Origin of the sequence: Bradyrhizobium sp. Arg237L (assembly GCF_029990105.1) — a bacterium.
In the GTDB taxonomy this organism is placed as follows: domain Bacteria; phylum Pseudomonadota; class Alphaproteobacteria; order Rhizobiales; family Xanthobacteraceae; genus Bradyrhizobium.
The window spans coordinates 1-57671 of the sequence record NZ_JAQMIL010000001.1; the positions used below are offsets into that span (position 1 = coordinate 1).

Genomic DNA, 57671 nt, shown 5'->3' on the forward strand with positions numbered 1-57671 from the left:
TCGACCACGCCGCAGCGGTCGCCGTCGCCATCGAAGCCGAGACCGACATCGGCCTTGTGCTGCAAGACCGCATCGCGGATCGCGTGCAGCATCTCCATGTCTTCCGGGTTCGGATTGTATTTCGGAAAGGTATGGTCGAGCTCGGTGTCGAGCGGGATCACCTCGCAGCCGATCGCCTCCAGCACCTGCGGTGCAAAGGCGCCGGCGGTGCCGTTGCCGCAGGCGGCCACCACCTTGAGCTTGCGCGTCAGCTTCGCCCGGTCGGTGAGGTCGGCGATGTAGCGCGCCGGAAAATTCTCGTGGAATTGATACGCGCCGCCGGCCGTGTTGTTGAAGCTGGCGCCGAGCACGATCTCCTTCAATCGCGTCATCTCGTCGGGGCCGAAGGTCAGCGGGCGATTGGCGCCCATCTTGACCCCGGTCCAGCCATTGTCGTTGTGGGAGGCGGTCACCATCGCGACGCAGGGCACGTCGAGGTCGAACTGGGCGAAATAGGCCATCGGCGTCACCGCGAGCCCGATGTCGTGCACCTTGCAGCCCGCAGCCATCAACCCGGAGATCAACGCATATTTGATCGAGGCGGAATAGCCGCGGAAATCGTGGCCGGTCACGATCTCCTGCTTGACCCCGAGTTCCGCGATCAGCGCGCCGAGCCCCATGCCCAGCGCCTGCACGCCCATCAAATTGATTTCCTTGCCGAACAGCCAGCGCGCGTCATATTCGCGAAACCCGGTCGGCTTCACCATCGGCTCGGATTCGAAGGCATAAGTGTTCGGGAGGAGCACCGGTTTTGGTCTTGGAAACATGCAGTCGTCTTTCTGAGAGACAGTCAGTTGTTCGGGAGATCAAATCGAGACAGCATCATCGCGATTGCACGACGCGCCCAGCGCGACCCACGCGGTCCTTCATCGCGAAATAGAAACGCCTCAGCTAGACCGCCGCACCCGTCGTGCCGAGGCCCAAGCCGACGTCGAACAAATCGCGCCGGTCTGATAGCGCCAGGCTGCGCAATTCGCCGAGCGTGCCGCGCGCGGCCGAACAATGGCTGCATTTAACGATCGCGGAGGGCGGGGCGAGCTCACCATCGTCGATCACCACGCCGATGCTGTCGCATTCAATGCATACGAGCTGAAAACTCATTTTCGAAATTCAATCCACCGGACGCTGCAAATTGTCGACGAAGCAAGCCTCATGCCAGCAATGCATCGCCATGCGGCCGAGGTTATCCGGACGATCGTGGCATTTCAATGTGACGTCTGTTTTAACCCTAAGCGCTCAGCGCAAACGCTCCGCGTTTGTCGCGAGGGAAAACCGGTCTCCACTTTTCCGGATCATGCTCAAGGCCGCAGCGCCGACGGCGGCTCCTGCGCACCGTCGGGGCGTATTCCCTTGAACCGGTTGAGCGGGCCGCGCAGCAGCAATTCCGCGAAATGGGCGATGGCAATCCCGGAGAGCCCGCCGCCGGCCTTGACCAGCGCGTCGACGAGGCGGCCGTGCCGATCCGGCGTCAGCAGTTGCAGGGCTTCCAGCGCGAACGCGCTGCCGATGACGACTGCGATGATCAAGACCAGCCGGTTGGGATAGGCCCGCACGAATGCAAATCCCATCAGCGCGAACGCTGTGAAATGCTCGAACTGGGGACCTGCGACGACAGGGCGGTCTTGAAGCGGGGAAAGCGTCGCGAAGGCGATGAAGGCGAGCACCAGCCAGGCGGCGCCCAGGGACAGTCGTTGATTCATAGGTTGTTGCTAAGCAAAAACGGGGCCGAGCTCAACCCACGCACGATCGCTGCCGCACGTATGGCAGCGCTATCAGCCGATATCGTTAACCCGGCGGCTGTTCAGCCGGTCCAAATCTGCTATCAAGCCGCGGAAATGAACAAAAAGTAACATGACACCGTTCATCTTGTTCATAGCCCGTTCACGCCGGTGGGTCTCATCTTAGCTAAGCTGCGACTCGCCATCGGAGGCCAAATTGCGCCTACTCGTCGTTGAGGATGATCCGGATCTCAATCGCCAGCTTACGACCGCGCTGACGGATGCCGGCTATGTGGTCGATCGTGCTTTCGACGGCGAGGAGGGGCACTATCTCGGCGACAGCGAGCCCTACGATGCCGTCGTCCTCGACATCGGTCTGCCGAAGATGGACGGCATCTCGGTGCTGGAAGCCTGGCGACGCAACGGCCGCGCCATGCCGGTCTTGATCCTGACCGCGCGCGACCGCTGGAGCGACAAGGTGCAAGGTTTCGACGCCGGCGCCGACGATTACGTCGCAAAGCCCTTCCACATGGAAGAGATTTTGGCGCGCATTCGTGCCCTGCTGCGTCGCTCGACCGGCCACGCCCAGTCCGAATTGACCTGCGGCCCGGTGACACTGGATACCCGCACCGGCCGTGTCAGCGTCTCCGGCAACCCGGTGAAGATGACCTCGCACGAATACCGGCTGCTGGCCTATCTGATGCACCACACCGGGCGCGTGGTGTCGCGCACCGAGCTGGTCGAGCATCTCTATGACCAGGACTTCGACCGCGACTCCAACACCATCGAAGTGTTCGTCGGACGCATCCGCAAGAAACTCGACGTCGACATCATCCAGACCGTCCGCGGCCTCGGCTATCTCCTGACGCCGCCGCCGAGCGGCGCGTAACCGCCCCGGCGCCGCTGGTCGCCGGGCTTACTTTTTGATCGCAGCATGATCTTATCCGAAAACCGGTGCCCACCCCGCATCAAATGCGGGGCCAGCCTTTTCGGGATCATGTTCTGATGCGTGGAAGCTCGCTCGCCACCCGCCTGTTCCTGTCGGCGACCGCATGGCTGGTGGTGATCCTGGCGATCACCGGCTTCATCCTGTCCTCGGTGTATCGTGATGCGACGGAGCGTGCCTTCGACCGTCGCCTCAACCTCTATCTCCGCACCCTGATCGCCGAGGTCGCCACGCCTGACGAGCCGGCGGACCACCAGTTCCAGCTCGGCGAACCGCTGTTCGAACTGCCGCTGTCCGGCTGGTACTGGCAGATCCTGCGCACCGACGTGGAAAAGGGCGAGACGCGCGCTTCGCGCTCGCTGTGGGACAAGAAACTGCCGAAACTGGAGGATCAGGGTTTTGAGCTGACCCCCGCCGGCATTCGCATCGGCTATGTCGATGGCCCCGAGGGACAGACGCTGCGCATGGTCGAGCGTCCGGTCGATCTTGGCAGCGACGGCAGGTTCCTGGTCGGCGTCGCCGGCGACGCCAGCGAGATATTCGACGAGACGCGCAGCTTCGACTACTACCTCGGCGGCACCTTCACCTCGCTTGGCATCGTGCTGTTGCTGACTACGATCTTCCAGGTCCGTTTCGGCCTGGCGCCGCTCAAGCGCATTTCGGAGGCGATCGCCGATATCCGCTCCGGCCGCGCCGAACGGCTCGAAGGCAAGTTTCCGGTGGAGATCGCGCCGCTCGCGCGCGAGACCAACGCGCTGATCGACGCCAACCGCGAGATCGTCGAGCGCGCGCGCACCCATGTCGGCAATCTCGCCCACGCGGTCAAGACGCCCTTGTCGGTGATCGTCAACGAGGCCGCGACGCATGCCGCCGATCCCTTTGCCGCCAAGGTGCTGGAGCAGGCCGTGGTGATGCGCGACCAGGTCACCCATCACCTGGAGCGCGCCCGCATCGCCGCGCGCGTCACCATCGTCGCCACCGTCACCGAAGTGGCACCAGCGTTCGAGGCGCTGCAGCGAACCATGGAAAAGATCCACCGCGACCGCGACATCACCATCGAGCTGAAGGCCGACCCATCGGCGAAATTCCGCGGCGAGCGCCAGGATCTCGAGGAGATGGCCGGCAACCTCGTCGACAATGCCTGCAAATGGGCGGCCTCTCAGGTCTTCATCGAGGTCCTGGTCGAGCCGCCGGCGGAGCCGGGTGCGGGCCCGCGGTTGCATATTATCGTCGACGACGACGGGCGCGGCTTGTCGGCCGCCGAGCGCGCCCAGGTGTCGCGGCGCGGCCAGCGGCTCGACGAATCCAAGCCGGGCTCGGGGCTCGGGCTTTCAATCGTCACCGATCTCGCAGGCCTCTACGGCGGCAGCCTATCGCTCCGCAATGCGCCGATCGGCGGCTTGCGGGCGGAGCTGGAATTGCCGGGCGTTTGAAAGCCGGGGAGCCGCCGCGAGGGGCGCCCGTGCATCATTTCCTAAACGCCTTCTTAACGCGCGCCCTCCTATCATGCCGAGCCGATGCGCTTCTGCGTCGCCATCACAAGCACTCAATCACCCCAGGCCCATGAGCCAGACACCAATCGAGCGGCTGAGGGATTATCTCGCGCAGCTTCCGCCGCAATCGCAGGCGCTGCTGATGCGCGAGTTCGAGCGCGCGGTGGAGCGCGGCGAGGACGTCAACGTCGCCACCCTCGTGCTCGAGCAGTTACGCAAGATCGTGCGCCGGGCCGAGGAGGAGGCGACGCGCCCCCGCGGCGATGATCCGGCGCGCCTGCTGTTCCGTCCGCTCGAGCCGTTCCTGGCCGAAGGCAATTTCCCGATCCGGCCGGGACAGGTCCGCCGCACCTCGCTGCTGCCGATATGGCAGTGGCTCGGCCGTGAAGGCGCGCCTGATGCGACCCGCGAATTCGAGGCCGCGCTTGTGAAGGCGCATGACAGTGGCGCAACTTCGGCCGCCGAAGCCGCAGCCCGCAAATACCAGCTCGCCGCAGCGGAGGCGGTCGTCAAGGTCGCGACGCCAGTCCCGGGCGATGACAAGCAGCGGGCGCTGTCGCGCGTCGGCCCGCCCAATGTGGTCGAAGACCTGGTGTCGATCGGGCTGGTGTTGCGCACGCGCGAGGCGCTGGAGACGCTCGGCAGCCGGCTTCCCAGCCAGCTCCGGATGTTCGGCGAAACCCAGATCGCCTCCGTCACCGCGGCGCTCAACGTCCCTTCGCTGCAGACGCCGCAATTGCTTCCGTTCGCGCTGTCGCTGGTGATGCAGCGCCTGGTCGCGCCCTGGCAGATCATCCGCCTCGCGATCAAGATGGCGGCTTCCGACGACGAGATCCGCGTCGCCGCTACGCCCTATGGCGTCGCCGTCACGATCGCCTTGCACGATCTCTCCTATCTCGCGGCCTGCTTGCGCAGCGACATCCGGCGCGGTCATCTCGACAATGTCGGGGATCAACTGAAGACGCTGCATGACGGTGTGCGCGGCCTGCGTACGGAGCTCGATTTGCGCAACGAATCCACCTGGGGCAAGCAACTGACCTCGATCCGGGCCGACATCTCCAACTCGCTGCAATCGGAGATCGACAGCGTTTCCGGCCGGGTCCGCCGCATCCTGCGCCAGCGCCCGGACAAGGATATCTCCGCCGCCGCCCGGATCGACCCGACCGAAGTCGAGGAGGTCGCCGCCCTCATCGATTTCGTTGCGGTGTGCCGCACCTATGCGAGCGAGCTTGCCATCAACGAGGTGACGCTGCGCACCTATTCCGACCTGCAGCAATATGTCGAGCAGTCCACGGAGGCGCTGGTGCAGTCCTTGCGCGCCGGTGACCATCGGGTGCGCGGCTATCGGCAGCAACAGGCCAGCGCAGCGATCCGGTTCTGCGAGGTCCTGTTCGGCCATGACTACGCTTCGCTGATGAACCGCGCCGCGGAAAACGCCATGACCGGCGAGCGCAAGTCGTCCCGCGCCGGCTGATCCTCATTTTGACGGTTTTCCTTCTGCGAACCGATATCGGGTTCACGCGAAAATACGGTTGCTCCCGCAATTTCGCCCTCCGGTCGGTTACGGAGGGCGGTTCCGATCCAGCAATTGTCAATTGCTCCTCTTCCCGCCGGTAGTGTAAAGCGGCACATCGGTACCAGCTTTCGGTGCCGTTCGCCCGGGAACTCGTTGATGACACTGTGGTTTGTGTTCGCGCTGATGACGGTCGCGGCGATCTTCGCCGTGCTTTGGCCGCTTGGTCGCGCGACGCCTGCGACATCCGGCGGCAGCGAGGCCAATGTCTACAAGGACCAACTCGCCGAGATCGAGCGCGATCTCGCCTCAGGCTTGATCGGAGCGTCGGAAGCCGAAGCGGCGCGGGTCGAGATCGGTCGACGCTTGCTTGCCGCCGCGGACAGTGAGGCTGCGGTGGCGCCGAAAGCCAACCTGCCGCTGCGGCGTTCGGCCGCCGTGGCCGCGCTGGTCGGACTGCCGGTGATGGCCGCGGCGTTCTATCTCGCGCTGGGCTCGCCGCAGCTCGGCGATTTTCCGCTCGCCGCGCGCAGCCGCATGGCAGACGTCAATCAGCCGCTCGCCAATCTGGTGGCGCAGGTGGAAGCGCATCTTGAGAAGAATCCGACCGATGGACGCGGCTGGAACGTGCTGGCGCCGGTGCTCTCCAGGCTCGGCCGTTACGACGACGCGGTGCGCGCCTATCGCAATTCGATCACCTATAACGGCGACAGTTCGGAACGGCGCGCCGATCTTGGCGAAGCGCTGACTGGTGTGGCCGGCGGTGTCGTCACCGCGGAGGCCAAGGCCGAATTCGAGCGCGCCTTGGCGCAAAACGCCGACGATCCCAAGGCGAACTACTTCCTCGGACTCGCCGCCGAGCAGGACGGCCGCAAGGCGGACGCAGCTTCGATCTGGCGCGGGATGCTCGCCAAGGCGCCGGCGGATGCGCCGTGGCGATCGCTGGTGCAGGCCTCGCTGACGCGGGTCGGCGGCGGTGTCGTCGCGCCAGCGCTGTCAGACGAGACCATGGCCGCGGCCAAGGACATGGGCGCGGACGACCGTTCCGCGATGATCCGCGGCATGGTCGACCGGCTCGCCACGCGCCTGAAGCAGGACGGCAACGATGTCGAGGGATGGCTGCGGCTGGTGCGCGCCTATATGGTGATGGGTGAGCGAGACAAGGCGGTTGCGGCGCTCACCGATGCCCGCCAGGCGGTTGCCAACGATGCCGAACGCTTGCGCCAGCTCAATGAAGGCCTGAAGAATCTCGGGCTGGATGGCTAACATGTGCACAGACAGGACCATAGGGAACCATGACGCGTAAGCAGCGGCGTTTGGTGATGATCGGCGGCTCGCTGGCGGTGCTCGCAGTGGCGGCTGCGCTGGTGCTCAGCGCCTTGCGCGATTCCATCGTGTTCTTCTCCACGCCCTCGATGGTTGCCGAAAAGCACATCTCCGCCGGGAAGCGGTTCCGCCTCGGCGGCCTTGTGCAGCCCGGCTCGCTCAAGCGCGGCGACAACCTCGCGGTGACGTTTGAGGTCGCCGACGGCAGCGCCACGCTGCCGGTTGCCTACAAGGGAATTCTGCCGGACCTGTTCCGCGAAGGGCAGGGCGTCGTCGCCGAGGGCGCGCTCGATCAATCCGGCGTGTTCCGCGCCGACACCGTGCTCGCAAAGCATGACGAGACCTACATGCCCAAGGAGGTCGCCGACGCCCTGAAGAAGCAGGGCCACTGGAAGGACGATTACGGCAAGCCCAGCGCCTCGGCCGAGCCGCAGCCGGTGCAGGGGGCGATGCGTTGATCGCGGAAGCCGGACATTACGCGCTGGTGCTGGCGCTCGGGCTGGCGCTGATCCAGTCGGTCGTGCCGATGCTTGGGGCCCGCTGGGGCGATGTCGCGCTGATGAACGTCGCGCGCTCCACAGCGCTCGCGCAGCTCCTGTTCGTGGGCGCCTCGTTCATCGCGCTGGTGACGCTGCACGTGACCTCGGATTTCTCCGTCGCCAACGTGTTCGAGAACTCGCACTCGATGAAGCCGCTGATCTACAAGATCACCGGCGTCTGGGGTAACCACGAGGGATCGATGCTGCTCTGGGTGTCGATCCTGGCGCTGTTCGGCGGCCTCGTCGCCGCCTTCGGCAACAACCTGCCGCTGACGCTGCGCGCGCATGTGCTCGCCGTGCAGGCCTGGATCGCGAGCGCCTTCTATCTCTTCATCCTGCTCACCTCGAATCCGTTCCTGCGCATCGCCAATCCGCCGATCGAGGGTAGGGATCTGAACCCGGTGCTGCAGGATATCGGCCTCGCCGTGCATCCGCCGATGCTCTATCTCGGCTATGTCGGCTTCTCGATTTCGTTCTCCTTCGCGGTCGCCGCCCTGATCGAGGGCCGCATCGATGCCGCCTGGGCGCGCTGGGTGCGGCCGTGGACGCTGCTGGCCTGGATCTTCCTCACGCTCGGTATCGCGATGGGCTCGTACTGGGCCTATTACGAGCTCGGCTGGGGCGGCTGGTGGTTCTGGGATCCCGTCGAGAACGCCTCGCTGATGCCCTGGCTCGCCGGCACCGCGCTGTTGCATTCGGCGGTCGTGATGGAGAAGCGGAACGCGCTAAAGGTCTGGACCATCCTGCTGTCGATCCTGACCTTCTCGCTGTCCTTGCTCGGCACTTTCCTGGTGCGCTCCGGCGTCCTGACCTCGGTGCACGCATTTGCGACCGATCCGGCGCGCGGCGTGTTCATCCTCTTGATCCTCTGCCTTTTCATCGGCGGCAGCCTGTCGCTTTATGCGGCCCGGGCGGCGTCCTTGAAGCAGGGCGGCCTGTTCGCGCCGATCTCGCGCGAGGGTGCGCTGGTGCTCAATAACCTGTTCCTGACCACGGCCTGCGCGACCGTGTTCATCGGCACGCTCTATCCGCTGGCGCTCGAGGTCCTGACCGGCGACAAGATCTCGGTCGGCGCGCCGTTCTTCAACCTGACCTTCGGGCCGCTGTTCGTGCCGTTGATGATCGCCGTGCCGTTCGGCCCCTTGCTGGCGTGGAAGCGCGGCGACCTGCTTGGCGCCGCGCAGCGCCTGACCGCGGCCGGCATCGCCGCGCTGATTGCGATCGCGGTGCTGTGGGCCTGGACGCATGGCGGCAGCACCTTTGCGCCGCTCGCGATCGGGCTTGCGGTATTCGTCGTCGCCGGCGCGCTCACCGACCTCGCCGAGCGCATCGGACTGTTCCGGCTTCCGTTCGGCACCTCCGTGCAGCGGGCGCGCGGCCTGCCGCGCGCGGCCTGGGGCACGGCGTTCGCCCATGCCGGCGTCGGGATCGCCCTGATCGGGATCGTCTGCGAGACCACCTGGAACAGCGAATATATCGGCACCATGAAGCCGGGCGATTCCGCGAAAGTCGCCGGCTACGAATTGAAGCTCGACGATCTCGGCCAGCGCCAGGGGCCGAATTTCCGCGAAATGGTGGCGAGGTTCACGGTCGGCCTCGACGGCAAGACCCTCAGCGTCATGACCCCGTCGAAGCGCAATTTCACCACGCGTGGCGCGTCCACCACCGAGGCCGCGCTGCTGACGCGTGGGGTGAGCCAGCTCTATATCTCGCTCGGCGATATCGCCGCCGATGGCGGCATAGCCGTGCGCATCTATCACAAGCCCATGGTGCTCTTGATCTGGTTCGGCCCGGTACTGATGGCCTTTGGCGGCTTCTTGTCGCTGTCCGACCGGCGCCTGCGCGTCGGCGCGCCAAAGCCGGCCAGGGCCGCGCGCGCATTGCAGGCGGCGGAGTGATGCGAAAGGCGCTTGCCGTTTGTGCGCTGGTGGTCGCCGTGTTGCTCGGCGCACCGGCGGCGTTCGCCGTGCAGCCCGACGAGATCATGGCCGATTCCGCCAAGGAAGCCCGGGCGCGGGAGCTGTCGCGCGAGCTGCGCTGCATGGTGTGCCAGAACCAGTCGATCGACGATTCCGAGGCGCCGCTGGCGCGCGACCTGCGCATCCTGGTCCGCGAGCGGATCGCGGCCGGCGACAGCGACCGGCAGGTGATCGATTTCCTGGTGGCGCGCTACGGCGAATTCGTGCTGCTGAAGCCGCGCTTCAATCCGCATACGCTGCTGCTCTGGCTGGTGCCGCCGCTGGTACTGGTCGGAGGCGGCGTGGCGCTTTGGCGGCTTGGCCGCCGCCGGCCAGCCGCCCCGGCGGCCGCCACAACCGGCGCCCATCTCACCCCCGAAGAGGAGAGCCGGTTGGCTGCGCTGATGTCGGAGGAAGCGCCGGAGGAAAGGCGGACCTGACCTACGTACTGCTACGTAGGTCCATACCTTTCGGCTTCTGCCGCAGCATTCATCTAATCTTGACCTTTTGTGCGGAACTTGGCCTCGCCCCTTCGTCCAGAGCATGACCTGCGAAGATCGTGTTCACAAAGAGATAGAGCGTGATGATGCTTCGTCATAACGCTCTTGAGCAAGCCGATGTTTTCCAACAGCAATTTGACTATCCGCTTCCTCGTCGCATCCGTCGTCATTGCGCTTCTGGTGCTGCTTGGGATCGGCGGCGGCACGGGCTTCATCGCCGTGCTCTACCTCAACAACGAGATCACGGCGCTTGCCGCTGAGTTCAAATCGCTGAGCGGTCCAGGCCGCGAGCACGCCATGCAGATCTATCAGGAAGCGCAGACCGCGTTCTCCTACTTCCTGATCGCCTGCGGTGCGATCGCTGTGATCGCGCTTACGGTTTGCCTGACGACCTATTTCGCCGTTCGGGACGGCGTCATGCGGCCGCTGGCTGGCATGGTGCATGCGATGCGCGAGGTGGCCGAGCAGAAGTACGAGACGCCGATTCCGGGCCTCGGCAGGAGCAATGAAATCGGACTGCTCGCGGGCGCGCTCGAAGTGTTCAAGACCAACGGGATCGAACGCCAGCGGCTAACCGACCAGGAACTGCGCGACGCCCACAACCAGCGCGAGCGTACCCGCTACCTCGACGAGAAGATCCGCGACTTCAACGGCCTCGTCGCCAATGTCGTCGGCAGCGTCGCGGCATCGGCCGTTCGCCTCAGGGGTAACGCCGAAACGCTGTCGCGTGCCGCCAACGAGACCAGCCAGAAGGCGAGCGCGGTTGCCAGCGCCGCCGGCCAGGCCAGCACCAGCGTCCAGACGGTGGCGACTTCCACTGAGCAGATGACGACCTCGATCGCGGCGATCAGCCAGCGCGTCACCGACGCCACCCAGCGCGCCGAGGGCGCGGTGGCGCAGGCGCGCCAGAGCGCCGACACCATCCACGCGCTCTCGGACGCGGCCGAGAAGATCGGGGCCGTCGTGCAGTTGATCCAGACGGTTGCCTCGCAGACCAACCTGTTGGCGCTCAACGCCACCATCGAAGCCGCGCGTGCCGGCGAGGCCGGCAAGGGATTTGCGGTGGTCGCCTCCGAGGTGAAGAACCTCGCGAGCCAGACCAGCAAGGCGACCGAAGAGATCTCGCAGCAGGTCGCGAGCATCCAGGCAATCACGGCGGAAACGCGCGGCGCCATCGACGGGATCTCGAACACGATCGCCGAAATCAGCTCGATCATGTCGGGCATCGACGTCGACACTGCACGCCAGCGCAACGCCACCCAGGACATCTCCAGGAACGTCCAGGACGCGGCGAGGGGAACCATGGACGTGACCAACCACATCGTCCAGATCACCACCACCTCGTCCGACACCGGCCGCATGGCCGGCGAGGCCAAGGATTCCGCGGTCGACCTGTCGCAGCAGGCGGATATCCTCAAGCGCGAAGTCGAGGGTTTCATTGCCAGCGTCAGGGCGGTCTGACCGCTCGCGATTTTGCGACCCCGGAACCCTCCGGGCGGAGTTAGCCGCAAGCGCTGCAGCTCGCGGCTAACTCATTGGCGGAGCTGCGATATTCTGCCGCACCCGGTCTCGTCTCTATTACAAAAGTTTAATTCCGCAGCCAGCGCGCCGTAAGGCTGACGCCCCCATGTTTAAACACGTCCGGTGCTTGCCCCCGCACCTTTCGAATTCTGGCTCTTGGAGATTTTTAGAATGACCGAACGACCCACCGATCTTTCGTCTCTGCCGTCTTACGGCGCGCCGCGGCGTTCGCTGTTCTCGGCCCGCAGATTTGCGTTGATGGCTTCGGTCGTCGCCGGCCTCGGCGTCGCCGCCTATGGCTTGAGCCCGCAGCACACGCCGAGCGATCTGTTCGCCAGCCCGGCGCAGGCGCAGGTCAACAACGAGGTCCGCAAGGTTCAGCAGCCGGTCGGCTTTGCCGACATTGTCGAGCGCGTGAAGCCGTCGGTGATTTCGGTCAAGGTCAATATCGGCGAGAAGCTCGCCAAGGACGACAGCAATGAGGACTCGCCGTTCCCGCCGGGTTCGCCGATGGAGCGTTTCTTCCGTCGCTTCGGTGGACAGGATGGGCTCCCCCCGGGCATGCGCGGCGGACCGCGTGGCCGTGGTATCGTGACCGGCCAGGGTTCGGGTTTCTTCATTTCGGCTGACGGCTTTGCGGTGACCAACAACCATGTCGTTGACGGCGCTGATAAGGTCGAGGTCACGACCGATGACGGCAAGACCTATTCGGCCAAGGTGATCGGCACCGATCCGCGTACCGACCTCGCGCTGATCAAGGTCGAGGGTGGTTCCAACTTCCCGTTCGCCAAGCTGTCCGACACCAAGCCGCGGATCGGCGACTGGGTGCTGGCGGTCGGCAACCCCTTCGGGCTCGGCGGCACGGTCACCGCCGGTATCGTCTCGGCCTCCGGCCGCGACATCGGCAACGGCCCGTACGACGATTTCATCCAGATCGACGCGCCCGTGAACAAGGGCAACTCCGGTGGCCCGGCGTTCGACGTGTCCGGTGAGGTAATGGGCGTCAACACCGCGATCTATTCGCCCTCCGGCGGCAGCGTCGGCATCGCCTTCTCGATCCCGGCCGCGACGGTGAAGAACGTGGTCGCTCAGCTCAAGGACAAGGGCACGGTCAGCCGCGGCTGGATCGGCGTCCAGATCCAGCCGGTGACCTCCGACATCGCCGACAGCCTCGGCATGAAGAAGGCCGAAGGCGCGCTGGTGGCGGAGCCCCAGGCCAATGGTCCGGCGGCCAAGGCCGGCATCGAGTCCGGCGACGTCATCACCGCCGTCAACGGCGAAACGGTCAAGGATGCGCGCGAGCTCGCCCGCACCATCGGCGGCCTGGCGCCCGGCAATGCGGTGAAGCTCAACGTCCTACACAAGGGCCAGGAGAAGACCGTCAACCTCACGCTCGGCCAGTTGCCGAACACGGTTGAGGCCAAGGCCGATAACGACAACAGCGATCGCGGCTCTTCCTCCCGCGGCACCGACGTGCCGAAGCTCGGCCTGACGGTGGCCCCCGCCAACAGCGTGGCCGGCGCCGGCAAGGACGGCGTCGTGGTGACCGAGGTCGACCCGAAGAGCGCCGCGGCCGAGCGCGGCTTCAAGGAAGGCGATGTCATTCTTGAAGTCGCCGGCAAGAACGTCACCAGCGCCGGTGATGTGCGCGATGCGATCACCTCCGCACGGAACGACAACAAGAACAGCGTTTTGATGCGTGTAAAGAGCGGCGGTTCGTCGCGCTTTGTGGCAGTGCCGCTGGCGAAGGGTTAAATAAGAGATGGAAGGCGTCGCCGGCAATCGTCGCCCCCGCCGACGGCCCTTCCTGGGGAGCGAGCCGCAATGCTCGCCCCCTCTTGCTACCTTCCGGTGGAATGCGCCCCCCTCCGTCGGAAGGCCTAGGGCGGTGAAGTCCCCCAGCTTCACCGCCCACTCTTTCCCCTCCAGCATGATCCGGAAAAGCGGAAGCCGGTTTTCCGGAAGGATCATGCAAATCAACGCGAACGCGCGCGGCCGTCTTGCATGTGCAGGGCGGCCGCGCCATGCTGAGAGGAAACCAATCCCGTGACCGCCACCGCACCTTTAGCCGCACCCCAGATGCGCCTCCTGATCATCGAAGACGATCGCGAATCCGCCGACTATCTCGTCAAGGCGTTCCGCGAAGTCGGCTATATCGCCGACCTCGCCGACGACGGCGAGGAGGGCCTGTCGATGGCCGAAAGCGGCGACTATGACGTCCTCGTCGTCGACCGCATGCTGCCGAAGCGGGACGGCCTGTCCCTGATCGGAACGCTGCGCGAGAAGGGGAACCGCACGCCGGTGTTGATCCTCTCCGCGCTCGGCCAGGTCGACGACCGCATCAAGGGCCTGCGCGCCGGCGGCGACGACTACCTGCCGAAACCCTATTCATTCGCCGAACTGCTGGCGCGCGTCGAAGTGCTGTCGCGCCGCAATGTCGGCCCGGCGGAAGAGACGGTCTATCGGGTCGGCGATCTCGAGCTCGACCGCCTGTCGCACCGCGTCGCCCGCGGCAAGGACGAGCTGACGCTGCAGCCGCGCGAGTTCCGCCTGCTCGAATATCTGATGAAGCATGCAGGCCAGGTGGTGACGCGCACCATGCTGCTCGAGAATGTCTGGGACTATCACTTCGATCCGCAGACCAACGTCATCGACGTACACATCTCGCGCCTGCGCTCCAAGATCGACAAGGGTTTTGAGCGGCCGTTGCTGCACACGATCCGCGGCGCGGGGTATATGATCCGCGACGGGATACGGTAACAGCGGACGCGTTGAATACGTCTGCTACGCTCTGGCTCAACTTGCAGAACGCATACGACGCTCAGACAGCAACGCGCGGCAGCAACAGCTTGGGTAGCATCATCCGTGACGGCATTCGGTAAACTGATCCGCACCACGGCGTTCCGGCTGACGCTGGTCTATCTGTTCTTGTTCGCACTGTTCGCCGCGTCGCTGCTCGGCTATTTCGCGTGGAATACGCGCCGCCTCATCACCGAGCAGATCACCTCCACCGTCAATGCCGAGGTCGGCGAGGTCACCGAGATCTACAACCGGCGTGGCCTGCGCGGCCTCGCGCTCACCATCGGCAACCGGGCGCTGCGGCCGGGCGCCAACCTCTATCTCGTGACCGCACCGAACGGGCAGGCGATCGCCGGCAATGTCGGCTCGTTGGCGCCGGGCGTGATGGGAATGGAGGGCTGGACCGAGACGGCCTATCGGCGGCTCGACGACAACGACAACACCGATCACCGCGCGCTGGTGCGCGTCACGGAGATGACCAACGGTTTCCGGCTGCTGATCGGACGAGATCTTGAGGAGCGGCGGCGGCTGTTCGGCATCGTCGCCAAAGCCGCGCAATGGTCGATTCTGGTCGTGGTCGTGCTCGGCATCGGCGGCGGCATCTTCGTCGCGCGGCGGGTGCTGCAGCGGATCGATGCCATGACCGGCACCGCGCAGCGCATCATGGCCGGCGATCTCTCCGACCGCCTGCCGGTCGGCCGCAGCGGCGACGAGCTTGATCGTCTTGCCGAAAACCTCAACGCCATGCTGGAGCGGATCGAGGCGCTGATGACGGGGCTGAAGGAGGTCTCCGACAACATCGCCCACGACCTCAAGACGCCGTTGACGCGCCTTCGCAACCGCGCCGAGGAGGCATTGGCGCGCGCCAGGAGCGAGGCGGATTACCGGGCGGCGCTGGAGCGCACCATTGAGGAATCCGATGGCCTGATCCGCACCTTCAATGCACTGTTGATGATCGCACGGGCGGAGTCCGGGCAGGCGCGCGGCAACATGGATGATTTCGACGCGGCCGACGTCGCCGCCGGCATCCATGAGCTCTATGAGCCGCTCGCTGAGGATGACGGCATGAGCCTGCATGTGAAGACCGCACCCAGTGCGATGCATGGCAACCGTGAATTGATCAGCCAGGCGCTCGCCAACCTCGTCGAGAACGCGATCAAGTATGGCAAGCCGGTGGTGCAGCCGATCGACCCGGAGGCGGCCGCCGCAGCCAAGGAAATCCTGATCGAGGCGCGGCGCGAGGCCGACTCCGTGCTGCTCAGTGTCACCGACCACGGTCCCGGCATTCCCGAGGCCGACCGCAAGCACGCAGTCGAACGATTCGTCCGGCTCGAGGCGAGCCGCACGTTGCCGGGTTCCGGGCTCGGGCTGAGCCTAGCCGCGGCGGTCGCGACACTGCACGGCGGCGAGCTCAGGCTCGGCGACGCCCGTCCCGGCCTGGTCGCGACGCTGGTGCTCCCGGCGCGGGCCGGCGCAGCCGACAGGCTTGCGGCCCAAACGCAGGATGTGCCACAGAAGGCGGCATGAATGCTTCCGCGCCGGGCTCCGCGGGACATCGTCTGGCCGCGCGGTTCGCGGACGGACCGTATGTGTCCGCGCCCATCCAAGCCGAACAGCGCCTGACAGACTGGCTCGCCGAACTCGAGCCGGCGCAATCGGCTGCGCTCGCCGAACTGCTCGGCTATCCCTTCGCCAGGCGCATCCTGCTCGGTATTGCGGAATGCTCGCCGTTCCTGTTCGAGCTCGTGCGCGTCGATCCGGCGCGGCTGATCCGGCTGCTCTCCTGCGACCCGGAGCCGCATCTGGTCGGCCTGATCGAAAAGACCTCGCACGACGTGTTCGCCGCCTCGGGCGAAGCCGAGGTGATGCAACTGCTCCGCCGCATGAAGGCGGAGGCGGCGCTCCTGATCGCGCTTTGCGACATCGGCGGCGTCTGGCCGGTCACACGGGTCACCGCCGCGCTGACCGACCTTGCGGTCGCCTCCGTGCAGTCGGCGCTGCGCTACCTGCTGCGTCAGGAGATGGCGCGCGGCCGCCTCCGTGCGCCCGACGCCGACCATCCCGAAGAGGGCAGCGGGCTGATCGTGCTTGCGATGGGCAAGATGGGCGCAGGCGAACTGAACTATTCCAGCGATATCGATCTCATCGTCTTCTACGATCCGGCCGCGACCTCGCTGGCCGACGACATCGAGCCGCAGCCGTTCTTCGTCCGCGTCACGCAATCGATGGCGCGCATGCTGCAGCAGCGCTCCGGCGATGGCTATGTGTTCCGCGTCGACCTGCGGCTGCGGCCTGATCCGGCGTCGACGCAGGTCGCGATCTCGACCGATTCGGCGCTGAACTATTACGAGCGGGAAGGGCGGACCTGGGAACGCGCCGCGATGATCAAGGCGCGCCCCTGCGCTGGCGACAGCAAGGCGGGCGAGGTGCTGGTTGCGGAAATCGCCCCCTTCGTCTGGCGCAAGCATCTCGACTTCGCCGCGCTTGCCGATGTCCACGACATGAAGCGGCAGATGCAGACCTACCGCGGCCAGAGCGAGATCGCGGTCGAGGGCCACAACGTCAAGGTCGGCCGCGGCGGCATCCGCGAGATCGAGTTCTTTGCCCAGACCCAGCAGTTGATCGCGGGCGGACGGCATCCGGAATTGCGGGTGCGGCCGACGCTCGAGGCGCTTACCATGCTCGCCTCCAGCAACTGGATCACCTTTGAGGCGCGCGACGAACTCGCTGCGGCCTATCAGTTCCTGCGCCGTGTCGAGCATCGCTTGCAGATGATCGCCGACGAGCAGACGCACACGTTGCCGGAGGATCCCGCGGCGATCGAGCGCTTCGCTCATTTCCTCGGTTATACGAGCAGGGCCACGTTTGCGATGGAATTGCTCGCGCATCTCAACATCGTGCAGGGCCACTACGCCAAGCTGTTCGAGGGCGACGAGCCGACCGGCACGGCAAAGCTGCCGAAGGCGAACTACGGCGCCGGCCCTGAAGACCAGCGGCTGCTCGAGCATCTCGTCAGTCTCGGCTTCGAGAAGCCGGTTGCGGTCGCAAAGACCGTGCAGCAATGGATCGAAGGCGACTATCGCGCGCTGCGCGTGGAGGCGACGCGCAACGCTTTCCTCGAATTCATTCCGGGCCTGATCGACGGCCTCGCGCATGCCGAGGAGCCGGACGCTGCGGTTGTGGCGTTCGACCGTTTCCTCGGGGCACTGCAGCGGGGCGGGCGGCTGATCACCCTGCTCAGCCAGAACCGCGACCTGGTCGCGCTGGTGGCGCTGATCCTCGGCGCCGCGCCGCGGCTCGGCGACATGCTGGCGCGGCAGCCGCAGATCATGGACGGGCTGATCGATCCGCGCTTCTTCGGCGCGATGCCGGACCAGCGCGAATTGTCGGAGCGGCTCGCGATCACGCTCAAGGACGCCGGTTCCTACGAGGACTTCCTCGATCGCCTGCGGCTGTTCGGCCAGGAAAGCTTGTTCCTGATCGGCACGCGGATCCTCTCCGGCACGGTGTCGGCGCAGCAGGCGAGCGTCGCCTTTGCCGACGTCGCGGAAGGCATCGTGCACACCGTGCATGGCCTTGTCACCGACCAGTTCGCCACGCAATACGGCCACATCAACGATCAGGAGACCGCGATTCTCGCCATGGGCAGGCTCGGCAGCCGCGAGATGACGGCGTCCTCCGACCTCGACCTGATCCTGCTCTACGACTACGACCACGAGCAGCCGGACTCCGACGGCGCCCGCGCGCTGCACGGCGCGCAGTATTTTGCCCGCTTCACCCAGCGCCTGATCTCCGCCTTCACGACACGGACTAATTACGGCGTGCTCTACGAGGTCGACATGCGGTTGCGCCCGTCAGGCCGCGCCGGCCCGCTGGCGTCACGGCTCGATTCATTCGCCGAGTATCAGGAGCGCGAGGCCTGGACCTGGGAGCACATGGCGCTGACGCGCGCGCGCGTGATCTCGTCATCGCCGGCGTTCCGCGAGAAGATCGAAGACATCATCCGTCGCGTGCTGACGCGCAAGCGCGATGCGGCCGCCACCGCCAACGACGTCGTCGAGATGCGTCGCGCGATCGCGCTCGAGAAGGGCGAGGACGACATCTGGGACCTGAAGCTCGCCGCAGGCGGCCTCGTCGACATCGATTTCATCGCGCAATATCTGCAGCTCGTGCACGCTGCCGAGAAGCCCGACATCCTCAGCGTTTCCACATTGCAGGTGCTCGACAACGCCGCAAAGCTCGGCGTGCTCGGCCAGTCGGAGGCCGAAGTGCTGCGCTCGGCCGCGCGACTCTATCATGACCTGACGCAGATCCTGCGGCTTTGCGTGACCGGCAAATTCAATCCCGAAACCGCCGGTGACGATCTGCTACGCGTGATGGCGCGGGCAGGCGACACGCCGGATTTCTCCGCCCTCGAAGCCGGCGTGCGCGAGACGCAAGGTGAGGTGAGGCGGGTGTTCAACGCGATCGTGGGTGGACGTTAGGCGGGCAGCCTGACACAAACTCGACGTCGTAGGGTGGGCAAAGCGAAGCGTGCCCACCATTCCGAGTAGAGTGCTTGATGGTGGGCACGCTTCGCTTTGCCCACCCTACAATTCCGTGGCTCAGGCCTTCTTCAATGTCTTGAGCGCCTCGTGGACGTACGGATCAAGCCCCGCGCCGCCGGCGTCGAGATGGGCGAAGATCGCCTTGCGCATCCTTGGGTCCCAGAACTTCTTGATATGCTCGGCGATCCCCGGCACCGCGCGCTCATGCCCCTGGTTCTGGAAGAACTTGCCGATCTGGTTGGCCATGTAGATCAGTCGGTCAGGCGACATGGACGGCCTCCCTGGCATCGGCGCGGGTCGCGATCCGCTCCGCATGCGTGAATACCTCGAACCCGTCGGTGCGCGCGATCGCCGCAAGCGTGATGCCGGCGGCGTCGGCCATGCGCACGGCAAGCGCTGTCGGCGCCGATACCGCGACCATCAGCGGCGCGCCGATGGTTGCCGTCTTCTGCACCATCTCGACCGAGACGCGGCTCGTCAACAGCACCATGCCCTCGCTGGTCGGCACTCTCGTCTGCGCCAGTGCGCCGGCGAGCTTGTCGAGCGCATTGTGGCGCCCGACATCCTCGCGCAGCGCGACGATGCCGCGCGCCGGCGTCCAGAACGCAGCGGCATGCACCGCGCGGGTCCTGAGATTGATCGCCTGCAGCGGCGCGATTGCCGCCATCGCGGCCATGATCTCGCGCGGCGAGAAGCTGCGGCCCATTGGCACGATCGCCGCCGGACGAACCGCTTCCGCGATCGAATCGATGCCGCAGATGCCGCAGCCCGTCGGGCCTGCGATGTGCCGCCGCCGCTCGTTGATCAGCGCGGCCTTTTCGGGCGCCAGCCACATCCGCAGCTCGATGCCGTCATCGAGTTCGATGACATCGAACGTCTCGATCTCCTCGGCGGACTGAACAATGCCCTCGCAGAGGCTGAAGCCGACGGCAAAGTCGCGCAGGTCTTGCGGCGTGCCCATCATCACGGCGTAGGTGCCGCCATTATAGGTCAGCGCCAGCGCCGTCTCCTCGGGGATCTGGCGCGTGCCTTCGCTCAGGCTGCCGTCGCGCCAGACCTGCCGTTCCGCGCTGGTGACGGGATCGTGCATCCTCACTCCGCGGCTTCCACGACCGGCGCGATCCGGCGCGAATGCTTCGCCTGCGCGTCATAGGCCTTCTGCCAGTCGGACGGACCGTTGGACGGCGAGACCTGGACTGCGGTGACCTTGTATTCCGGACAGTTGGTCGCCCAGTCCGAATAATCGGTCGTGATCACATTGGCCTGCGTGTCCGGATGATGGAACGTGGTGTAGACTACGCCCGGCGCGACGCGGTCGGTGATGAGCGCGCGCAGCGTGGTCTCGCCGGCGCGGCTCTTCAGGCGCACCCAGTCGCCGTCGCGCACGCCGCGCTGCTCGGCATCGTGCGGATGGATCTCCAGCAGGTCCTCGCTGTGCCAGACCACATTTTCAGTGCGGCGGGTCTGCGCGCCGACATTGTACTGGCTGAGGATGCGTCCCGTCGTGAGCAGCAGCGGGAAGCGCGGGCCGGTGCGCTCGTCGGTCGCGACATATTCGGTGACGATGAACTTGCCTTTGCCGCGCACGAAGCCGCCGATATGCATCACTGGCGTTCCCTCGGGCGCCTTCTCGTTACAGGGCCATTGCACCGAACCGAGCTCGTCGAGCTTGGCATAGGAGACGCCGGCGAAGGTCGGCGTCAACGCCGCGATCTCGTCCATGATCTCGGAGGGATGGTTGTAGTGCATCTCGAAGCCCATCGCCTTGGCGAGGCGGATGGTGACCTCCCAGTCGGCCAGCCCGTTCTTCGGCGTCATCACCTTGCGCACGCGCTGGATACGACGCTCGGCATTGGTGAAGGTTCCGTCCTTCTCCAGGAAGCTCGAGCCCGGCAGGAACACGTGCGCGTAATTCGCGGTCTCGTTCAGGAAGAGATCGTGCACGATCACGCATTCCATCGCCGACAGCGCCGCCACCACGTGGGAGGTGTTGGGGTCGGACTGCAGGATGTCCTCGCCCTGCACATAGAGGCCCATGAAGGTGCCTTCGATCGCGGCGTCGAACATGTTGGGAATGCGCAGGCCCGGCTCCGGGTTGAGCTTCACGTTCCACATCGCCTCGAACTGGTCACGCACCGCATCCGTCGCGATGTGGCGGTAACCCGGCAGCTCATGCGGGAACGAGCCCATGTCGCAAGAGCCCTGCACGTTGTTCTGGCCGCGCAGCGGGTTCACGCCGACGCCGGGACGGCCGATATTGCCTGTCACCATCGCGAGGTTGGCGATTGCGATCACCGTGGTTGAGCCCTGGCTGTGCTCAGTGACGCCGAGACCGTAATAGATCGCGCCGTTGCCGCCAGTGGCGTAGATGCGCGCCGCCTCGCGCAGTGCCTTCGGGTCGACGCCGGTGAGGATCGCGGTCGCCTCCGGGCTGTTGTTCGGCTGCGCGACGAACGCCGCCCATTCCTCGAATTCGCTCCAGTCGCAACGCTCGCGCACGAAGGCTTCGTTGACGAGGCCCTCGGTGACGATGACATGCGCGAGCGCGGTCATGACCATCACGTTGGTGCCCGGCATCAACGGCAGATGCAGCGCCTTGAGGTGTGGGGCTTCCACCATTTCGGTGCGCCGCGGATCGATCACGATCAGTTTTGCCCCCTGCCGCAGCCGCTTCTTCAGCCGTGAGGCGAACACCGGATGGGCCGAAGCCGGATTGGCGCCGATCACGATCACGACGTCGGTCTCTTCGACCGAATCGAAATCCTGCGTCCCGGCCGAGGTGCCGAAGGTCTGCGACAGGCCATAGCCGGTCGGCGAGTGGCAGACGCGGGCGCAGGTATCGACATTGTTGTTGCCGAAGCCGCCGCGGATCAATTTCTGCACCAGGTAGGTCTCTTCATTGGTGCAGCGGGACGACGTGATGCCGCCGACCGCGTCGCGGCCGTATTTCTGCTGGATCGCCTTGAACTTCGCGGCGGCGAAGGAGAACGCCTCGTCCCACGACACCTCGCGCCAGGGATCGGCGATCCGCTCGCGGATCATCGGTTTCAGGATGCGTTCCTTGTGGTTGGTATAGCCCCAGGCGAAGCGGCCCTTGACGCAGGAGTGGCCACGATTGGCCTCGCCGTCCTTGTACGGCACCATGCGCACCACTTCCTCGCCGCGCATCTCGGCCTTGAAGGCGCAGCCGACGCCGCAATAGGCACAGGTGGTCACCACGGAATGCTCGGGCTGGCCGATTTCGATCACCGATTTTTCCGTCAGCGTCGCGGTCGGGCAGGCCTGCACGCAGGCGCCGCAGGAGACGCATTCGGAGCCGAGGAAGCTTTCGCTCATGCCGGGCGAGACGCGGCTGTCGAAGCCGCGGCCGGCGATCGTCAGCGCGAAGGTGCCTTGCACCTCCTCGCAGGCGCGGACGCAGCGCGAGCAGACGATGCATTTGGCAGGGTCGTAGGTGAAGTAAGGGTTGGACTCGTCCTTCGGCATCCAGGCCGGATTGACCGCGCCATCGGACTTGGCGAACACATGGTTGTCGCCCTCATAGCCGTAGCGCACGTCGCGCAGGCCGACGGCGCCGGCCATGTCCTGCAATTCGCAATCGCCATTGGCGGCGCAGGTCAGGCAGTCCAGCGGATGGTCGGAGATGTAGAGCTCCATCACCCCCTTGCGCAGCTTCTTCAATCGGTCCGTCTGGGTGTGAACCACGAGGCCCGGCGCCACCGGCGTGGTGCAGGAGGCCGGCGTGCCGGCGCGTCCCTCGATCTCGACGAGACACAAACGGCAGGAGCCGAAGGCGTCGACCATGTCGGTCGCGCAGAGCTTCGGGATCTGGTGACCTGCGTCCATCGCCGCGCGCATGATGGAGGTGCCCTCGGGCACCGTGATGGGCTTGCCGTCGATGGTCAGCGTGACCATGGTCTCCGATTTGGAGCGCGGCGTGCCGAAGTCGATTTCCTCGATCAATGACATGGCGATTTTCCTATTCCGCGGCCTCTAAGCGGGCCGGTGCCGGGCCGAAATCATCCCGGAAATGCCTGAGGGCACTCAGCACGGGGTAGGGCGTGAAGCCGCCGAGCGCGCAGAGCGAGCCGAACTTCATGGTGTTGCAGAGGTCCTCGACGAGGGCGAGGTTTTCGGCCACGCGCTCGCCGCGGATGATCTTCTCGATGGTCTCCACGCCGCGGGTCGAGCCGATGCGGCATGGCGTGCACTTGCCGCAGGATTCGATCGCGCAGAATTCCATCGCAAAGCGCGCTTGCTTGACCATGTCGACGCTATCGTCGAACACGACGATGCCGCCATGGCCGATCAATCCGTCGCGTGCAGCAAAGGCCTCATAGTCGAACGGCGTATCAAAGAGAGCGCGCGGGAAGTAGGCACCTAGGGGACCGCCCACTTGCACCGCGCGCACCGGACGGCCGGTGAAGGAGCCGCCGCCGATCTCATCGACTAGTTCGCCGAGCGTGATGCCGAATGCGGTCTCGAACAGGCCGCCATGCTTCACATTGCCGGCAAGCTGGATCGGCATCGTGCCGCGCGAGCGGCCCATGCCGAAATCTGCGTAAGCCTTGGCGCCGTTGTCGAGGATGAACGGGATCGCGGCAAACGACAGCACGTTGTTGATGACAGTCGGCCGCCCGAACAGGCCCTTGTGGGCGGGCAGCGGCGGCTTGGCGCGCACGATGCCGCGGCGGCCTTCTATGCTTTCGAGCAGCGAGGTCTCCTCGCCACAAACATAGGCGCCGGCGCCGACGCGCACCTCGAGATCGAAACTATGTGCGGAACCGCCGATGCGCGCGCCGAGATAGCCGGCGCGCTTCGCCGCCGCGATCGCGGCATTCATCGCCTCGACCGCGTGCGGATATTCGGAGCGGGTGTAGATGTAGCCCTTGGTGGCGCCGACCGTGATGCCGGCGATCGTCATGCCCTCGATCACGACGAACGGATCGCCTTCCATGATCATGCGGTCGGCGAAGGTGCCGCTGTCGCCTTCGTCGGCATTGCAGACGATGTACTTCCGGTCGGCGCTGGCCTGCGCCACCGTCTTCCACTTGATGCCGGTCGGGAAGCCGGCGCCGCCGCGGCCGCGCAGGCCGGAGGCGGTGACGTCGGCAAGGATCTCGTCGGGGGAGAGCGTCAGCGCCCGCTCCAGGCCCCTGTAGCCGCCATGGGCGCGATAGTCCTCGACCGAGTGGGGATCCACCACGCCGCAGCGCGCGAAGGTTAGGCGGGTCTGGCGCTTGAGCCAGGGGATCTCGTCGGCAACGCCCAGCCGCAACGGATGCGGCCCGTCGGCGGCCATCGCATCGAGCAGGGAAGCTGCGTCCGCGGCGCTCACCGGGCCGAACGCGATCCGGCCCGCCGCTGTTGCGACTTCGACCATCGGCTCCAGCCAATAGAGCCCGCGCGAGCCAGTCCTGACGATCTCGATCGCAAGGCCGTGGTTCTCGGCGGCGAGCTGCAGCGCCGTCACGACCTCATCAGCGCCAACGGCGACCGCGCCAGCATCGCGGGGGACAAAGAGTCGCATCGTCATCGCTGCGCCTCCCTGACCAGCGCGTCGAGGCGCGCCTCATTGAGCCGGCCGACCACGCGGCCATCCAGCATCGCTGACGGCGCGGTGGCGCAAAGGCCGAGGCAGTAGATCGGCTCCAACGTCACGCGCTCATCGGCCGTGGTGTTGCCGAGCGCAACGCCGAGCTTGGCTTCCGCGCGCGCGGCCAGCGCGTCGCCGCCGGCGGCCTGGCAGGCCTCCGCGCGGCACAGCTTCAGCACATGGCGGCCTGCAGGCGCCTTGCGGAAATCATGGTAGAAGGTGAACACGCCGTGGACCTCGGCACGCGAGAGATTGAGCGTGGAAGCGACCATCGGGATCGCGGGCTCGGGCACGTGGCCGAAGGCTTCCTGCAGGGCGTGCAGGATGACCAGCGTCGCGCCTTCGAGCTCGGCATGCTCGGCGATGATCTCGGCGCCGCGCGCTTCGTTCCAGGGTTCGTAGGCCGATGTCATCCATGCCTCTCAAATCGGAGGGTTTTCACTCGCGCCCATGAAAGTTGGAATCGATCCAGATATCAATAAAGCTGTCTCATGCTGCGATCGTGAACAGCGATCGATTGGGATATGAAATCGATCAATATAGAAATAGAATTGGTAGCAGAACACCTTGTGCGGTACGGCTTTTTCTCGTGTTCGTCCCGGCTGTGATCGTTATATTCGAAGTGGCATGCCAGAGCTGATGAGGCCTTCTTGATCGACAAGCTTGAACTCCTGTTGGCACTCGCAAAGGAGCGGCATTTCGGCCGCGCGGCGGAGGCGTGCGGCGTCACGCAGCCGACGATGTCGACGAGCCTCAAGCAGCTCGAGGATCTCCTCGGCGTGATGCTGGTGCAGCGCGGTTCCCGCTTTCAGGGCTTCACGCCCGAAGGCGAGCGCGCGCTCGACTGGGCGCGCCGCATCGTCGGCGATGCCCGCGCGATGCGGGAGGAGATCAACGGGCTGAGGCACAAGCTCTCCGGCGAGATCCGGATCGCGGCGATCCCGACTGTGCTCGGCATGGTGGCTTCGCTCACCACGCCGTTCCGCGCCCGTCATCCCGACGTGCGTTTCCGCATCCAGTCCTGCACCTCGTCCGACGTGCTCGGCCTCTTGGAGAACCTCGAGGTCGATGCCGGGCTGACCTATATCGAGAACGAGCCGATCGGCAAGGTTCGCACCATCCGTCTCTATAACGAGAGCTATCGGTTGCTGACATCGCCCGACGCCATGTTCGGCGATCGCGACTCTGTGACGTGGAAAGAGGTCGGCCAGGTGCCGCTGTGCCTGCTGACGCCCGACATGCAGAACCGCCGCATCATCGATCGGGCACTTCGTTCAGTCGGGGCGGAAGCAACGCCGACGCTGACCTCGAACTCGCTGCTCGTGCTCTACACCCATGTGAAGACCGGGCGCTGGGCAAGCGTGATGCCGGCAAAGCTCGCGGAGACACTCGGCCTCGCCGACGCCGTGCGCAGCATTCCGATCGTCGACCCCGTGGTGAACTACAGTATCGGCCTGGTGATCCCGCAGCGCGACCCGATGACACCCTTGATCGCCGCCCTGGTTCAGGTCGCGCGCGAAGTCGCCCCCACGCTGGAGTCGGTATCTCCAAATCATAGTGCGTGACCAACGCGCCACCGCCATTGCTTGCGAAAGATGGCGGTGAGCCACGACGCTGCCGTGGGCGGTTTGTTATTGCCTGAATTGCGGCTCATGTTGTTGACGAGTTCCGGACATTTTCGTGGCTGCGCCGCGGCCGGGTGCGGAGTTTTCCCAAACGACGGGGACGGAGATCATCTGAGAGGAATCTTTAGCTGAACGTTCCAGCATTCATGGAACTTGCCGACGGCTTGGCTGTTTCCATGCGGCGCTTGGTCCAAATGCTGAGGAGTTCTCGTGAATCGTCGCCAGCTACTGCAAGGCTCGGCAGTGCTGCCGACACTCGTATTGTTTCCGGGAACCGAAGCGGTCGCGACTGTTCCGTTTGATGCGTCCACCGTTCGGGAGCTCGCGCGCAGCCTCGCGAGCAAATCGTTCGAGGCGCCCGACGAAAAGCTGCCTGCCGAGCTGAAGGATCTGAACTACGATCAATATCGCTCGATCCGCTTCATGCCGGAGCGCGCGCTCTGGCGCGCCGACAAGCTGCCGTTCCAGGCGCAGTTCTTTCACCGCGGCTTCTTCTACAAGAACAGGGTCAACATCTTCGAAGTCGTCGACGGCCAGGCCAACGAAATCCGCTATCGCAAGGACGACTTCTCGTTTGGCAACGATGTGCCGGCGTTCGCCGCTGATGATCTCGGCTTTGCCGGCCTTCGCATCCACGCGCCGATCAACAAGCCCGACTATTTCGATGAGGTCTGCGTCTTCCTCGGCGCGAGCTATTTCCGTGCCGTCGCCAAGGGTGAAACCTACGGATTGTCGGCGCGGGGATTGTCGATCGATACCGGCGAGGCGAAGGGAGAGGAATTTCCCACCTTCAAGGCGTTCTGGCTGGAACGCCCCGCGGCGAACGCGACCTCGCTCGTCATCCATGCGCTGCTCGACAGCAAGAGCTGCGCCGCCAGCTATCGTTTCACCTTGCGGCCCGGCGAGACCACGGTGTTCGACGTCGAGATGTCGCTCTATCCGCGGGCCGATCTCGAGCACGCGGGGCTGGCGCCGATGACCAGCATGTTCTTCTTCGGCCCCAATGACCGCAACGATGTCGACGATTTTCGCCCCTCGGTGCACGATTCCGACGGGCTCGCGATCTTCAACGGCAAGGGTGAAAGCCTGTGGCGTCCCCTGAGCAATCCGCGGGATCTTCAGGTCAGCACCTTCCAGGACCTCAATCCACGCGGCTTCGGGCTGATGCAGCGCGAGAAGAGATTCGCCGCCTACGAGGATATCGAGTCACGTTTCGAAGCACGCCCGAGCCTCTGGGTCGAACCGATCGGCGATTGGGGCGAGGGCGGCGTCGTACTGATCGAGATTCCGACCAAAGAGGAAATCCACGACAACATTGCCGCGTTCTGGCGGCCGAAGGTGCCGCTGAAGGCGAAGAGCGAAAACAATTTCACCTATCGCCTGCACTGGGGTCCGGATATGCCGAAGCCTCATTCGCTCGCCCGCTTCGTGCGCACCGGCATCGGAGCGCGTGGCGACGACAGCAAATTGTTCGTGCTGGATCTGATCGGCGACAACCTGAAGGGTGTCGATCCCAACAGCATCAAGGGCGTTGTGAGCGCCGAGAAGTCCGAGATCACCAACATCGTCACGCAACCAAATCCTGACACGGGTGGATGGCGGCTCAGCTTCCAATGCGCGGTGAAGAAGGATACGCCCATCGAGCTTCGAGCCTTGCTGGTGCAAGACGATAAACCTCTTTCCGAAGTGTGGGTTTATCGATGGGCTCCGTAGCGACGTCGTCGCCGCTGACGCCGGATGCGCCCACCGACGGGTTCCTGCCACGCGAATATCCGCTCGAGATGATCACATCGGACTTCGCGCATGCGCCGCAGGCGACGCGGCAGCCCGTGCCGGTGGCGTCAAGCATGTGGCTGCGGCGGACATTTGTCTTTGCAGCCACCATCGCGCTCACCGGCGCCGGCGCCTATGAGATGTACAAGGTGCTCGAAGTCGGGGGCGTGACCGTCCTGGAATGGATGGTGCTCGCGCTGTTCGTGGCGCTGCTCGCCTGGATCGGCTTCTCGTTCGCCTCCGCCCTTGCGGGCTTTTTCGTCCTGCTCGGCCGAAGAGGGAACGCACTGCAAATCGCCACCAGCGGCGTCTTGCCTGAGATCGGGAGCCGGACGGCGGTGCTGCTGCCGACCTACAACGAAAACGAAAACCAGTTGATGGCTCGGTTGCGTGCGATCTACGAGTCCGTCGAGGCGACCGGGCATGGCGAGCACTTCGACTGGTTTGTGCTGAGCGACACCACCGATCCCGATATCTGGATCGCCGAGGAACGCGCTTTCCTGAACCTGCGGCAAGCCTGCGGTTCCGATCGGCTCTACTATCGTCACCGCGCCAACAACGTCGCGCGCAAGTCCGGCAACATCGCCGAGTGGGTTTCCCGCTTCGGGAGCGGCTATCAGTTCATGATCGTCCTGGATGCCGACAGCCTGATGACGGGCGACACGATGGTGCGGATGGTTCATGCGATGGAGGCAAACCCCGCGGCCGCATTGCTGCAGACGTTGCCGATCATCGTCAATGCACGAAGCCTGTTCAGCCGCCTGCAGCAATTTGCGGGCCGGCTTTATGGGCCGATGATCGCAGCGGGCGTTGCCTGGTGGCACGGCTCCGAAGGCAATTACTGGGGGCACAATGCCATCATCAGGGTGAGCGCATTCGCCGAAGCTGCCGGGCTGCCGGAGCTGCACGGGCGAAAGCCGTTCGGCGGACATATCCTGAGCCACGACTTTGTCGAGGCCGCGCTGATGCGACGCTCCGGCTGGGGCATCTACATGGCGCCGACGCTCGGCGGCAGTTTCGAGGAAGTGCCGCCTTCGCTGTTGGATTTCGCGGCGCGCGATCGCCGGTGGTGCCAGGGGAACCTGCAGCATCTCGCCGTGTTGCCGACGCGCGGATTGCACTGGATTTCGCGCCTGCATTTCATGACCGGGATCGGTTCGTATATCACCGCGCCGCTCTGGTTCACGTTCCTGCTGCTCGGCATACTGATCTCGCTGCAGGCCCGCTTCGTCCGCCCCGAATATTTTCCGAAGGGGTTTGCGCTATTTCCCAACTGGCCGGCGCAGGACCCCGTTCTCGCGGCCTGGGTGTTCGGCGCCACCATGGCGCTTCTGATCGTGCCGAAGCTGCTCGGCTTTCTGTTGCTGTTGACGCAGCGGGAGACGCGACGGCGGTTCGGCGGCGCCATTCGCGCTTTCCTCGGCGTCATCGTCGAAGTACTGATCTCCGCCATGATCGCACCCGCGATGATGGTCTTCCAGTCGATCGCGGTGATCGAAATCCTGATCGGCCGTGACGCCGGATGGCAGACGCAGCGCCGCGACGACGGCTCGGTCGAGCGGCGCGAGCTCTATCGAAAATACGGAGTGCCCACGGCCTTCGGCGTGCTGATGGCCGCGAGCGCCTATGCCGTCTCTCTGCCGCTGCTGTTGTGGATGTCGCCGGTCATCATCGGGCTCTTGTTTGCCATTCCGATCGGCGCCTATACGGCGAAGCCGCGGATGAGGGCGCTGTTTGCGACACCGGAGGAAGTCGCGCCGCCGGCCGTGCTGGCCCGCGCGAACGAACTGGCTGCATCGCCTTCGGTTGATCGCGGCCGCGCGCTGGTCGAACTGCAACGCGACCTGTCATTCCTGACGCAACATCTCCGCTCGCTTCCCCCACCGACGCGCCGGCGACCGGAGGAAATCGACCCGCAGCTCGCAATCGCCCGCGCCCGCATCAAGGCGAGCGACACCTTCGAGCAGGCGGTCGCCTCTCTCACCGCCCGCGAGACGCTGGCGGTGCTGAATGACCGGGCCTTGCTGGAAACGAGTCTCCAGTTGCCACTGGCAAGGGCTGCTTCGACAGCGGTGTGAAAGCTACGCCGCTGCCCGCATCCTCGCCGCGCAGGCGTTGCGCGGCAGGGCGATACGGACGACGGTGCCGACGCCGAGCTTCGAGCGCAGCTTCATCGAGCCGCCGTGCAGGCTGGTCAGCGAGCGCGCGATCGCAAGGCCGAGGCCCGAACCCTGATAGGTCTTGGTGAGCTGGCTCTCGACCTGCTCGAACGGCTTGCCGAGGCGCTGCAGCGAGTCCTGTGCGATGCCGATCCCGGTGTCGGCGATCAGCATCACGATCTGATCGTCCAGCACCTGGCTGCGCACGATCACCCGGCCATTGTCGGGCGTGAACTTCACCGCATTGGAGAGCAGGTTGACGACGATCTGCTTGATCGCGCGGCGGTCGGCCACCACGGGAATCGTGCGTTCGATGTCGGCATCGAGCGTCAGCTTCTTGGCCTGCGCACGCCCCGACACCACGCGCAGCGATTCCGCGAGCGTCCTCGACAGGTCGAGCGGCTCCAGGTCGAGCTTCATGCGCCCGGCTTCGATCTTTGACATGTCGAGGATGTCGTTGATGACGTCGAGCAGATATTTGCCGCTGGTGAGGATGTCGTGACAATATTCCTGATACTTGTCCGAGCCGAGCGCGCCGAACATGCCGCTGCCCATGATCTCGGAGAAGCCGATGATCGCGTTCAGCGGCGTGCGCAGCTCGTGGCTCATATTGGCGAGGAATTTCGACTTGGCGGCGTTGGCTTCCTCGGCCCGCGTCTTCTCCTGCGAATATTTCTCCGCGAGGTCGGCGAGCTCGAGCGCCTGCCGCTCGAGCTCGGACTGCGAGCGCTTCAGATCGACGACGGAGGCGCGCAGGCGCAGGTCGTTGTCGACGAGCTTCTGCTCGTGCGCCTTGATGCGGGTGATGTCGGTGCCGACGGAGACGTAGCCGCCGTCCTTGGTGCGGCGCTCGGAGATATGCAGCCACTTCCCGTCGTCGAGCTGCGCCTCGAAGGTGCGCGCGCCCGGCATCGGCACGCCGGTCTCGTGCAACCGCGTGCGCACCTCCGGCATGCTGCCGACCTCGATCACGGTCTCGTAGGAGGTCCCGGGGGCAACGGCCGAATCCGGCAGCTTGTGGAGGCGCTGGAAGTGCGAGTTGCAGAGCACGAGGCGGTCCTCGGCATCCCAGAGCACGAAGGCTTCCGGAATGGTCTCGATGGCGTCGCGCAGCCGCAGGTCTGCTTCCACCGTCTTCTCGGCGAGGCTCTTCTGCTCGGTGATGTCGACCGCGATCCCGATCAGGTGCAGGGCGCCGTCGGCGGTGGCCTGGCTAAGCTCGCAGCGCACGCGCAGCCAGATCCAGTGGCCCTCGGTGTGCTGCATGCGGAACGACTGGTCGATGTGGTCGATCTTGCCGGAGATGAGCTGGTCGGCGATGTCGAACAGATCGATGTCGTCGGATTTCACCAGCGCGTTGACTTCGCCGAAGGTCAGGAGGTCGTTGCGGGATTCGAGGCCGAGCAGGGTGAACATCGACTGCGACCAGAAGATGCGGCCGCGCGAGAGGTCCCAGTCCCACAGGCCGCAGCGGCCGCGGTTGAGCGCGGTGTCGATCCTGCCGCGGACGGCGTCATTGATGAGATCGCCCTCGCGGGCGCGGGTCGACTGCCAGTGGAAAGCGAAGCCGAGGATGAGCACGACGAAGCCCGTGGTCGCCGAGAGCGTGACCGAGAGCGCGGCGTCCGATCCCCAGATCGGCTCGTTCATCTCCTGGATCACGATCACCTGGCCGGGCAGCGATTTCACCTGAACCGAGATGGCCAGCGCGCCGTCGCCATTCGGCAGAAGCATGTCGGCGAGGAGGCCCTGCTGGCTCGGCGCGGCGAGCAGTTGCGCGGTGGAGACGATGTCGAGCACCCGGTCGTTCTCGCCGAGCCTGTCGATCGGGGCGCGAGCGAGCATGCGGTGGTCGGCGCTGGTGACGATGATGTGGCGGCCCCTGGCGATGCCCCAAGACGGGATGAGATCGGGCAGCAGGCTCTGCAACTGCTCGATATTGCTAAGGCGTTCGCGGCGGCTCGAGGTCAGGCGATCGAGCCGCTCGGCGAGGATATCGGAGAGGGCGGAGAGGTCGCGCTTCAGGGCAGCGCGCTTCTGCCGGTTCTGGTCGACCACCTGGACGAAGGCGCCGAGGCAGATCGTGATCAGGAAGGCGATGATGAGCGTGGGCACGGCCCGGCGCAACGCAGGCTCAGCGGTCAAGAGCCTGTGGTAGTCAGGTTTCGCGATCGATTGCGCCAATCCCTTGATCGAATCGGATTGAACGCACGCGTTCGCCGCATGCGCACGCGCCATGCCCTAGACCCCCACCGCAATCTGATTTGCACACCGTCGAAAGCCAACCCCACGTTGCTCCCGAATCAATGTGATTTGAATCCAGTTTTCCCGGCGTGTCGAGAGTCAACGATTCGTTAATGCGAAATAATTCTTGTCCAAGACAGAATCGCGGCTCTCAAACAGAGTCCGAAACGAGAACGTCGACGTGTTCCTACGAGTGCGGCGGCTCGGCGTGGCTGATCACGCGCTTGATGGTGGGGAAGGCGCGGCGCAGCGCGCGCTCGATCGCGTCGACTCCCTCATGCACCTTGATGACGCTCATCGACGGTGCGGCCCGGCAGTGGAAGTTGACGATCTCGCCGGCGTCGGAGTCGCGGACACGCACATTGTGGATGTCATGGATCGGGCCATCAGCGGCAAAGCGCGTCAGCGCCTGTCTGATGGTCTCGACGCGATCGGGTGCGGCGTCGCTGCCCCACGGCAATTCCGGCTCGAGCGGCTCGATATGGGTGTCGACCTCGACGTCCTCGCCGAAGTCCTCGCGGATCGCGCGTTCGAGGTCGTGGGCGATGGCATGGGCCGTGGTGAGCTCCATCTCGCCATCGACTTCGAGGTCGATGCTGACGATCAGCTTCTCACCGAGCGCGTGCACGGTGACGTGATGGATGGCAAGACCGGAATTGCGCGCGATCACCATGATGCGCTCGCGCACGCTCTCATTGTCGCGTGCGACCGGCACCGCGGTGAAGGTGAGGTCGGCATCGCCAAGCACGCCGGCGACCGCGGCCTGCGCCCTGCGCTTGATCTCTTCGACGCGGTCGATCGGAATGGTGCGCGGCACCTTGGCGATGGCGTCGATGAAATAGGTCGGGCCGACCATGCGCACGCGCAGCCGCTCGACCTCGACGACACCGGGCACGTTCCGGATCGCCGCGGTCGCCTTCTCAAGCACGCCTTCCGGAGCCCGGTCGGTCAGCGTCTCCACGGTCGCGCGCGCCATCCGCAGGCCGAGCAGGGCGATCATGACGGCGACAGCGATGGCCGCGGCGGCGTCGCCCCACCAGAAGCCGAGCCCGGCGAGGATGAGGCCGATGATAACGGCAAAGGAGCCCATCACGTCGGAGGCGAAATGCAGCGCGTCGGCTGCGAGCGCCTGGCTCTTGGTTTCGCGCGCCGCACGATGCAGCGCCCGCGCCCGCCACAGGTTGACGACGATGTCGATGATGAGGACCACGAAGGGGATCGCGGAGATCGACGGCGGCGGCGCGCCTTCGCTCAGCCGGCTGTAGGCCTCGACCAGGATGCCGCCCGCGAGCACGTAGAGCAGGGCGATGACGCCGAGCGCGGAGACGCTTTCGAGCTTGCCGTGGCCGTAATGATGCTCTTCGTCCGCGGGCAGGTCGGACACGCGCACCACCGCCCAGGTGATGATGGTCGCGATCAGGTCGACCGAGGAGTGCAGGGCCTCCGAGATCAGCGCCAGCGAGCCGATCGCGATCCCGACGACGAATTTCGCCGCGGCCATGCCACCGCTGGCAAAGACCGAGATCGCAGCGACCGAGGATTTGACGTTGTGCGCGCTCATGGGCCGCGGTGTAGCAGGGCGTTGATGAACATCAAGTGTCGTTCACGACACGCAATCGCCACTCACTCGCAACAGCGGCCGTGTTGCGAATTATTCCGAATCCAGAAAATGCTTCGCATAGAGTTCACCAGGCACATTTCAGATGCAGATCCACAGTCTCGCGGCGCGTTTCACCCGAGCTTTGCAAAATCATTCGCCCAGAACCAAGAGGGCGCAGGGAACGCCGGGTGCGCGCTGCACCCGCGGTCTCGTGTGCATAAGTGCAGAAAGAAGTGCACACGAGCATACAGGTTCAGCGGAGGCACTCCGGCATTCCCTGCGCAATGGTTTTACGGCTTATATCGTGCTCTCCTCGGTGAGGCCGGGCTTCTTGCCACCGTCGCCCGCGAGAGGCGTTAGCTTCTCACGGACTTGACGCCAGCGTCGGAGCGTCAGGACCACACGACTTCGCCGTCCGCCTCATGCGCACTCGTCCGTTGCGCAATCCGCGTCCACCGCATCCCACCGCAACACTCGTGACGATCGCGAAGCGCCCCTCAATCGGGTGAGACGCGCGAACTAATAGACTGATTTGCATTTCGGAAAAACAGAAATATTTTTTCCGCGCGGACTGGACAGGTTTTTGCTGATTTGCCCGTCGGGCAGGAGGAGGAGGTGATCAAGTCATCCGCCTTCGCTTTCGAGCCTCGAAGAAAGTCATCGAGCTTTCGTAGCGCGAGAAAGCTCGTCAAACGGCTGGCGTCGGCCATCAACTCTGCGGCGCGATTCAAGCAAGCCTGCATTTCCTCGGGATCGAGAAACTGGGCGAAGTCCGCGCGCACCAGATGGCGAACGCAAAGCAGTGATCGATGCATTCGCAGATCATTGTAATCCGGGCGGATTGTTCGTTCATGGTCCCCCCGCACGAAGGCCGTACATTTACCGTTGCGGACGGGCAGAAGCAATATTCCTTGTAAGGAATATTCGACTCGCGTAAAATTGGTTTCGATGAGGAATTTTATGCCAAAATTGAACGGAAAAGTCGTAAGCGCGGTTCGCGTGAACGGGAGTGATCTCGGGCGGGTTGTCGGCAATTCGCTGCGCGCGTTGCGTGCCCTTGCGGGATTGACGCAGAACGACCTAGCGGAACGGTTGAGGGTCGGCCAGGCGGCGATATCGAAAATCGAGCACCGGGGCGACGTGCAGATTTCCTCGTTGCAGAAGTATGTTGAGGCGTTGGGCGCAACGCTACGGATCGAGGCGGCTTTCGATACTGACGCCCGCCGGGGCCTGCGCACCGAGGGTGCGTTCGACGCTGATCTGCACGACGAGGGTCAGCTTGTTTTTCCCATATTCGGCGACGAGGTGTTTCGTCCGACCAGGGATGTGGTCCTCAGCGTCCGACCCCTTTATTCCAACAAGATTTTTGATGGCACGAAGACGATCGAGTTGCGGCGGCGTTTTCCAATCTCCGCGCCGCGGGGGACGATTGCCTATATCTATTCGACGTCGCCGGTACGGGCGATGGTGGGAAGTGCGGAAATCGATAACGTTGTGAAGGCGCCGGTGGGCGAAATCTGGAAGAAGTTTGGCAAGATGGCGCAGATCAAGCGGGCCGATTTTGATGCGTACTTTGAAGGCGTGCAGGAAGGCTTCGCGCTGAAGATCGCCAACGCCCGGCCGTTTTCACGCCCGCTGAATCTCTCCGAGCTGCGAGACCGTTTCGGCTTCGAACCGCCCCAGTCCTATTTATACGCAACCCCCGTCCTACGTACGGCCCTCCAAGATGAGTATTCAGACGTATCTAATTGATACGAACGTCATTATCGGCCTCGAAGATCATCACACCGTCCAGCCTGCCTTCGCCGCACTTCTCAGCATTGCGTCAAAGCATAAGGTGGATGTGCTGGGCCACGAGGCGGCGCGCGACGATATTCAGCGCGATAAGGATGCAGATCGTCGCAAAATCTCGCTGAGCAAGCTGGAGAATTTCAGCTCCTCAAGAAAGTGCGCGGCCTCGAAGTCGCGGAGCTGGAGCGGAGGTTCGGGCCGTTCCGGCGTCCGAATGACGTTGTCGATGCAACGCTTTTGGATGCGATCGAGCGCGGCGCCGCCGACTTTCTTGTCACCGAAGACCGCGGCCTTCACGAACGCGCCCGGCGTGCCGCGCCAGAGCTGGGTCGGCGTGTTCTGTTCGTTGCGGACGCCGTATCGCTTTTGCGGACGACGTACGAGCCGGTCGAGACGCCGGTTCGCTATGTTGAGGAGGTCGCCGCCAACGAAATCAAGCTGACAGACGAGATTTTCGATAGCCTTCGCGAGGATTATCCGCCATTCGATACGTGGTGGCGTGAAAAATGCGTGCGTGAGCGGCGCGCGTGCTGGGCCGTGTTCGATGACGGGCTTGCTGGCCTGATCGTTCGCAAGGACGAAACCGGGGTGGACACGGACGCGACCATCAAAGCCGATAAGATATTGAAGATTTGCACGTTCAAGGTACGGCCCGAAAAGCGCGGCGTGAAATTGGGCGAACTTCTGCTGAAAAAGGTGTTCTGGTTCGCGCAAGCCAACAAATACGACGTGGCCTATGTGACCACCTATTCCTCGCAGGTCGCCCTGATCGACCTCCTCGAATACTACGGGTTCGTCAACACCAAATCGAAAGACGATGGCGAGTTGGTGTACGAAAAAGAGTTTTCGCGCGCGCCTTTGGTGGCAATCCCGGGGTCTTCGGATTTCGAACGCGACAGGCTCAACTATCCGCGCTTCATCGCCCGGCCGGATACGCGTGCCTTCGTGGTGCCGATCAAGGAAGGTTACCACGATACGCTCTATCCCGATCTGAAAAATCCGGCGCAGCCGGACTTGTTCGAATTGGTCGGCGTCACGGGCAGTCCTAAGCGGCCCGGCAACACCATTCGCAAGGTCTACCTCTGTCGCGCACAGTCCAACCTAGGGTCGGCTGGCTCGCTCTTGTTTTTCTATAAGGGCAAGTCGGTCAGCCCGCCGTCACAGGCATTGACGGCCGTTGGCGTCTTCGAAGAAGTCTCGGCGGCGGCTTCGACCAAGGAACTGATGCAGTTGACGGGTGGGCGCTCCGTCTACAGTGAGACCCAGCTAAACGATTGGGAAGCGACGGCCGGACGCGAGGTGAAGGTCATCAACTATCTGCTCGCGGGGTACATCGATCCGCCGATCGAGCTGGCCGAGCTGCGGGATTTGGGGATTATCAAGGGCCATCCGCCGCAGTCGATCTTCGAGTTGAGCCGGGCGCATCTCGACGCGTTGCTGCCACGGCTCAATCTGGGATTTACGCCATGACGCCCCCAGTGGTCGCTGTTGCGGGGCTTTCGGGCGTGGGCAAGTCGACGCTGCTGACGCGTTTGAAGAGCGCCATCCCCATGCAAATCTTACAGGCGAGTGCGCTGATCAAGGAAGCGCGAACGTCGAGAGGCGGCCAAAGCCTGACGCTTGATGCGCTGCGCGCGGCCGACCTCAACGAAAACCAACAGCTCTTGGCGCAAGGATTTGCCCGCCGGGTCGATCGGGCCGCGTCTCTCGTCGTGCTGGACTGTCATACGGTCATCGAGACGCCGGGCGGACTTGTCCGCATCGATCCGCGCGTCTTCGACCCGATGAACGTAAGGGCGATGGTGTTCCTCGAAGATGCGCCGGAAGAAATCGCGCGCCGCCGCAGGAATGACACCACGCGGCAGCGGCCGTCGACCCAGGATCTTGGGTCGGTGCAAGCTGAGGCGATCCAGCAAGCCTGCACTATCGCGGCGGCACTGACTATCCCGTTGTTTGTCCATCGACCGGCTGGGGAGGACGGCGCGATCACGGAGCGGCTTCGTCTCTACTTGGCGCCAGGCGGCGCTTAAAAAGGCGTGACGATGCGCTGCTTGTTCTGCAAGAGGGACTCAAGCGCTTCACGAAGCGTCGAGCACATCATTCCGCAATCGCTGGGAAATTTCTCGCACGTACTCCCACGCGGCGTCGTCTGCGATGCGGGCGATAACTGCGCGCGAGGTCGAAAAGCCGTTTCTCTTCCGCGCGGACTGGACAGGTTTTTGCTGATTTGCCCGTCGGGCAGGAGGATCGTGCGGCCGTCGCCCTGGACCGACGACCGCCAACTGATGCTTGAATACATGCGAGGATCCGGCACCGATCAAATGCACCGTCACCGCAATTGGAATAGGCTGGAACGCGGTGCCGACAGGCTTACACGTCAAGCTTGATTGCGGCCCATTCATAGTCGCGAGCTCGTAGCGCATCATTCGGACCCCACGGCTTATGAGCTTGAATCACAACCGTCAGGTCAAACACAATGCTCGGCCCGGCAACCGTTTTGGAGCAAAGCGGACATCAAGTGGCAGGCAGAGCCCGCGGAATCGGTCAAAAATGACCCTCAACAGACATGCGGTCTGATCGGCTAGGTTCAGGAAGGGTTTCGAAGTTATCAGTCTATTCATGGCCTAGTTGGACGTGTGTGCACTTGTGGACATACGCGAGGCTTAAGCAGTAGTAGACCCTTAGCCATCACCGCACGGTCCCGTGGCATTTATCGGTGATGAGAACGCCGGTTGCGCTCCCGCCTTCCTCGAGCCGAGGAGCCGCCATGCAGCAGCGACGCCGTTTCAAACAAACCACATCCCTCGATCAGCGCTTGACTGACGAAGCTCAGCGCTTGCGCAAAGAAGCGCGAGGCACCCCGCACGGCGTCCAGCGCGAACGGCTTATCCGAAGAGCTCGTCAGGCCGAAACCGCCGCGCGCATAGACGAGTGGCTCCGGTCGCCCGGACTGAGGGCGCCCACATAACCCATCCAGTCGGCTGTTACGCCTACACCATCGGCGGACGAAAACCACATCCGGATCGTTGAGATCATCGGCGATCATGACGAGGCAGCCAAACGTCATGCGAGCAGTTAGTGGGTGGACGGGTCGTCGGGTCGGCCTGCGCATAGCTCCTCGAGGCTTGCTCGGCGTTCGCTCGCGCTGCGGCCTTCTCGCGCTGTCATCAATGCGTGACACGCTATTCGAAAGTTTCAGCCACGCAATCCTTGGGAAGCACAACGAGTGGCGCTGACTGTTGTCACCTGGACGTGTGGATTGGCACCGTTCTGGGTCTAGGCGCGCTAGCTCAACGTTCGTTGGTTGGCGTTACTCCTTGATCTAAGTTCATGCGGGAAAGTCCCATAATCCCGCGTTAGGAACGCTACACCGCAAGGCCTGTTGTCCTTCAGAAATGACCGTTGTGGTCGACCTACCCAGTCTCTTGGAGCGTCAGATGAGTAACCGTAAACGAGCCATAGCGTCAAAGCGCGCCGGCGGCCCTAGAAAAGCCGCACGGGCCCAACGGAACAAGCAGGCTATTGTTAGAAGCCCGAAAGACAACGCTCTGCGCTCTGTTGCCGCAGGCTCCACTGAATCGCCCAAGCTTCATGACGATTCAAAACAAAAGGCTCCCATCGTTGAGAATCGGGTGGCTGCCTTACAAGATGGCTCCCGTCAGATGATGAGGGACAACAATCCAAGGGAAGGATTTGATCTTTCTTTAGTGACGGCAAACCTGCAAGCTTATCAAGCGAAGCTTCTGGAAATGGCAGAAGCCAACATGCAATTTGCTTTTGAATTCGGCCAGAGGCTTGTGGCGATCAGGTCACCATTCGAATTTTTCGCCGTCATTGCAGAATTTACAAGCAGGCGGATCGACATGTTCCGGAAGTATTCGAAGGAGATGGCTGCGTATCCGTTCTTGGGGCACGGGACCCCTTAGTGATCGCGCGCATTGGCCGTGAGTCGTCGGGCGGGAGCCAAGCCGTAAGGTCGCGGTTGTTCCGCCGATTCGAAGTACCCCGCCAGCGCGGACCATCTAAGGATTGACCCGATGTCCACAACTGAAACCGTCCTGCTGATAGTCTTGGCCGGACTTGTCGTTTTGATCCTCGGCAATATCGCGTTTCAGGTGGCAGCGGAGCGAAAGAACCCGCCGATCGGCGCCTTCATCGAGTGCGACGGAGTGCGCCTTCATTATATCGAACGCGGCGATGCCGCCGCGCCTTGTGTGGTCCTGTTCCACGGGAATGGCACCATGATTCAGGATCTCGTCCTAAGCGGTCTGGTCGACCGCCTGGCCCACTACTACCGCGTCGTTTGCTTCGACCGGCCAGGATTTGGCTACAGCAACCGTCCCCGCACGCGCATCTGGACCGCTACAACGCAAGCTATCTTGTTCGCGAAGGCTCTTGACCAGCTTGAGGTGCGCAATCCCGTGGTGCTCGGCCATTCCTGGGGTACGCTGGTGGCGATCGCGCTGGCGCTGCGAAGCGACTATGCCGTGAGTGGGCTCGTGCTCGCGTCCGGCTACTACTTTCCGACCTTTCGGATGGACTTTTGGCTCATGTCCGGTCCGGCACTGCCACTGCTCGGCGATCTGATGCGCTACACCATCTCGCCGATCATATCGTGGGCCATTATGCCGACGCTTATTCGCACGCTGTTCGCGCCGCGTGCCGTTCCGCCGGACTTCAAGAACGAATTTCCGATCTCGTTGTCCCTCCGGCCCAAACAATTGAGGGCGGCCGCCGAGGAGAGCGCGTTTCTTATTCCAGTTGCCGCGCAATTGCCGCTTCAATATCAGGGCATTCGGTGTCCCGTCAGGATCGTGCATGGAAAGGGTGACCGGCTCATCGAGCCCGACCAATCGCGCCGCCTGCACGAGACGTTGCCCCGTTCCGTGCTAGATCTGGTCGAGGATGCCGGTCACATGGTGACCTATGCAGATACGCCTGGGATCGCGGACGCCGTGGCGGCGCTGGTGCTCACCGCACCGACGAGGCCGGAACTTGGAGGCGAGGCCTCGGCGTAGATAATCCGGACGTTGATGGAAGGTGTCAGCCCGTTTCGTGCCGCGGGAAGACGCGGACGCTGTCCGCGCCATCAAAGGTGCGGGCGCTCTGGTCTTCGGCAAGAACAACCTCGTGGAGATGTCCTACGGCTTGACCGGTCATAACGCGCGCTATGGCCAGGTGAAGAACCCGCACGCCCGCGATCGCGTGTCGGGCGGCTCCTCGAGCGGCTCCGCCGCATCCGTGGCCGCCGGCATCGTGCCCGCGCCCCTAGGGGGCGATACCGTCGGATCGATCCGGGTGCCCGCATCGCTCTGTGGCGTGGTGGGGTTCAAGCCGACGACCGGGCGATGGCCGCGCATTGGCGTCGCGCCGATCTCCCATACGCTCGACACGACGGGCGTGTTCGCCCGCAGCGTCGACGATTGCGCTCTGGTGGATCAGGTCGTGACCTTTCGCCGGCGCATGCGGCCTATCAGTACGATGTCGTCCGCGTTTTCCCCGATCTGCCAATTAGCCAGACTGCAGACCAAGCGCCGGCCGTGCTGACCGCGCAGCGGCCTTGGCTTGCTCCGGTCGGCCATCGGCAACCGCACCAAGCCGATGTCCCCCGGCACGAGGCCGTCGCGGCATGGGAGCGTCAGCAACAGCAGTTCGACCAGGAACTGGACCGGAAGCTGATCATCTGCCGCGGATGTTGACCGTTCCACAACGGTCATTCCCGGCGGGAATAATCACTAGTCCAACGGACCCGCTACCCGGCACGGCTGCCTTCTTTAGCTTTCTGGGTGTGAGTTCAACGAAACGAATGGCGGCCGCCGTCCTCCACGTAAACACTCAAACGAGAACCGTGATGCAAGGCAAGGTCGAGCCTCGTCGCGGCCGGGGACGCCGACCTCGTTGCATTCGGCCGTCACTGCATCTCCAATCCGGATCTGCCCGGGTGGCTGCGGCGCGGCCTTGCGCTCAACCACCACGATCGGTCGACCTTCTACGGTGGCGGTGCGCGCGGCTACACGGATTACCCGACTGCCGAGGCGGCAGCGGCGGCCTGACCGGCATCGCGCCTTCATCTTCTAGGTCAGCGAGGACGCATCGCCGCCTCTCGTTGGCTAGACTCGTCAATCGTAGTCGCTTCGGCTGCTTCCGCAGGCTTCCCTTCGATGGGTGTTACGGGCCTTGCGAAGAGGTCCCGGCCAGATGGCGCCTGCATCTTGCGCCACTGCGCCGGAGTGACGCCCATGTGGCTCTTGAAGGCGCGCTGGAAGGCCGCTTCCGATTGATAGCCTACTGCCTCTGCCACAGCGCCGGTCGAAAGCGAAGACTTCTTGAGTTCGTTGGCTGCTAGCGTCATGCGGATGTCGGTGAGGAGATCACTGGCCGATCTTCCCAGCTTCTCCTGGAATTGCCGCGCGAGCGTCGCGCGCGACAGGTTGCTGAGGCGCGCAAGGTCAGGCAGCGACCATGCCCGCGCGGGCTCGTTGAACAGAGCAGCCACCGCCGGTGCGAGGCGGGGATGACCGGCCAGGGCAAGAAGACCCCGCGGGGCGTCTTGGGTCTCGCTCGCGAGCCGCAGCACAAGCGCGAACATCGCCGTCGACAGCGCGTTCAGCATGGCGCGGCCACCCAGGCGATCGTCCGCCGACTCGCTCCGCATCAGCGCGACCAGGCCTGCGAGCTGCGCGGCTGTTTCCTTTCCGGCGTGAGTGCCGGCATGCACGACCAGGCGCGGCGGCAGATAGCTGCGCAGCAGGCGGTCGTGCGGCGGCGCGACGGCGAAGTGACCGCACAACAGATCGAGCCGTTCGTCCGATCCGAGATTTTCGCTGATCGTGAAGTTGAGGGCCGCACGGTTGCGGGCCGGCAGCGGCGCGGCCCCGCTGTCGTCGTGCATGATGTGACGAGGATTGCCGGGGAGTAGCAGAATGTCGCCGGGCTTCAGCTGCAGCGGCCTTCCTCCCGCCGGGTCCTCCAGCAGCGCGGAGCCGGCGAGCACGGCGTGGTACGGGATTTCGTTGGCCTCGCCGGGCCCCTGGTCGATGCGCCATGGAGCGCCATAGTTGCAGCGCAGGTCGAGCCGCCCGCGCACCGGCATCATCTCGAAGAGCTGGCTAAGCCAATCCATCGCGTCCCTCCCGAAGTTATCGCCATGAGACGATAGGGCATATATTCGAGATTTTACGACATTCAAAGTATCACGGCGCAGTCATACTGTCACTCCCCGATCGTTCACACCCCCAATCAAGGAGTGCCACCATGTCCCGTCTCTCAGTCCCCAATCTCGAATCCGACATCGGCCCGTCGGGCCAAGTCTATGCCCAGATCAAGAAGGCGATCGGGAGCGTCCCGAACACCTTCGCCGCCATCGCCGCGCACGGCCCCGCTGCACTAAAGTCGGTCCTGGCCGCCGATGCGGTGCTCGCCACCGGCGCACTGACCAAGCGCGATCAGGAGGTCATCAAGCTCATCATCAGCGCCGCCGGCGGCTGCGATTACTGCGTGGCTGCCCACAGCTATCTCGCCAAGCTCGCCGGCGTGAAGCCGGAGGTGCTGAAGCAGATCCGCGAGGGCCAGCCCACCGGCGACGCCCAGCGCGACGCACTGGTCGGCTTCGTCCGCAAGCTCGCGCAGTCCAGCGGCACCGTCAGTGACGAGGATTTCGCCGCGATCAAGGCCGCCGGTTACAGCGACGCGCAGTTGGTCGAGATCAGCCTGGCCTTCGCGACCACCGTCTTCACCAACGTCTTCAACCGCATCAACGACACCGAGATCGACTTCCCGGCAGTGGCGTGACGCAACTGCGCTCAGTCAGACCTTGGATGAAAGGATCACGACCATGACCACGATTACCAACACCACTCAAAATCCGCTTGTTCGCGCGCTGCACAGGTCCGGCCTGCTCGCGGAAGACCTCGACTATCACGTCGTCCGGGCCTCGATGGTGATCATGTTTTTCTTCTTCGGTTACCAGAAGTGGTTTCCGTACGAATTCGAACGACTGGTTCCGTTCATCAGCAATGGCCCGCTGATCTGGTGGCTCTATCCCGTATTCGGCCACGCCGGCGCCAGCTACTTCCTGGGCGTCTCAGAGTGGACGTTCGGGACCTTGCTGCTGGCGGGCTTCTGGGACAAGAAGTTCGGCGTTCTCGGCGCGCTGGGCTCGACCGGCACCTTCATCGCAACCGTCACCATCATTCCGTTCATGCCTGAGGGCTGGGATATCACTGCGGGAGGCTTCCCTGCGATGACGGGCAACGTGCCTTTCCTGATGAAGGACGTCGTTCTGCTCGCCGTCTCGCTCTACCTGCTGAGGCAGGACGTGGTTCGCCTGATGCGGCAATAGGTGGCACTCTGCTGATGGCGATGCATCGCCGGCGAGCTTCTCCCTCGCCGGCGATTGCGCGGTCGAAACTGCCGAACGGGTGCGGCGGAGAACTCCCGATGGTAGGCACGGCGCAAGTGTGTCTTTGCCCACCCCACGAAGCCGACGGCCGATATCTTCTTCCCGCATCGCGGTGTCGGCTATCGTTGTCACTGCCAGATTGCAACAGCTTCTCACCGGCCGCAATGGATTGAGCGCCCCTGCATTCAAATGCCCGTGTTTCGTGTCTTGCGAGAGGCAACAGGAGACCCAGTTATGCGAATACGGTGCAGAGTGCCACGCAGCAACATTGATGAGGAGGCTCTTGATGCATGGATTGCGGGATGCTTTGGAGCAGAGTCAGAAAGACGGTGCCGCGATCGGCCATTTCAACGTCGGCGATTGGGTTCTATTGAAGGCGGTGTCGGCAGCCGGACAGGAACTTAAGGTCCCAGTGGTGGTCGGTGCATCCGAGGGCGAACGGGAGTTTTTCGGAGTCTCCGAAATTGCGGCTCTGGTGCGGAGGTTGCGTGAGGAATGCGACTGCCCATTATTTCTTAACGCAGATCATACGCATTCCCTGGCAAAGGCCATAGAAGCGGTCAGGGCTGGATTTGACGCCATCGTCTTCGATCTTTCCGCGCTGCCGTTCGAGCAGAACGTACGGCAAACAAAAGAAGCGGTCGAAGCCCTCAAAACAATCAATTCTGACGTCCTTGTCGAGGGAGAGATCGGCGACATTGGAACCGGTTCTGAAATACATGAAGAGGCTCCCGACTTGTCGAGGGGCTTAACATCTCCTGCAGAAGCGAGACAGTTTGTCGAGTCTACAGGGGTCGACATCCTCGCTCCGGCCGTGGGCAACATGCACGGGATGCTAAAGAGCATGGTGCAGGGACAAACACGGAAGCGGTTGGATATCCAGAGAATCGCCCAGATCAAGAGCGCGGCCCAAGTGCCACTTACCCTGCATGGCGGATCGGGAACCGACGACGAAGACTTGCGGAAGGCAATCGCCGCTGGGATCAATATCATCCACATCAATACTGAATTGCGGGTCGCCTGGAGACGCGGCTTGGAGGAGGGTTTGGCCCAACAGCCCTACGAAGTCGTCCCTTATAAGATCCTGCCGTTCGCAGTGGAATCGGTGAAAAACGTAGCTCGCTCACGCTTGAGCCTATTCAACGGCGATAAGTAGCTCATAGAGCTCGGTCTCGGTAAAATCGCTTCTCGTTATCCGAGGCGCGCTCCTCATTACGCTCCACGACCGGCCCGGATCCCGGCACCGATTTAATGCACCGTCACCGTAATTCGAGTTGACTAGAGCATGATGACTTTTCTTCGAATCGTCATCCCGCTCTAGCTCTTTGTTTGAGCATGATCTCCGCGCAAACGCTTCGCGTTTGTCGCGAGGGAAAACCGGTCTCCACTTTTCCGGATCATGCTCTAGAAGGCGGTGCCGACAGGCTTACACGTCAAGCTTGATGTGGCCCATTCATAGTCGTGAGTTCGTGGCGCATGATTCGAGGCCCGAGCTTGTGAGCTTGAATCACAATCGTCAGGTCAAACACAATGCGCCTTCTATTGTTTTGGTTTTGTCGGCGCGCGCTTTTTTGATCCAGTCTTGGTGGACGGCTCCGCGTCGTCACCCTGGCAGGGCCAAGCATCTCTGAATGATTCGATAGCGACGGTGAGCCCCGGTTCTTTCGCTCGATCCGGATTGTTATCAAGGTACCGCAGAAAGACCTTGGCGCCCTGCAAGATGCTGCCTTGCGCGGGGGGGCAGGCACGTATGTTAGTTGGCAGATTTGGTGAAAAGATCATTGCAGTCTCGATCATTCCCTCACATGTGCCGGCGGACCGAGCGTCGTCCTGATTGCGAAACGAGCTCTGAACAAGTATCTCGCAAGATCTCTGCGCGTCGGTTCCCTTATCGACAACCGTGGCGCTTGCCCTTCCGATGATCGAAAGGACCAGGCCGGCAACAATGATATAGACCCGCATTGGCGTCCCCGAACCAGCGCAACAGCTTACACGCACTTGATTTGCCGCAGTGGTGCCGCCGCCCGCGCCGTTCGAGGCGGCTCGAACGGCTTAGCCCAAAACAAGGGCCTGATCCATCGCCTCCAAATGCGGGCGACGCTAGATCATGATTCGATTAGACGGAATTGGATCATGATCTCATCTCTTTGTTTGACCATGATCGCCGCGCAAGCGCTTCGCGTTTGTCGCGAGGGAAAACCGGTCTCCACTTTCCGGATCATGCTCTAACTAACGCAAGTTCATCATTTTCACTCAGCCGAAAGAGCGCTTTGTCGGCTTGGCAAACATCCATCTCATGCGCCGTGATGCGCGCGAAGCACCCGATCATGATCGCGGGCCAACCGCTGGCGGCGATCAGTATACCGATGGCATAAATCTCGAACCGGTGCGTCCGTTGTGTGAAATATTTACCAAATGAGGCAGCACACGAACGTCGCTCGTATTGAGCGGCGTTTCCTCGAACGCAGCCCCTCGCTCGAACGCGCTGAAACGCGCGCACCTATCCAAACGGTCAGGAAAGCTGGACGAACTCAATACTGAGGAGTCTAGCTCCGATCGGATTCAAGCTGCACTGTTTTTCGTCCGCCGTTCATCTCCCTGAGCTCGTTTACGTATTCCTCAGGCTTTAACAGATGAAACGGAGTCTTCAGGCCCATAAAAGTCGCTATGCGGCCGATAAAAAAAGTGCAGTTGGTGGTTGCCGCATTCCATAGCGGCGAGGTCTCCTGGAGATGCTTGATATAAGCAAAGACCTTCTTGGCGTCAGCCTCGCTCAAATAGACACGATAGCTCGCCGTCAAATATTGCTCGTCAAGATCGCCATAGCTCGCCCCTGTCTCAGAGGGAACAAATACGAGGTGTCCCAACATGTAGGGCAGCGTGTCGCCAGCCGGAGCCAAACCCGCGACCTCGATCTCCTTTTCACTCGTCTTTCCGTACCAGACGAATGCATGACCGTAGGATGCTGCCGTCCGGGCACGAAAATCGACGTAATAGGGGCCTCTGGCCGTAGCTCTTTGGATTGGCTTAGCGTCTGACCTGGCCGGCGGGGCACTGGGCGCAACCGCAGCCATGCTCTCAGCATGCTTGGCTGTCGATTTAGGCAAAGCGTCCTGTTGCTGATGGTCGGAGCGCGCCGCGAGCTGCTGTGCGCTCCCGCTCCCGGCCCCCAAGCTCACGGAGGCCGCGAGCACCGCGACCCCAGCAAGACGCTGCAGACCTGGATATTTCCGAGTCACGCCTAGCATCTTCGAATCCCCGCGAATCAAAGACCAGATGCCACAGTGGTCGATCCACCCCCAATCGCACGCCGCTGGCGCACGAATGGATATTAGATCAACCCTTGGTCACTACCGGGGCGGCAACCGGATATTTGCCCACCGGGCTCTTGCCGACGGGGTACTTGCCCAAGGGATATTTGCCGACTGGCGCAGCCACCGGCTGAGGCTGAGGCCGTGGGAGGTCGGCAGCAGCCGCTGTTCCCACGAAAGCCAGAGACGCAACACCGAGGATCACGAACTTCAACATCCAGATCTCCTGCTGTATCAGCGAAGGTTGAAATTTACCCTTCAACAGATAGCCTGATGCTCGCCATGGCAGCAACAAATAGACTGAGCAATTAGCGGTCGCGACGGCCGTTTTTCGTCAGTTGTTGCGAAAATGGCACGGAATTTGAGGCTTTTTGGAACTCGGTCGCTTTGTGGTTCCACATATCCAATATCTGTCCGGACCTGCTTCACAGGACCGGCGGGAAGACCCGACCAGTCCTCGCCATATACGCGCGATAGCTGTCGCCAAAGGTCTCCAACATCATTCGTTCTTCTCTTGCGACGCGGCCAAAGTACAAGATCCCGAAACCGGCCAGGCCCGCAAAGCCGGCAATCCAATTAGGCAGCAGCAACGCCTGGGCGATAGCCCACAGCCAAAATGCCGAATACATCGGGTGTCGAACTCTCCGGTAAATCCCTTCCGTCACGAGTTCATGCTTCTCACGCACATCGAGACTGATCGACCAATTCCGTCCCAGCGCACGATGCGTCAGGTGAAACATACCCAAAGCCGCAATCGCAAAGAAAAGGCCGAGCCAGGCGAGCAAGGGATGAAAACTGTAGTCTGCGAAACGTGGTATCGCTGTCGCTACGTAGAGGAGCGGCACAAGTCCAAGTCCTGTAAGAGATATGAGCAGCAGCGCAGTTTCCACGGGGCCGCGGGCGCTCCATACGATCCTTTCGCGGCGAGAGCGCCGCGCGTACTTGTGACGTATGAGGTACCAGCCGATCGCCAAGGCGACGAAAATGGCTTTTGAAATGGTGGGCGTCATTTGAGTCAGGCTGCCGCGCCCGGGCTTCCCAGCAGTTCGCTTTCTGACAGCGGCGCGCTCGCAATAAGTCCTCCGTCGCCAGCGATCATGGACAGGGCGCCGTCCGGGGCGAGCGTCTGGGATCTAGCTGAAACAGGCCCGCATGTCAGCATAAAGTAATCGTACGATGTTCGCCTGTCATTTCCACTGACGAATTGGTTGTGCAAACGGAAGAAATGGAAGCGGATGCGTCGATACATGTCGTGGTCGAGCATTCGACTGAGTCTCACGATCCTGACAGTCGCATCGTTTTCTGTCGACAAGCCCATTTCGGCCATTGGCTGGCTTTTGTAAAAGTTCAGGGGATCGATGAGGGCCTGATAGTCGCCCCAGAAGATCGCGCGCGACTTGGCGACGCGTTCCATCGTCGTGCGAAAGCGTATTGCTTTCGGGTGCAGGCCGACCTTGAGTATGGATGATCCAACGCTCAAGAATGTGACTGGCGTTTTGTTCCCACCGAGCGCAGGCTCCAGCTTCAAAGCGCGATCAAGCAGATCAACCGCAAGTACGGCCCCAAGGCTGTGCCCTAAGACCAAAATTTCGTCTGCGGCAAAGTTGCCCGCCGCAGCCACGAGCTCGCCGGCCAGCCTGTCTAGCCTTTGCTCGATTTCCGAATTGCCGCATCGAATGTACTCGCGAGAAAAAATCCAATCGTCGAACAAGTCGCCCAGGTGCAGCCAGCGCCACGGACCCGCCAAGACGGCAGCGAACCCGAAGAGACCGCCACCGGTGGCAATGGCAATTGATCCGGTGACTTTGAATGCAAACACGCCAATCAAGAAGGCGGCCGCGATGAGCAGTCCGAACATGACGAATGGATAGAGAAAGAAACCTGCGTAGCGCCAGTTGGTCAGCAGGTAACGCCAAAGTGTGCCGGACAAAACGAAATCCAGAAACGTAAGAATGCCGACGGAAATGCGTGAGCCAATGCTTCGACGCCCGAAGGCCTGAATTACGTCGTCCCACCGGACCACACGGTAATCGGTTTCGACCAGCCAATCGGGGCCGGTTGTCATCACATTCCATCCTATCTGATCGGCGGTGTCACGCAAACCGTCAACGGTCGCTTTCACTGACCAGGTGCGTTGGAACCTGGCAATTTCGCGCACAAAGCGTCGTTGCGCGCTGAGATGCGACGTGATTGGATCATAGCCGCCAATATGGAATACCAGCCGCTTCGCTACAGGCTTTCCGGTCATCGTCTCGCCCGCGACTATCCGCGGTTTCGACTATCCGCGGATTCATCGTGTTGTTCGCTGTCCACGCGTCAATCGACCTGTAATTGCACGACATAGCGAAGCGTCTGGCACCAAGGGTTGTCAAGACAGAATTGACCAATTATTGGGGGAAGATGTTGACCTATTTCGCCCTTCGTGCCGGAATCGCTCGAACAATAGCGTCGATCGTCGCGGCTTTGCTTGTCGGATTGTCTGGCAGTGCGCCCTCTCAAGCACAGGACGAGTTATCATCTGCGGAGAGATGCCTTTCGGCAAATTTCAACGTCTCGCTGGGTGCACAATTGCCCCGCACGGCGGCGCGTTTGAAATCTGGCGAGCCGCTAAAGATTGTAGCGATTGGATCATCGTCGACAGTAGGACTCTGGGTGCTTAGGTCCGCGGCCACATATCCGGAGGTGATGCGCCGAGAGCTCTCGAGACTTAGATCCAACGCCACGGTCGAGGTCATCAACAGCGGTCGAGTCGGAGATACGATTCCAAACAACATCGCACGCTTCGCGCGTGACGTGTTCGCGCACACGCCCGATCTCGTTATCTGGCAGTTAGGTACCAATGACGTCGCCTGGGGTGGCCGGCCGGACGAAGGGCTCAAAAGAAGCGTTCTTGAAGGGGTTAGGGCACTTAAGGCAGGGTCTTCGGACGTCGTGTTGATGGACATGCAATATGCGCCACAGGTGCTCGCTTCAGCCAGCTACTCAACGATGGAGGGCATCATCATCGATGTCGCAAAACAGGAAAGGGTCGGGCTATTCTCTCGTTTTGCGCTGATGCGAAACTCGATCAATGCCGGGGTCGCGCAGAGCGAACTTGTAACGTTTGACGGATTGCACAACACCGCCGATGGTTATGATTGCGTTGGACGAGCCCTTGCCCGAGCCATCTCGACGAGCGCGCGTTGACAGGCCTGGCTCGGCCGAATCGAAAGCTGCGCCTTCGCATGAGTTGGGCGCTGGCTGGGACAGCAACTCGCGCTGACGCTGTCAGGAGGTGCGCTCATGCACCATTATCTCAGCGAACTTATTGACTTATTGCTGGTGCTTGTCGCCGGGTGGATGGTGCTAGCCGTCATCTTTGTTATCTACGCTTATTTCGCACGTCTTCAGTACCCGGTGAGCGGATCGGTCTTTGGACGTGTGGTCGTCATTTCCTTCTTCATCATAACCACGTCGATTTGGCTCCCTATTGTTGTGGGCGCGCTAGCCCTATCGCTGATCGGTCATTTGTGGTCTCACTTCAGGACAAAGCCACGCGTCGGTTAGTTGGCTGCTACGTGCTGGCCGCAGTTAGAGCGCCGGAAATCGAAAGTGAGGGCCATCACCACGCGGCGTCAATTACTTCGACACCGCGGTGCAGTACGGCGATGCCGAATCGGAAAAGAACCTTGGCGGTCACTTGCGATTTAAAGACCAATTGGTCTATAATATCAGCAATGAGCCGCCAAACCCCAGTGCAGTTGCCCCGTGGCCGCCCCCGAAGTTTCGACGTGGAAGCCGCTGTCGAACGCGCGATGGGTGTGTTCTGGTCGCGCGGCTATCACGGCACGGCGCTGCCGGACCTTCTTCGTGCGACCAAGCTCTCGCGTGGCAGCCTTTACGCCGCTTTCGGTGACAAGCACTCGCTCTTCTTGCGTGCGCTTGATCGCTACATTGCCGATGCCCTGACACGGATGGATATCGAACTCGACCCCCGCAGAGAGCCGGTCGACGGCCTGCGGGCCTACCTTGCCGGTTACGTTGACCGCACGAGCGGTGCCAATGGTCGGCGCGGATGCCTGCTGGTGGCCACAGCCATGGAACTGGCTGGCCAGGATGCTGAAGTTGGTCGTCGCATCGCGAGCTTCTTCAAAGCCATGGAGGCCAGGGTGGCGGAGGCGCTTTCCCGTGCGAAGACGGCGGGCAAGTTGGCCGATGGTGTTGAGCCTACAAGTGCCGCCCGAATTCTCGTCTGTTTCGTTGAGGGGCTGCGAGTGGTCGGCAAAACGGCACCGGCACGGAACACATCGCAAGCCACCGTTGACGCTCTGCTCGACCGCTTCATCAGGTAAACAACCCATGGACGCCTCGGCTGGTGGCGCGCCGATATCTAGACTGATCGGTCTTGAAAGGAAGGATGCCATGTCTGCCCTCCAGATCGTCTGCGCGGTGGCCGTTCCCTTGCTCTGGGGTTATCAGTTCGTGGCCATCAAAGTGGGCGTTACGGAGTTTCCGCCTCTCTTCTTCCTCGCACTGCGCTTCCTGGCCATCGCGCTGCTGCTTGTTCCGTTCGTCAAAAGGCCCACGCGTCAACAGTTCGGCCCTATCGCAGCTATTTCGATTTTCTTTGGTGGACTGAACTTCGGGCTCTTCTATGTTGGCCTTGGGCTCGGCTCGGGAAGCATGTCGGCCGTCGCGTATCAACTCGCCACGCCCTTCACCGTCCTGTTAGCCTGGCCGCTGCTCGCGGAGAGGCCGTCTCTCACCACGTCCGCTGGAGTGGTGCTTGCATTCCTTGGCGTGGTCGTGTTGGCAGCGGAGCCTGGCCTGTCGGCAAACGCGCTTCCGCTGCTGCTTGTGGTCGGGTCGGCCTTCGCATTCGCGGTGTCCAACGTCTTGACGAAACGCTACGGCCCTTTTGATCCCCTGATGTTGATGGCGTGGTCGTCGCTGCTCACGGTGCCGCAGGTCATGTTGATGTCGTTGCTCCTTGAATATGGACAACTGGCGAGCCTTGTCACGGCGGACGAACGTGGTTGGCTGGCACTCGCCTACACAATTTTCATCGGAGGAATTGTTGGGTTTGGCCTTTGGTTCTGGCTGATCGCCCGTTGCTCCATGGGCCGCGTCGCACCCTTCGGTCTGCTGCTTCCGGTGTTCGCCTTGATTTCGAGCGTGTTGTTCCTTGGCGACCGCATGACCCCAAAGTTGATTGTCGGTGGGCTGCTCGCGATCTCCGGCGTCGCCATTACACAAGTAAGACCGAGCGCCCGACCAATTTGAACCCGGAAGTCGCGTCGTGGCGACTTTCGGGTTTGACCCAAACCGGTCATCGCTGTGGTGGTCTTATCGGCGACGCCAACTCGTCGTTGACACTGTCGCTCGTGCCGCAGTACCGAGTCTTCTTTCCTCTACTTGGCGCGAATTCCTCTTGCGTCTTGAGTTTCCGCGTTTGTGCGCTTGAGCATCGCTTTGAGCTCCTCTTCGAGCGATCGCGGCGAAATGCCAAGCCGGCCAAGTCCCGGCCGACTGTCCGAGGCCGTCGTGTCGATCTGCATAAGCTCGACCTGATTGCGCGTGAGTGGTGGCTGCGGCAGGACTTCAGCGAGACTGGCGACGGCATCCCAGACAGCAAAGGGTGTTCGTACCAGAACCGGCCGCAATCCTGCGGTACGCGCAATGGTCCGCAACAGCTCCTCGTATGAGTAAATGCGCGGGCCGCCCAGTTCGTAGATGGGATAAGGCTTTTGGGTTTGCCGCAGGATATTTGCGATCGCCGCGGCGACGTCGTCCGCGTATACCGGTTGAAGCCTCGTCCTGCCGTCACCGAATAGCGGATAGGCTGGCAAGGTCCGGAGCAGCCCGAGAATTGTCGTGAGAAAGGCGTCGTCCGGCGCGAACATGACCGCCGGGCGAACAATGACAGCGCCGGGGAATGCGGCTTGCACGGCCGCTTCGCCCTCGCCGCGACTGCGAATATAGGGCGAAGACGAGGTCGCGTCGGCGCCTATTCCTGATAGGTGCACGAACCGTTTGATCCCGGCCCGGCGCGCGGCTCCAGCGATCCTGGCCGCCGCTTCGACGTGCACCGAATGAAATGTGTCGCCTCCATGCTCGACATATAGGCTGATCGCGTTGACGACGCCGTCGGCGCCCGCAATGGCGGCCTCCACGGAGCGTTCGTCATGTGCATCGGCAACGATCTGTTCCACGTTATCGCCCTCGGCCCGCCCAGTACGCCGTGAGGCTGCGCGCACCGTAGCGGTGGAATCACCCAAACAGCGCACGATGCGACGACCAACAAATCCAGTCCCCCCAAAGACGGTCACGCGGTTCATTCCCGGATCCATCCCGCGATCCTGTGCTACACCCTTTATTGACCCACTGAGCGCCGCGCGAACGGCCTCAGTGGCCTCCGCCGGCGAACTGCCTTTGTTGAGGTGATGCGAGATCACGTCAAACAGGATTTGCGCGGCCGGGCCGATCGTTTGCCACTCTTTCCTGGCTTGATCGATCAGCGGCTGCGCTTCGACATAGAGCGTCTGCGCGTGTTCGATGACCGGATGAGCCTTGTTGAGAAGATCGATCAGCGCCCTAGTCGCCGGCAATGACTGCTCGATTTGCTCAAGTTGCGCATCGCTAAGACCGGAAACGTGGCCAAGGACATCAAAGAGCAAGTGTTTCAGCATGGCGCGAGCTTACTGGTAGCAACGCACTAACTCAAGGCAACCAACCCAAAGTGAGCACGTGCTCGCGACTTTGCTCCAGTTTCCGCAGGCGCAGACAGGGTGTCGGTCTGACCACAAGGCCGCAGTCAGAGGGCCGGAAATCGAAAAGTGAGGGCCAGTCACCACGCGGCAAATGTTGCGGTAGAGTAGCCGGCGTTCGACATTGCATAATCTTCAATCAGCCGGGAGGAACAGCGATGCAATTGCGGGTCTTTGGACGCACGGGAATGCAGCTCTCGGTGCTGGGCTTCGGCTGCGGCGCGGTGGGCGGGTTTATGGTGCGCGGCGATCCCGTCGACCAGGAGCGGACCATCGCGCGGGCGATCGCCGCAGGCGTCAACTACTTCGACACCGCGGTGCAGTACGGCGATGGCGAGTCCGAAAAGAACCTTGGCCGCGTCTTGCAAAAGCTGAAACCGGCCAATGTGGCCGTCGGCACCAAGGTTCGGTTGCCGCCCAGCGAGTTTGGCCGGATTGCGGACGCCGTCAGGATGTCGCTCGAAGGCAGCCTGGCGCGACTGCGTCTTGACCGGGTCGACATCTTTCATCTGCACAATGCGATCACCGAGAACGGAGGCGGTTCGGCGCTGAGCGTCCGGCAGGTGCTCGACGACGTGGTGCCGGCGTTCGAGCGGCTGCGTCAGCAGGGGAAGATTCGTTTCCTCGGGATGACGGCCGTCGGCGACACGGCGGCGCTGCAGCAAGTGATCGATGCCGGCGTCTTCGACAGCGCTCAAATCGTCTACAACATGCTCAATCCATCTGCCGCCGACGATTTGCCGCCGAGCTATCCGGCGCAAGATTATGGACGATTGTTCGATCACACCAAGGCCGCCGGCGTTGGCGTCGTGGGCATTCGCGTGCTGGCCGGCGGCGCGCTGTCGGGCTCGGCCGAGCGCCATCCGATTGCGGGTCCGGCGCCCGAGCCGATCGGTTCGGCGATGAGCTACGATGCCGACATCGATCGCGCACGCCGTCTCATCGCGCTGGTCACGGAGGGGTTCGCGGCGAGCCTGACCGAAGCCGCCACGCGATTTGCAATATCCCACCCGGCGATGGGCACGATCCTGGTCGGCATGGCGACGCCGCAGCAGTTCGAGGACGCACTCGCCGCGGTCGAAAAAGGCCCGTTGCCGCAAGCTGCGCTCGACAGGCTGACAGCACTGCAGCAGGCATTTTCCGGCGAACCACGATGATCGTTGCCCGCCGGCAACGATGGTGGGCAATGAGCGCCTTACAGATTCGTGGCGCGTAGGGTCTGCAATCTGAGCGGCTTACAGCGTCACCACGATCTTGCCGAGGTGTTTGTTGGCAAGGTGTCATTGCGGTTGCGCTACCCCCTCGAACAGGCTTTTATGGGCCATACTCCTTGCCTACCGTCCGAAGTCCGATTATCAGGGCGCTGGGTCGAGGCAAGTGCGCCCGGCGCTACCGCTATTTAATTACAGGACCGACGGCATTTCCCGTCACTTTCAAGGTCCAATCGAATTTCTTGAGCGAGTGCGGTGTCAAACGCCATGCAGCATATCGTTGACGTCTACGTGCGGCTGAACAGCCGTGAGGGACTCGAGGACGTCCTGTTCGCTTGAACGCTGACAATGGACCAGAGATTGCGGCAGCGGCCGCTTAACGACTGATAGCCAGGATTCAATTCGACGCTATGGAAGAATGCGATCTTCTCATTGCGCTGCTCCGCATAAGCCATGACTTGGCAACTCGTCACGGGCAGGTCGTCCGTCTCAGGGCAGAACTAGACAGACTGTCTCGGCCAAGCACACTGCCAGCAATCGAGATGTCAGAAGCGATTTCCAGCCGTCGGAGAGCGGACGAACGCGACTTCGCGACCGCAACCGATTTCCTCGCAACATTTCGCCCGAGCGTAGACGCGGCACTGAAGCGGCGCATCAAGTGATATCGGCTAGAGCATGATCCGGAAAAGTGTGAAGCGGTTTTCCGAAAAGATCATGCTCGAACAATAACCTAAAGCGCGATGATGATTCATCCTTATCTCGTCGCGCTTTAGCTCTAGCGCAAAATCGGGGATTTGCGCCTAGGCGTCGCCCCGACCATCGGGCTGAGGGGCGAGCGGTCAGCCACTGATTAGAGGCTGTGTTGCTTTGCAATATCACGGCTGCACAGCGGATTTAATATTGATATTATTATGACGATTTAATATTGCTATTATTATCACGAAACGTTAATAATTAATCAAATCGCGGGCGAGGAGATTAATAGTCATGCTTTGGATGTGGAAATTCATGCGCTTGTGGTCTCTCAAAAGCGCTCTTGGTGGACTGGCTGTGTTAGGAATCGCGACCACCGGTTACGTCCTCCACGGAGATGGCAGCCCTAGCAATTGGACCGATGGTGGCGTCCATGGCGCTCCTGGTAGCGTTCATGGCGCTCCGGGACCTGTCGCTGGCGCTGGACTTCCTCTTGCTCTTATTGCGGTCGGGTATGGCGTATATCGTCTCGTAAGGCGTCGTCACAAATCGCACTGACAACTCCATCGCCCCACTGGAACACAGCTCACCCAAGGGCAAACGGCCAAGCACATGGCGTGACCATCCCACGCCGTTTGAGAGAAGCCGACGCTCTGCCTTTCGCGACAGGCGTGGCCCTTCAGTCTGCGGCATTCTAAGTGGACCGCCCGTGCGCGCCTTGAAGGCCTCGGAATTCACGTTAGATATGGCGCGGGGGGTCCTGAAAGGGAGCCCACTCAATGACGCCACGTTTTGTTTTCTTCGCCTTTTCCATAGCATTCGTTCTGGCAGCGATTTTTGCGGCGATTACGACGGCCAGGCAGATCCATGGCTATCAGGCCACCATAGCGGGAAGGGCAATCTAAGCCGCATGGCGTAGGGTGGGCAAAGCGAAGCGTGCCCACCATCCACGTTCGGTGCAAGCGAAGGTGGGCGCGCTGCGCTTTGCCCACCCTACGATCGCACTTAAAGCGTCACCACGATCTTGCCTAAGTGCTTGTTGGCTTCCATGTGCTCGAACGCCTTGCCGATCTCGTCGAACTTGTAGACGCGATCGATCGGCAGTTGCAGCTTGCGCGATTCCACCGCGCCCCAGATGTCCTTGCGGACCTCGTCGAAGATCTCGCGGATCTCCTCAATGGTGCGGGTGCGGAAGGTGACGCCGATATAGTGGATGCGGCGCGCCGCGTGCAGGTCGAAGTTGAAATCGGCATGGGTGCCGCCGAGCCGGCCGACATTGACGATGCGGCCCTTGACCTTGGTCGCAGCGAGGTTCTGGTTGGCGACCTTGCCGGAGACCTGGTCGACGATGAGGTCGACGCCTTCGCCGCCGGTTGCCTTCAGCACCTGCTCGACCCAGCCGGCGTCGCTGGAATCGATCGCGAGGTCGGCGCCGAAATCCTTCAGCCGGCCGCGCCGCATCGCGTCGGTCGAGGAACCGATCACGAGCTTCGCGCCCTTGAGTTTCGCGATCTGCAGTGCCATCAGCCCGACGCCGGAACTTGCGCCCTGGATCAGCACGGTCTGCCCCACCTGCAGCGCGCCGTTGGTGACGACGGCGTTGTGCATGGTCGCGAGCGCGA

47 protein-coding genes and 3 pseudogenes (1 of these 50 running past the window's edge) are annotated in these 57671 nt (G+C 62.8%); 30 read left to right on the forward strand and 20 right to left on the reverse strand.

Annotation, left to right across the window (positions count from 1 at the left end; translation table 11 throughout):
• From OZ411_RS00005 to OZ411_RS00015, 3 genes and pseudogenes are all read right to left on the reverse strand, one after another.
• Positions 1-806: pseudogene (locus OZ411_RS00005) on the reverse strand (phosphomannomutase/phosphoglucomutase); the annotation flags it as partial.
• Positions 807-930: 124 nt separating this feature from the next.
• Positions 931-1140 (reverse strand): hypothetical protein, encoded by a 210-nt coding sequence (locus tag OZ411_RS00010; RefSeq protein ID WP_130584128.1) that lies wholly within the window; start codon positions 1138-1140, stop codon positions 931-933.
• 197 nt (positions 1141-1337) lie between these two features.
• The gene (locus OZ411_RS00015) at positions 1338-1739 is read right to left on the reverse strand and encodes a VanZ family protein (protein ID WP_282526264.1); all 402 of its coding nucleotides are present in this window, start codon (positions 1737-1739) and stop codon (positions 1338-1340) included.
• A 235-nt stretch (positions 1740-1974) separates the two neighbouring features.
• Here OZ411_RS00015 and OZ411_RS00020 point away from each other — a divergent pair, with 235 nt between their 5' ends.
• The 12 genes from OZ411_RS00020 to OZ411_RS00075 all read left to right on the forward strand — a co-directional run bounded on the left by OZ411_RS00020 (position 1975) and on the right by OZ411_RS00075 (position 18836).
• Positions 1975-2646 carry a response regulator transcription factor gene (locus tag OZ411_RS00020; RefSeq protein WP_282526265.1) on the forward strand — a complete coding sequence of 224 codons (672 nt, stop codon included), beginning with the start codon at positions 1975-1977 and terminating at the stop codon, positions 2644-2646.
• 116 nt (positions 2647-2762) lie between these two features.
• On the forward strand, positions 2763-4136 hold the full coding sequence (locus tag OZ411_RS00025; RefSeq protein WP_282526266.1) for a sensor histidine kinase: 1374 nt from the start codon (positions 2763-2765) through the stop codon (positions 4134-4136).
• A gap of 130 nt (positions 4137-4266) precedes the next feature.
• Positions 4267-5670, forward strand: a complete 1404-nt coding sequence (locus OZ411_RS00030) for a hypothetical protein (protein ID WP_282526267.1) — start codon at positions 4267-4269, stop codon at positions 5668-5670.
• Between the two features lie 198 nt (positions 5671-5868).
• The gene (ccmI, locus tag OZ411_RS00035; RefSeq protein WP_282526268.1) at positions 5869-6975 is read left to right on the forward strand and encodes a c-type cytochrome biogenesis protein CcmI; all 1107 of its coding nucleotides are present in this window, start codon (positions 5869-5871) and stop codon (positions 6973-6975) included.
• 29 nt (positions 6976-7004) lie between these two features.
• The gene (ccmE, locus tag OZ411_RS00040) at positions 7005-7493 is read left to right on the forward strand and encodes a cytochrome c maturation protein CcmE (RefSeq protein ID WP_130227469.1); all 489 of its coding nucleotides are present in this window, start codon (positions 7005-7007) and stop codon (positions 7491-7493) included.
• Positions 7490-9472, forward strand: a complete 1983-nt coding sequence (locus OZ411_RS00045; protein WP_282526269.1) for a heme lyase CcmF/NrfE family subunit — start codon at positions 7490-7492, stop codon at positions 9470-9472. The genes ccmE and OZ411_RS00045 overlap by 4 nt, the downstream gene beginning before the upstream one ends.
• The gene (locus tag OZ411_RS00050; RefSeq protein WP_282526270.1) at positions 9472-9972 is read left to right on the forward strand and encodes a cytochrome c-type biogenesis protein; all 501 of its coding nucleotides are present in this window, start codon (positions 9472-9474) and stop codon (positions 9970-9972) included. The genes OZ411_RS00045 and OZ411_RS00050 overlap by 1 nt, the downstream gene beginning before the upstream one ends.
• 177 nt (positions 9973-10149) lie before the next feature.
• Entirely contained in the window at positions 10150-11493 is a 1344-nt protein-coding gene (locus tag OZ411_RS00055; RefSeq protein WP_282526271.1) for a methyl-accepting chemotaxis protein, read from the forward strand.
• 231 nt (positions 11494-11724) lie between these two features.
• Positions 11725-13308, forward strand: coding sequence for a Do family serine endopeptidase (locus tag OZ411_RS00060; RefSeq protein ID WP_282526272.1), 1584 nt, complete (start codon positions 11725-11727; stop codon positions 13306-13308).
• Positions 13309-13632: 324 nt separating this feature from the next.
• On the forward strand, positions 13633-14313 hold the full coding sequence (locus OZ411_RS00065; RefSeq protein ID WP_027581499.1) for a response regulator transcription factor: 681 nt from the start codon (positions 13633-13635) through the stop codon (positions 14311-14313).
• Positions 14314-14418: 105 nt separating this feature from the next.
• Positions 14419-15879 (forward strand): ATP-binding protein, encoded by a 1461-nt coding sequence (locus OZ411_RS00070; protein WP_282526273.1) that lies wholly within the window; start codon positions 14419-14421, stop codon positions 15877-15879.
• Positions 15876-18836, forward strand: coding sequence for a bifunctional [glutamine synthetase] adenylyltransferase/[glutamine synthetase]-adenylyl-L-tyrosine phosphorylase (locus tag OZ411_RS00075; protein ID WP_282526274.1), 2961 nt, complete (start codon positions 15876-15878; stop codon positions 18834-18836). The genes OZ411_RS00070 and OZ411_RS00075 overlap by 4 nt, the downstream gene beginning before the upstream one ends.
• 120 nt (positions 18837-18956) lie before the next feature.
• Here OZ411_RS00075 and OZ411_RS00080 read toward each other — a convergent pair whose 3' ends face one another.
• From OZ411_RS00080 to OZ411_RS00100, 5 genes are read right to left on the reverse strand one after another with little or no spacing between them, the layout of a single operon-like run.
• A complete protein-coding gene (locus tag OZ411_RS00080) occupies positions 18957-19169 on the reverse strand; it encodes a formate dehydrogenase subunit delta (RefSeq protein ID WP_282526275.1) in 213 nt (70 codons plus the stop codon).
• Positions 19159-19989: a formate dehydrogenase accessory sulfurtransferase FdhD gene (fdhD, locus tag OZ411_RS00085; protein WP_282526276.1), complete on the reverse strand. Its 831-nt coding sequence runs from the start codon at positions 19987-19989 to the stop codon at positions 19159-19161. The genes OZ411_RS00080 and fdhD overlap by 11 nt, the downstream gene beginning before the upstream one ends.
• A gap of 2 nt (positions 19990-19991) precedes the next feature.
• The gene (gene fdhF / locus OZ411_RS00090; RefSeq protein WP_282526277.1) at positions 19992-22868 is read right to left on the reverse strand and encodes a formate dehydrogenase subunit alpha; all 2877 of its coding nucleotides are present in this window, start codon (positions 22866-22868) and stop codon (positions 19992-19994) included.
• A 10-nt stretch (positions 22869-22878) separates the two neighbouring features.
• Positions 22879-24435, reverse strand: coding sequence for an NADH-quinone oxidoreductase subunit NuoF (locus OZ411_RS00095; RefSeq protein WP_282526278.1), 1557 nt, complete (start codon positions 24433-24435; stop codon positions 22879-22881).
• Positions 24432-24908: a formate dehydrogenase subunit gamma gene (locus tag OZ411_RS00100; RefSeq protein ID WP_282526279.1), complete on the reverse strand. Its 477-nt coding sequence runs from the start codon at positions 24906-24908 to the stop codon at positions 24432-24434. The genes OZ411_RS00095 and OZ411_RS00100 overlap by 4 nt, the downstream gene beginning before the upstream one ends.
• Positions 24909-25145: 237 nt before the next feature.
• Here OZ411_RS00100 and OZ411_RS00105 point away from each other — a divergent pair, with 237 nt between their 5' ends.
• The 3 genes from OZ411_RS00105 (at position 25146) to mdoH (ending at position 29971) form a co-directional block, all read left to right on the forward strand.
• Complete coding sequence (locus tag OZ411_RS00105) at positions 25146-26060, forward strand: LysR family transcriptional regulator (RefSeq protein WP_130579997.1); 915 nt, start codon at positions 25146-25148, stop codon at positions 26058-26060.
• A gap of 321 nt (positions 26061-26381) precedes the next feature.
• Positions 26382-27833, forward strand: coding sequence for a glucan biosynthesis protein G (locus OZ411_RS00110; RefSeq protein WP_245476349.1), 1452 nt, complete (start codon positions 26382-26384; stop codon positions 27831-27833).
• Complete coding sequence (mdoH, locus tag OZ411_RS00115; protein WP_282526280.1) at positions 27821-29971, forward strand: glucans biosynthesis glucosyltransferase MdoH; 2151 nt, start codon at positions 27821-27823, stop codon at positions 29969-29971. Before OZ411_RS00110 ends, mdoH begins: the two co-directional genes overlap by 13 nt.
• A 3-nt stretch (positions 29972-29974) precedes the next feature.
• Here the strand turns inward: mdoH and OZ411_RS00120 are convergent, their stop codons facing one another.
• From OZ411_RS00120 to OZ411_RS00130, 3 genes are all read right to left on the reverse strand, one after another.
• Positions 29975-32290 carry an ATP-binding protein gene (locus OZ411_RS00120; protein WP_282526281.1) on the reverse strand — a complete coding sequence of 772 codons (2316 nt, stop codon included), beginning with the start codon at positions 32288-32290 and terminating at the stop codon, positions 29975-29977.
• Positions 32291-32483: 193 nt separating this feature from the next.
• Positions 32484-33857, reverse strand: a complete 1374-nt coding sequence (locus OZ411_RS00125; RefSeq protein WP_282526282.1) for a cation-efflux pump — start codon at positions 33855-33857, stop codon at positions 32484-32486.
• A gap of 536 nt (positions 33858-34393) precedes the next feature.
• Positions 34394-34711 carry a hypothetical protein gene (locus OZ411_RS00130; RefSeq protein ID WP_282526283.1) on the reverse strand — a complete coding sequence of 106 codons (318 nt, stop codon included), beginning with the start codon at positions 34709-34711 and terminating at the stop codon, positions 34394-34396.
• Positions 34712-34856: 145 nt separating this feature from the next.
• Between OZ411_RS00130 and OZ411_RS00135 the strand changes: the two genes are divergently transcribed.
• The 3 genes and pseudogenes from OZ411_RS00135 (at position 34857) to OZ411_RS00145 (ending at position 37717) form a co-directional block, all read left to right on the forward strand.
• Positions 34857-35648, forward strand: a complete 792-nt coding sequence (locus tag OZ411_RS00135) for a helix-turn-helix domain-containing protein (protein ID WP_282526284.1) — start codon at positions 34857-34859, stop codon at positions 35646-35648.
• Positions 35623-37157 (forward strand): annotated as a pseudogene (locus OZ411_RS00140) (GNAT family N-acetyltransferase). Before OZ411_RS00135 ends, OZ411_RS00140 begins: the two are co-directional and overlap by 26 nt.
• Positions 37154-37717, forward strand: coding sequence for an AAA family ATPase (locus OZ411_RS00145; protein WP_282526285.1), 564 nt, complete (start codon positions 37154-37156; stop codon positions 37715-37717). The pseudogene OZ411_RS00140 and the gene OZ411_RS00145 overlap by 4 nt, the downstream one beginning before the upstream one ends.
• Before the next feature lie 680 nt (positions 37718-38397).
• Here the strand turns inward: OZ411_RS00145 and OZ411_RS43330 are convergent.
• The gene (locus OZ411_RS43330) at positions 38398-38733 is read right to left on the reverse strand and encodes a hypothetical protein (RefSeq protein WP_349016965.1); all 336 of its coding nucleotides are present in this window, start codon (positions 38731-38733) and stop codon (positions 38398-38400) included.
• Positions 38734-39124: 391 nt separating this feature from the next.
• On the opposite strand from OZ411_RS43330, the gene OZ411_RS00155 reads away from it, so the two are divergent.
• The 3 genes and pseudogenes from OZ411_RS00155 to OZ411_RS00165 all read left to right on the forward strand — a co-directional run.
• Positions 39125-39613: a phasin family protein gene (locus OZ411_RS00155; RefSeq protein ID WP_282526287.1), complete on the forward strand. Its 489-nt coding sequence runs from the start codon at positions 39125-39127 to the stop codon at positions 39611-39613.
• 111 nt (positions 39614-39724) lie between these two features.
• Entirely contained in the window at positions 39725-40705 is a 981-nt protein-coding gene (locus tag OZ411_RS00160; protein WP_282526288.1) for an alpha/beta hydrolase, read from the forward strand.
• Positions 40706-40720: 15 nt separating this feature from the next.
• Positions 40721-41138: pseudogene (locus OZ411_RS00165) on the forward strand (amidase family protein); the annotation flags it as partial.
• 628 nt (positions 41139-41766) lie between these two features.
• Here OZ411_RS00165 and OZ411_RS00170 read toward each other — a convergent pair.
• Entirely contained in the window at positions 41767-42810 is a 1044-nt protein-coding gene (locus tag OZ411_RS00170; RefSeq protein WP_282526289.1) for an AraC family transcriptional regulator, read from the reverse strand.
• 131 nt (positions 42811-42941) lie between these two features.
• Here OZ411_RS00170 and OZ411_RS00175 point away from each other — a divergent pair, with 131 nt between their 5' ends.
• From OZ411_RS00175 to OZ411_RS00185, 3 genes are all read left to right on the forward strand, one after another.
• The gene (locus tag OZ411_RS00175; RefSeq protein ID WP_282526290.1) at positions 42942-43478 is read left to right on the forward strand and encodes a carboxymuconolactone decarboxylase family protein; all 537 of its coding nucleotides are present in this window, start codon (positions 42942-42944) and stop codon (positions 43476-43478) included.
• Positions 43479-43521: 43 nt separating this feature from the next.
• Positions 43522-44028 (forward strand): DUF417 family protein, encoded by a 507-nt coding sequence (locus OZ411_RS00180; protein WP_130584139.1) that lies wholly within the window; start codon positions 43522-43524, stop codon positions 44026-44028.
• Positions 44029-44374: 346 nt separating this feature from the next.
• The gene (locus OZ411_RS00185; RefSeq protein ID WP_282526417.1) at positions 44375-45244 is read left to right on the forward strand and encodes a class II fructose-bisphosphate aldolase; all 870 of its coding nucleotides are present in this window, start codon (positions 44375-44377) and stop codon (positions 45242-45244) included.
• A gap of 383 nt (positions 45245-45627) precedes the next feature.
• Here the strand turns inward: OZ411_RS00185 and OZ411_RS00190 are convergent, their stop codons facing one another.
• The 5 genes from OZ411_RS00190 to OZ411_RS00210 form a co-directional block, all read right to left on the reverse strand.
• Positions 45628-46050 (reverse strand): Rap1a/Tai family immunity protein, encoded by a 423-nt coding sequence (locus tag OZ411_RS00190; protein ID WP_130582836.1) that lies wholly within the window; start codon positions 46048-46050, stop codon positions 45628-45630.
• Positions 46051-46634: 584 nt separating this feature from the next.
• Positions 46635-47336, reverse strand: a complete 702-nt coding sequence (locus OZ411_RS00195; RefSeq protein WP_130582837.1) for a hypothetical protein — start codon at positions 47334-47336, stop codon at positions 46635-46637.
• Positions 47337-47424: 88 nt separating this feature from the next.
• Positions 47425-47616 (reverse strand): hypothetical protein, encoded by a 192-nt coding sequence (locus OZ411_RS00200; RefSeq protein WP_027577737.1) that lies wholly within the window; start codon positions 47614-47616, stop codon positions 47425-47427.
• A 208-nt stretch (positions 47617-47824) separates the two neighbouring features.
• Positions 47825-48409 (reverse strand): protein-S-isoprenylcysteine O-methyltransferase, encoded by a 585-nt coding sequence (locus OZ411_RS00205; RefSeq protein ID WP_130582838.1) that lies wholly within the window; start codon positions 48407-48409, stop codon positions 47825-47827.
• 5 nt (positions 48410-48414) lie between these two features.
• On the reverse strand, positions 48415-49647 hold the full coding sequence (locus OZ411_RS00210) for a hypothetical protein (protein WP_282526291.1): 1233 nt from the start codon (positions 49645-49647) through the stop codon (positions 48415-48417).
• A gap of 152 nt (positions 49648-49799) precedes the next feature.
• Between OZ411_RS00210 and OZ411_RS00215 the strand changes: the two genes are divergently transcribed.
• The 4 genes from OZ411_RS00215 (at position 49800) to OZ411_RS00230 (ending at position 52661) form a co-directional block, all read left to right on the forward strand.
• Entirely contained in the window at positions 49800-50585 is a 786-nt protein-coding gene (locus OZ411_RS00215; protein ID WP_282526292.1) for an SGNH/GDSL hydrolase family protein, read from the forward strand.
• A 96-nt stretch (positions 50586-50681) separates the two neighbouring features.
• A complete protein-coding gene (locus tag OZ411_RS00220) occupies positions 50682-50945 on the forward strand; it encodes a hypothetical protein (protein ID WP_130582841.1) in 264 nt (87 codons plus the stop codon).
• 170 nt (positions 50946-51115) lie between these two features.
• Positions 51116-51730: a TetR/AcrR family transcriptional regulator gene (locus OZ411_RS00225; RefSeq protein ID WP_282526293.1), complete on the forward strand. Its 615-nt coding sequence runs from the start codon at positions 51116-51118 to the stop codon at positions 51728-51730.
• Between the two features lie 70 nt (positions 51731-51800).
• Positions 51801-52661: an EamA family transporter gene (locus OZ411_RS00230; protein ID WP_282526294.1), complete on the forward strand. Its 861-nt coding sequence runs from the start codon at positions 51801-51803 to the stop codon at positions 52659-52661.
• 128 nt (positions 52662-52789) lie between these two features.
• On the opposite strand, the gene OZ411_RS00235 is transcribed toward OZ411_RS00230, so the two are convergent.
• A complete protein-coding gene (locus OZ411_RS00235; protein WP_282526295.1) occupies positions 52790-54067 on the reverse strand; it encodes a complex I NDUFA9 subunit family protein in 1278 nt (425 codons plus the stop codon).
• Positions 54068-54303: 236 nt separating this feature from the next.
• Here OZ411_RS00235 and OZ411_RS00240 point away from each other — a divergent pair, with 236 nt between their 5' ends.
• Together OZ411_RS00240 and OZ411_RS00245 are read left to right on the forward strand one after the other, a co-directional pair.
• Positions 54304-55302, forward strand: a complete 999-nt coding sequence (locus OZ411_RS00240) for an aldo/keto reductase (protein ID WP_282526296.1) — start codon at positions 54304-54306, stop codon at positions 55300-55302.
• A gap of 1526 nt (positions 55303-56828) precedes the next feature.
• Positions 56829-56954 (forward strand): hypothetical protein, encoded by a 126-nt coding sequence (locus OZ411_RS00245; RefSeq protein ID WP_282526297.1) that lies wholly within the window; start codon positions 56829-56831, stop codon positions 56952-56954.
• 100 nt (positions 56955-57054) lie between these two features.
• On the opposite strand, the gene OZ411_RS00250 is transcribed toward OZ411_RS00245, so the two are convergent.
• Positions 57055-57671 carry the 3' portion of a zinc-binding dehydrogenase gene (locus OZ411_RS00250; RefSeq protein WP_282526298.1) on the reverse strand. It continues 352 nt past the right edge of the window, so only the last 617 of its 969 coding nucleotides appear in the window; its start codon lies off the right edge, out of view — the gene reads right to left on this strand; the stop codon is at positions 57055-57057.

What these genes read in the sequence shown, in the direction of transcription:
- OZ411_RS00010 (WP_130584128.1), bottom strand. Translation starts at nt 1,140, where the DNA reads ATGAGTTTTCAGCTCGTATGCATTGAATGCGACAGCATCGGCGTGGTG.
- OZ411_RS00015 (WP_282526264.1), bottom strand. Translation starts at nt 1,739, where the DNA reads ATGAATCAACGACTGTCCCTGGGCGCCGCCTGGCTGGTGCTCGCCTTC.
- OZ411_RS00025 (WP_282526266.1), top strand. Translation starts at nt 2,763, where the DNA reads ATGCGTGGAAGCTCGCTCGCCACCCGCCTGTTCCTGTCGGCGACCGCA.
- OZ411_RS00030 (WP_282526267.1), top strand. Translation starts at nt 4,267, where the DNA reads ATGAGCCAGACACCAATCGAGCGGCTGAGGGATTATCTCGCGCAGCTT.
- ccmI (WP_282526268.1), top strand. Translation starts at nt 5,869, where the DNA reads ATGACACTGTGGTTTGTGTTCGCGCTGATGACGGTCGCGGCGATCTTC.
- ccmE (WP_130227469.1), top strand. Translation starts at nt 7,005, where the DNA reads ATGACGCGTAAGCAGCGGCGTTTGGTGATGATCGGCGGCTCGCTGGCG.
- OZ411_RS00050 (WP_282526270.1), top strand. Translation starts at nt 9,472, where the DNA reads ATGCGAAAGGCGCTTGCCGTTTGTGCGCTGGTGGTCGCCGTGTTGCTC.
- OZ411_RS00055 (WP_282526271.1), top strand. Translation starts at nt 10,150, where the DNA reads ATGTTTTCCAACAGCAATTTGACTATCCGCTTCCTCGTCGCATCCGTC.
- OZ411_RS00060 (WP_282526272.1), top strand. Translation starts at nt 11,725, where the DNA reads ATGACCGAACGACCCACCGATCTTTCGTCTCTGCCGTCTTACGGCGCG.
- OZ411_RS00065 (WP_027581499.1), top strand. Translation starts at nt 13,633, where the DNA reads ATGCGCCTCCTGATCATCGAAGACGATCGCGAATCCGCCGACTATCTC.
- OZ411_RS00075 (WP_282526274.1), top strand. Translation starts at nt 15,876, where the DNA reads ATGAATGCTTCCGCGCCGGGCTCCGCGGGACATCGTCTGGCCGCGCGG.
- OZ411_RS00080 (WP_282526275.1), bottom strand. Translation starts at nt 19,169, where the DNA reads ATGTCGCCTGACCGACTGATCTACATGGCCAACCAGATCGGCAAGTTC.
- fdhD (WP_282526276.1), bottom strand. Translation starts at nt 19,989, where the DNA reads ATGCACGATCCCGTCACCAGCGCGGAACGGCAGGTCTGGCGCGACGGC.
- fdhF (WP_282526277.1), bottom strand. Translation starts at nt 22,868, where the DNA reads ATGTCATTGATCGAGGAAATCGACTTCGGCACGCCGCGCTCCAAATCG.
- OZ411_RS00095 (WP_282526278.1), bottom strand. Translation starts at nt 24,435, where the DNA reads ATGACGATGCGACTCTTTGTCCCCCGCGATGCTGGCGCGGTCGCCGTT.
- OZ411_RS00100 (WP_282526279.1), bottom strand. Translation starts at nt 24,908, where the DNA reads ATGACATCGGCCTACGAACCCTGGAACGAAGCGCGCGGCGCCGAGATC.
- mdoH (WP_282526280.1), top strand. Translation starts at nt 27,821, where the DNA reads ATGGGCTCCGTAGCGACGTCGTCGCCGCTGACGCCGGATGCGCCCACC.
- OZ411_RS00120 (WP_282526281.1), bottom strand. Translation starts at nt 32,290, where the DNA reads ATGGCGCGTGCGCATGCGGCGAACGCGTGCGTTCAATCCGATTCGATC.
- OZ411_RS00125 (WP_282526282.1), bottom strand. Translation starts at nt 33,857, where the DNA reads ATGAGCGCGCACAACGTCAAATCCTCGGTCGCTGCGATCTCGGTCTTT.
- OZ411_RS00130 (WP_282526283.1), bottom strand. Translation starts at nt 34,711, where the DNA reads ATGCATCGATCACTGCTTTGCGTTCGCCATCTGGTGCGCGCGGACTTC.
- OZ411_RS00135 (WP_282526284.1), top strand. Translation starts at nt 34,857, where the DNA reads ATGCCAAAATTGAACGGAAAAGTCGTAAGCGCGGTTCGCGTGAACGGG.
- OZ411_RS00145 (WP_282526285.1), top strand. Translation starts at nt 37,154, where the DNA reads ATGACGCCCCCAGTGGTCGCTGTTGCGGGGCTTTCGGGCGTGGGCAAG.
- OZ411_RS43330 (WP_349016965.1), bottom strand. Translation starts at nt 38,733, where the DNA reads ATGATCGCCGATGATCTCAACGATCCGGATGTGGTTTTCGTCCGCCGA.
- OZ411_RS00155 (WP_282526287.1), top strand. Translation starts at nt 39,125, where the DNA reads ATGAGTAACCGTAAACGAGCCATAGCGTCAAAGCGCGCCGGCGGCCCT.
- OZ411_RS00160 (WP_282526288.1), top strand. Translation starts at nt 39,725, where the DNA reads ATGTCCACAACTGAAACCGTCCTGCTGATAGTCTTGGCCGGACTTGTC.
- OZ411_RS00170 (WP_282526289.1), bottom strand. Translation starts at nt 42,810, where the DNA reads ATGGATTGGCTTAGCCAGCTCTTCGAGATGATGCCGGTGCGCGGGCGG.
- OZ411_RS00175 (WP_282526290.1), top strand. Translation starts at nt 42,942, where the DNA reads ATGTCCCGTCTCTCAGTCCCCAATCTCGAATCCGACATCGGCCCGTCG.
- OZ411_RS00180 (WP_130584139.1), top strand. Translation starts at nt 43,522, where the DNA reads ATGACCACGATTACCAACACCACTCAAAATCCGCTTGTTCGCGCGCTG.
- OZ411_RS00185 (WP_282526417.1), top strand. Translation starts at nt 44,375, where the DNA reads ATGCATGGATTGCGGGATGCTTTGGAGCAGAGTCAGAAAGACGGTGCC.
- OZ411_RS00190 (WP_130582836.1), bottom strand. Translation starts at nt 46,050, where the DNA reads ATGCGGGTCTATATCATTGTTGCCGGCCTGGTCCTTTCGATCATCGGA.
- OZ411_RS00195 (WP_130582837.1), bottom strand. Translation starts at nt 47,336, where the DNA reads ATGCTAGGCGTGACTCGGAAATATCCAGGTCTGCAGCGTCTTGCTGGG.
- OZ411_RS00200 (WP_027577737.1), bottom strand. Translation starts at nt 47,616, where the DNA reads ATGTTGAAGTTCGTGATCCTCGGTGTTGCGTCTCTGGCTTTCGTGGGA.
- OZ411_RS00205 (WP_130582838.1), bottom strand. Translation starts at nt 48,409, where the DNA reads ATGACGCCCACCATTTCAAAAGCCATTTTCGTCGCCTTGGCGATCGGC.
- OZ411_RS00210 (WP_282526291.1), bottom strand. Translation starts at nt 49,647, where the DNA reads ATGACCGGAAAGCCTGTAGCGAAGCGGCTGGTATTCCATATTGGCGGC.
- OZ411_RS00215 (WP_282526292.1), top strand. Translation starts at nt 49,800, where the DNA reads ATGTTGACCTATTTCGCCCTTCGTGCCGGAATCGCTCGAACAATAGCG.
- OZ411_RS00220 (WP_130582841.1), top strand. Translation starts at nt 50,682, where the DNA reads ATGCACCATTATCTCAGCGAACTTATTGACTTATTGCTGGTGCTTGTC.
- OZ411_RS00225 (WP_282526293.1), top strand. Translation starts at nt 51,116, where the DNA reads ATGAGCCGCCAAACCCCAGTGCAGTTGCCCCGTGGCCGCCCCCGAAGT.
- OZ411_RS00230 (WP_282526294.1), top strand. Translation starts at nt 51,801, where the DNA reads ATGTCTGCCCTCCAGATCGTCTGCGCGGTGGCCGTTCCCTTGCTCTGG.
- OZ411_RS00235 (WP_282526295.1), bottom strand. Translation starts at nt 54,067, where the DNA reads ATGCTGAAACACTTGCTCTTTGATGTCCTTGGCCACGTTTCCGGTCTT.
- OZ411_RS00240 (WP_282526296.1), top strand. Translation starts at nt 54,304, where the DNA reads ATGCAATTGCGGGTCTTTGGACGCACGGGAATGCAGCTCTCGGTGCTG.
- OZ411_RS00245 (WP_282526297.1), top strand. Translation starts at nt 56,829, where the DNA reads ATGACGCCACGTTTTGTTTTCTTCGCCTTTTCCATAGCATTCGTTCTG.